The organism is Arthrobacter sp. StoSoilB13, assembly GCF_019977255.1.
GTDB lineage: Bacteria > Actinomycetota > Actinomycetes > Actinomycetales > Micrococcaceae > Arthrobacter.
Genome location: NZ_AP024648.1, coordinates 346,030 through 403,700 on the forward strand (window position 1 = coordinate 346,030; position 57,671 = coordinate 403,700).

At 63.0% G+C, this 57,671-nt stretch carries 48 protein-coding genes, 4 pseudogenes and 1 riboswitch (2 of these 53 only partly in view); of the genes and pseudogenes, 30 read left to right on the forward strand and 22 right to left on the reverse strand.

All coding sequences use genetic code 11. The annotated features are described in order from the left end of the window. From LDP01_RS13875 to LDP01_RS13895, 5 genes are all read left to right on the forward strand, one after another. Positions 1-1,372 carry the 3' portion of an ABC transporter family substrate-binding protein gene (locus tag LDP01_RS13875; RefSeq protein WP_224093255.1) on the forward strand. It extends 356 nt beyond the left edge of the window, so the window shows 1,372 of its 1,728 coding nt (coding positions 357-1,728); the start codon falls outside the window, past its left edge; the stop codon is at positions 1,370-1,372. 282 nt (positions 1,373-1,654) lie between these two features. Further along, entirely contained in the window at positions 1,655-2,704 is a 1,050-nt protein-coding gene (locus LDP01_RS13880) for a Gfo/Idh/MocA family protein (protein WP_224093257.1), read from the forward strand. A gap of 172 nt (positions 2,705-2,876) precedes the next feature. Further along, the gene (locus LDP01_RS13885) at positions 2,877-3,563 is read left to right on the forward strand and encodes a hypothetical protein (RefSeq protein WP_224093259.1); all 687 of its coding nucleotides are present in this window, start codon (positions 2,877-2,879) and stop codon (positions 3,561-3,563) included. A 180-nt stretch (positions 3,564-3,743) separates the two neighbouring features. Further along, on the forward strand, positions 3,744-4,292 hold the full coding sequence (locus LDP01_RS13890; RefSeq protein ID WP_224093261.1) for an RNA polymerase sigma factor: 549 nt from the start codon (positions 3,744-3,746) through the stop codon (positions 4,290-4,292). Beyond that, positions 4,289-5,176: a hypothetical protein gene (locus tag LDP01_RS13895; RefSeq protein ID WP_224093263.1), complete on the forward strand. Its 888-nt coding sequence runs from the start codon at positions 4,289-4,291 to the stop codon at positions 5,174-5,176. The genes LDP01_RS13890 and LDP01_RS13895 overlap by 4 nt, the downstream gene beginning before the upstream one ends. Positions 5,177-5,292: 116 nt before the next feature. Here the strand turns inward: LDP01_RS13895 and ald are convergent, their stop codons facing one another. Continuing rightward, the gene (gene ald, locus LDP01_RS13900) at positions 5,293-6,411 is read right to left on the reverse strand and encodes an alanine dehydrogenase (protein WP_216926266.1); all 1,119 of its coding nucleotides are present in this window, start codon (positions 6,409-6,411) and stop codon (positions 5,293-5,295) included. 208 nt (positions 6,412-6,619) lie between these two features. Here ald and LDP01_RS13905 point away from each other — a divergent pair, with 208 nt between their 5' ends. Continuing rightward, positions 6,620-7,834 carry a PucR family transcriptional regulator gene (locus LDP01_RS13905; protein ID WP_224093265.1) on the forward strand — a complete coding sequence of 405 codons (1,215 nt, stop codon included), beginning with the start codon at positions 6,620-6,622 and terminating at the stop codon, positions 7,832-7,834. Between the two features lie 157 nt (positions 7,835-7,991). Continuing rightward, the gene (locus LDP01_RS13910; RefSeq protein ID WP_224093267.1) at positions 7,992-8,912 is read left to right on the forward strand and encodes an AEC family transporter; all 921 of its coding nucleotides are present in this window, start codon (positions 7,992-7,994) and stop codon (positions 8,910-8,912) included. A gap of 245 nt (positions 8,913-9,157) precedes the next feature. Here LDP01_RS13910 and LDP01_RS13915 read toward each other — a convergent pair whose 3' ends face one another. After that, positions 9,158-10,549, reverse strand: coding sequence for a hypothetical protein (locus tag LDP01_RS13915; protein WP_224093269.1), 1,392 nt, complete (start codon positions 10,547-10,549; stop codon positions 9,158-9,160). Then, positions 10,536-10,688: riboswitch (cyclic di-AMP (ydaO/yuaA leader) on the reverse strand. (Overlaps the previous gene by 14 nt.) A gap of 129 nt (positions 10,689-10,817) precedes the next feature. Beyond that, on the reverse strand, positions 10,818-11,051 hold the full coding sequence (locus LDP01_RS13920) for a hypothetical protein (protein WP_224093271.1): 234 nt from the start codon (positions 11,049-11,051) through the stop codon (positions 10,818-10,820). Positions 11,052-11,098: 47 nt separating this feature from the next. Here LDP01_RS13920 and LDP01_RS13925 point away from each other — a divergent pair, with 47 nt between their 5' ends. Beyond that, entirely contained in the window at positions 11,099-12,166 is a 1,068-nt protein-coding gene (locus LDP01_RS13925) for an ATP-dependent DNA ligase (protein ID WP_224093280.1), read from the forward strand. A 79-nt stretch (positions 12,167-12,245) separates the two neighbouring features. Here the strand turns inward: LDP01_RS13925 and LDP01_RS13930 are convergent, their stop codons facing one another. From LDP01_RS13930 to LDP01_RS13950, 5 genes and pseudogenes are all read right to left on the reverse strand, one after another. Further along, entirely contained in the window at positions 12,246-12,533 is a 288-nt protein-coding gene (locus LDP01_RS13930) for a DUF6480 family protein (RefSeq protein ID WP_224093282.1), read from the reverse strand. Between the two features lie 124 nt (positions 12,534-12,657). Further along, a pseudogene (locus LDP01_RS13935) lies at positions 12,658-13,465 on the reverse strand (alpha/beta fold hydrolase). Continuing rightward, the gene (locus LDP01_RS13940; RefSeq protein ID WP_224093284.1) at positions 13,462-14,106 is read right to left on the reverse strand and encodes a maleylpyruvate isomerase family mycothiol-dependent enzyme; all 645 of its coding nucleotides are present in this window, start codon (positions 14,104-14,106) and stop codon (positions 13,462-13,464) included. The pseudogene LDP01_RS13935 and the gene LDP01_RS13940 overlap by 4 nt, the downstream one beginning before the upstream one ends. Positions 14,107-14,161: 55 nt before the next feature. Then, positions 14,162-14,413 (reverse strand): hypothetical protein, encoded by a 252-nt coding sequence (locus LDP01_RS13945; RefSeq protein WP_224093286.1) that lies wholly within the window; start codon positions 14,411-14,413, stop codon positions 14,162-14,164. 80 nt (positions 14,414-14,493) lie between these two features. Continuing rightward, the gene (locus LDP01_RS13950; RefSeq protein ID WP_224093288.1) at positions 14,494-14,937 is read right to left on the reverse strand and encodes a helix-turn-helix domain-containing protein; all 444 of its coding nucleotides are present in this window, start codon (positions 14,935-14,937) and stop codon (positions 14,494-14,496) included. 279 nt (positions 14,938-15,216) lie between these two features. On the opposite strand from LDP01_RS13950, the gene LDP01_RS13955 reads away from it, so the two are divergent. The 8 genes and pseudogenes from LDP01_RS13955 (at position 15,217) to LDP01_RS13990 (ending at position 27,472) form a co-directional block, all read left to right on the forward strand. After that, complete coding sequence (locus LDP01_RS13955) at positions 15,217-16,287, forward strand: LacI family DNA-binding transcriptional regulator (RefSeq protein ID WP_224093290.1); 1,071 nt, start codon at positions 15,217-15,219, stop codon at positions 16,285-16,287. An 80-nt stretch (positions 16,288-16,367) separates the two neighbouring features. Continuing rightward, positions 16,368-18,044 carry an ABC transporter substrate-binding protein gene (locus LDP01_RS13960; protein ID WP_224093292.1) on the forward strand — a complete coding sequence of 559 codons (1,677 nt, stop codon included), beginning with the start codon at positions 16,368-16,370 and terminating at the stop codon, positions 18,042-18,044. A gap of 111 nt (positions 18,045-18,155) precedes the next feature. Next, a pseudogene (locus LDP01_RS13965) lies at positions 18,156-19,135 on the forward strand (ABC transporter permease). Between the two features lie 10 nt (positions 19,136-19,145). Then, on the forward strand, positions 19,146-20,072 hold the full coding sequence (locus LDP01_RS13970; RefSeq protein WP_224093294.1) for an ABC transporter permease: 927 nt from the start codon (positions 19,146-19,148) through the stop codon (positions 20,070-20,072). Next, positions 20,069-21,022, forward strand: a complete 954-nt coding sequence (locus LDP01_RS13975; RefSeq protein ID WP_224093296.1) for an ABC transporter ATP-binding protein — start codon at positions 20,069-20,071, stop codon at positions 21,020-21,022. Before LDP01_RS13970 ends, LDP01_RS13975 begins: the two co-directional genes overlap by 4 nt. Then, positions 21,019-22,131 carry an oligopeptide/dipeptide ABC transporter ATP-binding protein gene (locus LDP01_RS13980; protein WP_224093298.1) on the forward strand — a complete coding sequence of 371 codons (1,113 nt, stop codon included), beginning with the start codon at positions 21,019-21,021 and terminating at the stop codon, positions 22,129-22,131. The genes LDP01_RS13975 and LDP01_RS13980 overlap by 4 nt, the downstream gene beginning before the upstream one ends. Then, on the forward strand, positions 22,128-23,696 hold the full coding sequence (locus LDP01_RS13985; protein ID WP_224093300.1) for a glycoside hydrolase family 32 protein: 1,569 nt from the start codon (positions 22,128-22,130) through the stop codon (positions 23,694-23,696). The genes LDP01_RS13980 and LDP01_RS13985 overlap by 4 nt, the downstream gene beginning before the upstream one ends. 113 nt (positions 23,697-23,809) lie before the next feature. Beyond that, positions 23,810-27,472: a GH32 C-terminal domain-containing protein gene (locus LDP01_RS13990; RefSeq protein WP_224093303.1), complete on the forward strand. Its 3,663-nt coding sequence runs from the start codon at positions 23,810-23,812 to the stop codon at positions 27,470-27,472. Positions 27,473-27,574: 102 nt separating this feature from the next. Here the strand turns inward: LDP01_RS13990 and LDP01_RS13995 are convergent, their stop codons facing one another. Beyond that, a complete protein-coding gene (locus LDP01_RS13995) occupies positions 27,575-27,853 on the reverse strand; it encodes an HPr family phosphocarrier protein (RefSeq protein WP_224093305.1) in 279 nt (92 codons plus the stop codon). Between the two features lie 32 nt (positions 27,854-27,885). Then, entirely contained in the window at positions 27,886-29,586 is a 1,701-nt protein-coding gene (gene ptsP, locus LDP01_RS14000) for a phosphoenolpyruvate--protein phosphotransferase (protein WP_224093307.1), read from the reverse strand. A 129-nt stretch (positions 29,587-29,715) separates the two neighbouring features. On the opposite strand from ptsP, the gene LDP01_RS14005 reads away from it, so the two are divergent. From LDP01_RS14005 to LDP01_RS14015, 3 genes and pseudogenes are all read left to right on the forward strand, one after another. Next, on the forward strand, positions 29,716-30,438 hold the full coding sequence (locus LDP01_RS14005) for a TetR/AcrR family transcriptional regulator (RefSeq protein WP_224093309.1): 723 nt from the start codon (positions 29,716-29,718) through the stop codon (positions 30,436-30,438). A gap of 66 nt (positions 30,439-30,504) precedes the next feature. After that, positions 30,505-32,530: pseudogene (locus LDP01_RS14010) on the forward strand (PTS mannitol transporter subunit IICBA). Beyond that, positions 32,530-33,678, forward strand: coding sequence for a mannitol-1-phosphate 5-dehydrogenase (locus LDP01_RS14015; RefSeq protein WP_224093310.1), 1,149 nt, complete (start codon positions 32,530-32,532; stop codon positions 33,676-33,678). Before LDP01_RS14010 ends, LDP01_RS14015 begins: the two are co-directional and overlap by 1 nt. 134 nt (positions 33,679-33,812) lie before the next feature. Here LDP01_RS14015 and cycA read toward each other — a convergent pair whose 3' ends face one another. The 5 genes from cycA to LDP01_RS14040 form a co-directional block, all read right to left on the reverse strand. Continuing rightward, complete coding sequence (gene cycA / locus LDP01_RS14020) at positions 33,813-35,276, reverse strand: D-serine/D-alanine/glycine transporter (RefSeq protein WP_224093320.1); 1,464 nt, start codon at positions 35,274-35,276, stop codon at positions 33,813-33,815. A 150-nt stretch (positions 35,277-35,426) separates the two neighbouring features. Then, on the reverse strand, positions 35,427-36,191 hold the full coding sequence (locus tag LDP01_RS14025; RefSeq protein ID WP_224093323.1) for an ABC transporter permease: 765 nt from the start codon (positions 36,189-36,191) through the stop codon (positions 35,427-35,429). Continuing rightward, complete coding sequence (locus tag LDP01_RS14030) at positions 36,188-36,973, reverse strand: ABC transporter ATP-binding protein (RefSeq protein ID WP_224093325.1); 786 nt, start codon at positions 36,971-36,973, stop codon at positions 36,188-36,190. Before LDP01_RS14030 ends, LDP01_RS14025 begins: the two co-directional genes overlap by 4 nt. Further along, positions 36,970-37,335, reverse strand: coding sequence for a DUF1048 domain-containing protein (locus LDP01_RS14035; protein WP_223934876.1), 366 nt, complete (start codon positions 37,333-37,335; stop codon positions 36,970-36,972). The genes LDP01_RS14030 and LDP01_RS14035 overlap by 4 nt, the downstream gene beginning before the upstream one ends. Before the next feature lies 1 nt (position 37,336). Beyond that, a complete protein-coding gene (locus tag LDP01_RS14040; RefSeq protein WP_224093327.1) occupies positions 37,337-37,666 on the reverse strand; it encodes a PadR family transcriptional regulator in 330 nt (109 codons plus the stop codon). A 139-nt stretch (positions 37,667-37,805) separates the two neighbouring features. Between LDP01_RS14040 and LDP01_RS14045 the strand changes: the two are divergent. The 3 genes and pseudogenes from LDP01_RS14045 to LDP01_RS14055 all read left to right on the forward strand — a co-directional run bounded on the left by LDP01_RS14045 (position 37,806) and on the right by LDP01_RS14055 (position 40,114). Beyond that, positions 37,806-38,277, forward strand: a pseudogene (locus tag LDP01_RS14045) (GNAT family N-acetyltransferase). Positions 38,278-38,392: 115 nt separating this feature from the next. After that, positions 38,393-38,842, forward strand: a complete 450-nt coding sequence (locus tag LDP01_RS14050) for a MarR family winged helix-turn-helix transcriptional regulator (RefSeq protein ID WP_224093329.1) — start codon at positions 38,393-38,395, stop codon at positions 38,840-38,842. A 33-nt stretch (positions 38,843-38,875) separates the two neighbouring features. Beyond that, entirely contained in the window at positions 38,876-40,114 is a 1,239-nt protein-coding gene (locus LDP01_RS14055; RefSeq protein ID WP_224093337.1) for an MFS transporter, read from the forward strand. 7 nt (positions 40,115-40,121) lie between these two features. Here LDP01_RS14055 and LDP01_RS14060 read toward each other — a convergent pair whose 3' ends face one another. The 3 genes from LDP01_RS14060 to LDP01_RS14070 all read right to left on the reverse strand — a co-directional run bounded on the left by LDP01_RS14060 (position 40,122) and on the right by LDP01_RS14070 (position 44,503). After that, the gene (locus LDP01_RS14060) at positions 40,122-41,591 is read right to left on the reverse strand and encodes a sugar porter family MFS transporter (RefSeq protein WP_224093339.1); all 1,470 of its coding nucleotides are present in this window, start codon (positions 41,589-41,591) and stop codon (positions 40,122-40,124) included. Positions 41,592-41,924: 333 nt separating this feature from the next. Continuing rightward, positions 41,925-43,307 carry a formimidoylglutamate deiminase gene (locus LDP01_RS14065; RefSeq protein WP_224093348.1) on the reverse strand — a complete coding sequence of 461 codons (1,383 nt, stop codon included), beginning with the start codon at positions 43,305-43,307 and terminating at the stop codon, positions 41,925-41,927. Next, the gene (locus tag LDP01_RS14070) at positions 43,304-44,503 is read right to left on the reverse strand and encodes an allantoate amidohydrolase (protein WP_224093350.1); all 1,200 of its coding nucleotides are present in this window, start codon (positions 44,501-44,503) and stop codon (positions 43,304-43,306) included. The genes LDP01_RS14065 and LDP01_RS14070 overlap by 4 nt, the downstream gene beginning before the upstream one ends. 190 nt (positions 44,504-44,693) lie before the next feature. On the opposite strand from LDP01_RS14070, the gene LDP01_RS14075 reads away from it, so the two are divergent. From LDP01_RS14075 to LDP01_RS14105, 7 genes are all read left to right on the forward strand, one after another. Beyond that, on the forward strand, positions 44,694-45,425 hold the full coding sequence (locus LDP01_RS14075; RefSeq protein WP_396133513.1) for an IclR family transcriptional regulator: 732 nt from the start codon (positions 44,694-44,696) through the stop codon (positions 45,423-45,425). Beyond that, on the forward strand, positions 45,422-46,525 hold the full coding sequence (locus LDP01_RS14080; RefSeq protein WP_224093361.1) for an ATP-binding cassette domain-containing protein: 1,104 nt from the start codon (positions 45,422-45,424) through the stop codon (positions 46,523-46,525). The genes LDP01_RS14075 and LDP01_RS14080 overlap by 4 nt, the downstream gene beginning before the upstream one ends. Continuing rightward, the gene (locus LDP01_RS14085) at positions 46,522-47,172 is read left to right on the forward strand and encodes an ABC transporter permease (RefSeq protein WP_224093363.1); all 651 of its coding nucleotides are present in this window, start codon (positions 46,522-46,524) and stop codon (positions 47,170-47,172) included. Before LDP01_RS14080 ends, LDP01_RS14085 begins: the two co-directional genes overlap by 4 nt. After that, on the forward strand, positions 47,166-47,885 hold the full coding sequence (locus LDP01_RS14090; protein WP_224093838.1) for an ABC transporter permease: 720 nt from the start codon (positions 47,166-47,168) through the stop codon (positions 47,883-47,885). Before LDP01_RS14085 ends, LDP01_RS14090 begins: the two co-directional genes overlap by 7 nt. Before the next feature lie 100 nt (positions 47,886-47,985). Next, positions 47,986-48,900 carry an ABC transporter substrate-binding protein gene (locus tag LDP01_RS14095; protein WP_224093365.1) on the forward strand — a complete coding sequence of 305 codons (915 nt, stop codon included), beginning with the start codon at positions 47,986-47,988 and terminating at the stop codon, positions 48,898-48,900. A gap of 49 nt (positions 48,901-48,949) precedes the next feature. Then, on the forward strand, positions 48,950-50,674 hold the full coding sequence (hutU, locus tag LDP01_RS14100; RefSeq protein ID WP_224093367.1) for a urocanate hydratase: 1,725 nt from the start codon (positions 48,950-48,952) through the stop codon (positions 50,672-50,674). 183 nt (positions 50,675-50,857) lie between these two features. Beyond that, positions 50,858-52,312: an aromatic amino acid ammonia-lyase gene (locus LDP01_RS14105; RefSeq protein WP_224093369.1), complete on the forward strand. Its 1,455-nt coding sequence runs from the start codon at positions 50,858-50,860 to the stop codon at positions 52,310-52,312. 108 nt (positions 52,313-52,420) lie between these two features. On the opposite strand, the gene LDP01_RS14110 is transcribed toward LDP01_RS14105, so the two are convergent. After that, positions 52,421-54,073, reverse strand: a complete 1,653-nt coding sequence (locus LDP01_RS14110; protein ID WP_224093379.1) for an MDR family MFS transporter — start codon at positions 54,071-54,073, stop codon at positions 52,421-52,423. A 133-nt stretch (positions 54,074-54,206) separates the two neighbouring features. Next, positions 54,207-54,680: a ribonuclease E activity regulator RraA gene (gene rraA, locus LDP01_RS14115; protein ID WP_224093390.1), complete on the reverse strand. Its 474-nt coding sequence runs from the start codon at positions 54,678-54,680 to the stop codon at positions 54,207-54,209. Between the two features lie 158 nt (positions 54,681-54,838). Between rraA and LDP01_RS14120 the strand changes: the two genes are divergently transcribed. After that, positions 54,839-56,143 (forward strand): MFS transporter, encoded by a 1,305-nt coding sequence (locus LDP01_RS14120; RefSeq protein ID WP_224093392.1) that lies wholly within the window; start codon positions 54,839-54,841, stop codon positions 56,141-56,143. Between the two features lie 10 nt (positions 56,144-56,153). Here the strand turns inward: LDP01_RS14120 and LDP01_RS14125 are convergent, their stop codons facing one another. Further along, positions 56,154-57,392, reverse strand: coding sequence for an FG-GAP-like repeat-containing protein (locus LDP01_RS14125; RefSeq protein WP_224093394.1), 1,239 nt, complete (start codon positions 57,390-57,392; stop codon positions 56,154-56,156). A 122-nt stretch (positions 57,393-57,514) separates the two neighbouring features. After that, positions 57,515-57,671 carry the final stretch of an FG-GAP repeat domain-containing protein gene (locus LDP01_RS14130; protein ID WP_224093395.1) on the reverse strand. Its footprint extends 1,127 nt past the window's final position, so only the last 157 of its 1,284 coding nucleotides appear in the window; its start codon lies beyond the right edge, outside the window; it ends in the stop codon at positions 57,515-57,517.

Genomic DNA, 57,671 nt, shown 5'->3' on the forward strand with positions numbered 1-57,671 from the left:
CTGCGAAGACGTCAAGAGCGAAGTCAAGGATGGGAAGCAGACCATCACCATCAAGGTCAATGACAAGGCGACCTGGAACGACGGAACGCCGATCGACGTCAAGACCTTTGAGAACACGTGGAAGATGCTCAAGGGCGACGATAAGTCGATCGACATCGTTTCGGCGGGCGCTTACGCTTTCGTGGACTCGGTCAAGGCCGGCGCCAACGACAAAGAAGTCATTGTCACCACCACCCAGCCCGTCTTCCCTTTGGAAGGTCTCTTCTTCGGCCTGATCCACCCGGCAATCAACACGCCTGAAATTTTCAACACGGGCTTTGCAGGCAACATGCACCCCGAGTGGATGGCCGGCCCGTTCAAGATTGAAAACTACGACACCACCGCAAAAACGGTGACCATGGTTCCGAACGACAAGTGGTGGGGCCAGAAGCCGGTCCTTGACAAGGTGGTTTGGCGCCAGATGGAGCCGAGCGCCACGATTGCCGCGTTCAAGAATGGTGAAATCGACGCAGCCAATGGCCGTACCCTGGGCCGCTACAAGCAGCTCGAAGGTACCAAGGATTCCGATATCCGCCGCGGCCAGCGCCTGTTCGCAGGTGGCCTCAACCTGAACGCCAAGCGCCCGGCCCTTACCGATGTGGCCGTACGCAAGGCAATCTTCACCGCAGTGGACCGCAAGGCCATCCGCGATGTCCGCTTCAACGGCTTGAACTGGTCCGAGGAAAGCTCGGGTTCCATGATGCTCATGCCATTCTCCGAGTACTACCAGGACAACTACCCCGTGAAGGAAACCGGCCCTGAGCAGGCCAAGAAGGTCCTGACCGATGCCGGCTACGCCCCGAATGACAAGGGCATCATGGCGAAGGACGGTGTTCCTGTTTCCTTCAAGATCACCAACTTCGGAGACGACCCCACCACGGCGGCAACGTCGCAGACCCTGCAGAACCAGCTCAAGGCAGCGGGCATGGATGTTTCCATCGATCAGCGCGGAGACGCCGACTTCGGCAAGGTCATTGGTGGCCGCGAGTTCGACGTAACCATCTCCGGTTACACCGTGGGTGCAGACGCAACCGACGCCGTGAAGCAGTTCTATGACTCCACCACCAACGAGAACGGCCTGGGCGACGCTGAGCTGGATGCCGAGATCAAGCGCCTGGCAACCATCGCGGATGACAAGGAGCGCAACAAGGCGGCCATGGACGTAGAGAAGAAGCACATGGAGAAGTACTTCTCCATGGGCACCGTCCTCAACGGCCCGGAGATCCAGTTTGTACGTACGGGCCTGGCCAACTATGGACCGTCCCTGTTCAAGAGCCTGTCCAACGTTCCGGACTGGACCACTCTCGGCTGGGAAAAGGGCGCCAAGAAGTAACGCTTTGCCCTAGGACCTAAACACAACGAGGCCGGGAGCTTCCCTGAACTGTTCAGCGGTTCAGGGCGGCTCCCGGCCTTTTCCGATCGTTCTCTCACGTCCTGCGGCCTTTTCCTGATCGTTCTCTCACGTCCTGCGGCCTTTTCCCGATCGTTCTCTCACGTCCTGCGGCCTTTTCCCGATCGTTCTCTCACGTCCTGCGGTCTTTTCCCGATCGTTCTCTCACGTCCTGACCTTCCGCAGTGCGCACCGCCGGGAGGTTTACTGAATTAGCCTTGGGGCATGACTTCCAGGCCGATTCGCACCGCCATCGCAGGTTTTGGGCTATCAGGCAGCGTGTTCCATGCGCCCTTCATTGCAAGCAACAGTTCGTATGAGCTTGCCGTCATTGCAACATCCGACGCCCAAAGACAGGCCAGAGCCGCTGAACGATACCCACAGGCAAAGGTAGTCAGCACGCCGCAGGACATCCTGGCGCTAGCCGGCGAACTGGATCTCGTCGTCCTTGGGACACCGCCCGCCACGCACTATCCGCTGGCGAAAGCCGCGCTGGAAGCCGGGCTCGACGTCGTCGTCGATAAGCCGTTTGTCGTCCACAGTGCCCAAGGTGAGGAGCTGATCCAACTCGCCGCGCAAGCGGGCCGCGTCCTCACCGTCTACCAGAACCGCCGCTGGGACGGAGACGCGCTCACCCTGAAGAAACTGCTCGACGCCGGGACGTTGGGTGCGGTGACCAGGTTTGAAGCGGGGATGGAGCGCTGGGCGCCGGAGATCGCCAAAGCGTGGAAGGCAAGCGCTACTGCCGAGGACGGCGGTGGGGTCCTGTTCGACCTCGGTGCACACGTGCTGGACCTGGCCCTCCAATTCTTCGGACCCGCGCACGTCACCTATGCCGAGATCACAGCCCGACGGCCGCAGGAGAAGGCCGACGACGACGTCTTCATCGCGCTCCGGCACCAATCCGGCGTCGTCAGCCACGTGACCCTGAACCTCAACAGCCACCTCCACGGCCCCCGCTTCCGCGTGCTGGGCACGAAGGGCGGCTTTGTTAAGTTCGGCACCGATCCGCAGGAGCCCTTTATTCTGGGCGGTGGACTGCCGACGGCCGCGGAGTACGGCGTCGAACCTGCCGAAAACTACGGGACCCTTGAGTCGGACGGCCAGCGCCGAACCGTCGCCACCGAGCGCGGGGCCTACCAGGAGTTCTATCGCCTCCTCGCCGAAAAGATCGACGACGGCGGTGCGGCCTCCGCGCTTCCCTCACCTGTGGATCCGGCCGACTCAGTTGCGGTGCTGAAGCTGATCGAACAGGCCCGGGCATTGGCTTCCTAAGTGTGGATTTGTTCAGGCAGGTCCTGCCCGGAAACATTTTTTTGAGGAAGGCGTAACCTCAGCGGTGCCCGGAACGATGTAGAGGGAGTGCGGGCCACGTCCGCACGTTGATCATCCGGCAGCGACCCAAACGCTGCCGGGGCAATCCCCACATCGTTTGTCGGAGGCTTTTATGTCCTTGTTCACTGTCCTTGCCACTAGCAAAGTCGCCGCCGGCGTCCTGGCTGCCGGAGCTGTAGCTGCCGGCGGAACCGGTGTCGCTGCCTTCAACGGCGCTCTTCCCACCGAAATCCAGCAGAGCGCCCACGACCTCGTCGGTGCTCCTGCTCCGCTGGCCACGAAGGCGGCTCACGCGGCTGAAGCCGGCCAGGCCAAGGCGACTGACGCAGTCGAGACCGCACAGGCGAAGGCAACCGACGCTGCCAAGGCTGGCGAAGAGAAGGCAACGGACGCTGTTGACGCTGCGAAGTCCAAGGCCGAAGACGCCGTCGCCGCAACGCCTGAAGCTTTCGGTCTCTGCACTGCCTTCATCAACGGTGGCCTCAAGGCTGACACCAAGGTCCCCGGTTTCAAGTCCCTGGTTGTTGCCGCAGGCGGCGAAGCCAACGTTGAAGCCCACTGCCAGGCAGTAGTCGACGCCGGCAAGGCTGCCGGTCTGAAGGCTGACGGATCCGCAAACGCTGACGCTTCCGTTGCAGCCAAGGTGCCGGCAGTTCCTGCTGTCCCGGCTGTTCCGGGAACGGACGGTGCCCCGGCTGTCCCCGCTGTCCCTGCAACACCGGCCGCTCCCGCGCTGCCGACGCAGGTGCCCACCGAGGTTCCTACCGCTCCCGGTGCAGGCCTCGATTCGGTCCGCTAAGCGCTCAGCGGTTACGGTTTAAGGGTGGGGCTCCTTCGTCTGGTACGGGGAGCCCCACCACTTTACGGACGGTGGAGTACGTAACAGACGGCAGTGGCAACGGATGTCCTGACCCCGGAAAGAACCGGGGAGGGTGCTCCAGAGAGGCCGCTGCGCTGCGCGGGATGGAGGCATCCACGGGTGCTAAACCCATTAGCTGATGAATATGTGCAGACGGACGATGACGATCCCGCTCTGCTCTTCACCGATGCCTACAACCAGTTCTCCGGCCCGGTTTTCGGCTACCTCCGCGCCCGCGGTGTGGACGATCCCGAGGCCGTGACGCAGGACGTCTTCCTCGCCCTGTATCCGAAGCTGCCGGATCTGCAGGGTGGCCTCCAAGGGGCCAGGACCCTGCTGTTCTCCATCGCCCACGCGCGCATGGTGGACCATTACCGCAAGCGTGAACGGACTCCGGATTCAGCTCCGTATGATGCTGAGCTCGATGCGCGGCAGGCGCCCTCGGCAGAGGACCAGGCATTTGGCCGCGGCAGCCTGGGCGTCACGGAACTTCTGGAGGACCTCGCCGCAGATCATCGCGAAGTCCTGGCATTGAGGGTGGTGGCTGACCTCTCCGTGGAAGAAACGGCGGCCATTATGGGCAAATCCCAAGGGGCAATAAAACAACTGCAGCGCAGGGCATTGAGTGCACTGAGGAAAAGTGCACTACGAAGGAATGGCACACCATGAGTGAACACATCACCCCGGCCGGACGACGGACCGGTGGCGCCGGCGGTTATACAGGCGAGCAGGCCATTGACCGTCTGTTGGCCGATTCCGGATTCGACGACGCCCGCGACATCCGTGCCGAACTTCTTGAACTGCGCTCCCTCGCCAGCACCGCTCCGCCGCCCTCTGCGGCCGTCCGCGCGTTGATGATCGGTGACCGGGCGGCTGGCGGCACAGGCACGACGGCGGAGGTCGCCTCCGCCACGGCGGGTGCACCGACGGCGGTACTTACGTCCGTCGAAGGATCCACTGACTTAACTTCCCTTGACGAACTCGCGGCCCGTCGTCGTCGTAAGCGCCGCACTGCGATCGCCGGGCTTGCTGTGGCAGTGTCATTGGCAGGCGGTGCTACGGCCGCGGCTGCTTCCGAGGGTGGCATCCCGGGTGCTTTCCAACATCTGGGCTCGACAATCGGCTCAGTAGTTTCGCAGCTCACGCCGGGATCAGGCAATGGATCGGGGCATAATCCTGGTTCCCCCTCCGAGCAGGAGCGTGGCCGCACTGTGACTCCGGCAACCCCATACCCATCCGGCCGCAACCCCGGCGGCAATGGCACCTCGGGAAATGGCGCCAACCCGGGCCAGGAGCCTCAAGGGGGCACCGATGGCGGGTCCGGACATTCCAATTCACCCAAGGCTCCCAACGGGGGGACGCCCGAAATACCCAGGATTCCCGGGAATGGTCAGCCCGGCAACATCAGCATCCCGACTCCCGCAGCACCAATCACGCCGCCGGGCATCGAGGCCCCCAACGTAACCCCGCCGACCCTTCGGCAATCGGATATCCCTGTGCCGGTTCCCACTCACGTGGTCCCGGAGGAACCAGTCACCCCCGGCAACGGCTAGAGCACGGGTTTGCTGCCCAGCAATTTTCTGCCCGGCACGTGCAAAGCCCGCTGTCCCGTTGCTGGACAGCAACGGGACAGCGGGCCGGCGACTTGTCACCGCCGCAAGGGCAAAGCCTAGGCGGTAACCACGCTGTGCCAGTCGGCAACGAGGGGCAGGTTGTGCGCCTCGGAAACCGAGTGGTGTGCCACGTGGCCTGCGGCGATGTTGAGGCCGGCGGCCAAGGCGGGGTCGCGGTCGAATGCGGCCTTGACGCCCAGGTTGGCCAGTGCCACGGCGTAGCGCAGGGTGACGTTGGTCAGTGCGTACGTGGACGTGTTCGGAACAGCGCCAGGCATGTTGGCAACGCAGTAGAAGATCGAGTTGTGGACCTTGTACGTCGGTTCCTGGTGGGTGGTGGGGTGTGTGTCCTCGAAGCAACCGCCCTGGTCCACGGCGATGTCCACCAGCACGGAGCCCGGCTTCATCCGGGACACGAGTTCGTTGGTGACCAGCTTGGGAGCCTTGGCGCCCGGGATCAGGACGGAGCCGATCACGAGATCTGCGTCGACAACTGACTTCTCGATCTCGTAGGCGTTGGATGCCACGGTCTTCAAGCGGCCCTGGTAAAGGGCATCGAGTTCCCGCAGGCGGTTGATGTTGATGTCCATGATGGTGACATCAGCACCGAGGCCCAGCGCCATGGCGGCAGCGTTGGTTCCGGCAACACCGGCACCGAGGACAACAACCTTGGCCGGACGGACGCCCGGTACGCCGCCAAGGAGGATTCCCTTGCCGCCAGCCGGTGCCATCAGCGAGGAAGCGCCGACCACCACGGACAGGCGGCCTGCGACCTCCGACATCGGGGCGAGCAGCGGAAGGGTGCGGCCTTCCTGGACCGTTTCGTAGGCGATGGCCGTGACGCCGGAGTTGATGAGCTCGGCAGTGAGTTCGGGCTCGGCGGCGAGGTGCAGGTAGGTGAAGAGGATGAGGCCCTTGCGGAAGCGGTGGTACTCGGCCTTGATGGGTTCCTTGACCTTCATGACCATGTCGGCACGGCCCCAGACGTCGTCCGCGTCGGCAACGATTTCAGCGCCCGCGATCGAGTATTCCTCGTCCGTGATGCCAGAGCCCAGGCCCGCACCCCGCTCAACCAGAACGGTGTGTCCGTGAGTGCGGAACTCGTGGACACCTGCGGCCGTGATGGCTACGCGGAACTCGTTGTTCTTGATTTCTTTGGGGACGCCGATGATCATTTGCTGGCTCCATCGTTTGCGGCTTTTTCGGCCGGATATTTGCTGTGGGCTGTGATTCCAGAATAAATCCGGCTGTGAGGCAGGCGACATGGATCTTGGAGCCCGTCTGAATGGAAACCGCGGAAATTCAAGGAACTTTTGTTATGCGCCTCGACATTTGTCGAGGTCTGGGGCGTCAGGTGTCGCCTGATGTTGGTACGCTTTCTGGATGCAGCAGGACGTCGAGGAGATCGTTGAACGCGTGGCGCTCAAGCTTGGCAGGGGGCTGTCCCTGGAGGACCTCGACGGCGTCCTCCTCGCCTACAGTTCCAACCAATCGCACGCCGACCGCGTGAGGGTGAACTTCCTCCTGAGCAAACGCGTGCCCAGCGATGTCAGTGCCTGGCAGCTCTCCCACGGCATCGCGACGGCGGTGCGCCCGGTTGTTGTTCCGTCGAACGACGAGCTGGGCATGCTCGGCCGCGTTTGCGTCCCGCTGCTGGTGCGCGGTTTCCGGGTGGGCTACTTGTGGGTCCAGCAGGACCTTGAGGAGCAAACCGCGACGGCGATACTCGCCGAACTGCCCGGCGTACGTGACGAACTGGACCTGTTGGCTGCTTTGTTGCTCGACTCAAACACCGCGGAATCGGAGTTCAGAAGGAGGCGGGAGCAGGAGTTTCTAGCGGCCTGCACTGGCGAATCGAATGCAGTGGCAGCGGTGGCCGGTTGGAAGGAGATCCAAGGCCGCGGTCCTTGGCAACTGGTGACCATCCTGGACGCGGATGGCGGCGGAACCGACGTCGACCCCATTGCCGCAACGCTAACGCACCGAACAGCAGCGTTGCAGTCCACCATTGGTGTCAACGCCGCGCTGTTCAGCGCCGGGACGGAGACCCATTCCGTTGTCCTGTTCCGCGAATCCGGTGGCCGGGCTGATCACGCCCAGGTTCTGGTGCACTATCAATTGGAGCTTGCAAAGCGGGCCGGCCGCAAAGTGGACCGGGTGATCCTGGGCATCAGTGAGCCGTTCCAGGTTATCCGGCAACTGGCGGGCGCCTACAGGCAATCGAAAGTGGCAGCCCAGGCCGCAGCCGTGGATCCGCCCCTGGGGGAATTGGTGGAGAGCCGGGCGGTGGGCGTGTATCAACTCTTCGATCGTCTTCAGGCGCCGGGCGGTTGGGATGACACGGGCTCCGTTCATTTCCGGACGTTGGAGGACCAGGACAAGAACGGCGAACTCCTGCCCGTGCTGGAACTGCTCTATGACAACGACAGCTCAGTGCAGGACGTCGCAGCGAAACTTCATCTGCACAGGAGCAGCATCTACAACCGCCTTGGCCGGATCCGCCAACTCATCGGAGCTGATCCGTTGAGCGGGGCCATCAGGCTCGAGTTGCACGCTGCACTGAAGGCACAGCGCTGGGCTTCGCGGCCCCGGATCTAGCGAATATCAGGGGTTTCGGGCCGCCAAGTGTTTTGGGCCGCGGAGTGTTGTAGAACGTGTGCTGCGGAACGTGTGCTGCGGAACGGCCGGAATTGGACAGTCCTCCAGGCGTCGCTTACGCTGAGAAAACGGTTTCTGACCAATTCTTAGGAGCACTGTGGGCGGCGTTGTGTCGGGGATCCTCATCGTCGCCTCGGTCATCGCGGTGGGTTACTTCGCCGCCCGCTACCAAGTGCTGGCCCCGGATGTACAAAGCGCACTGACCCGGACGGCTTTCTACATCACCAATCCTGCACTGCTGTTCACGGTGGTAGGTGGAAGCGACATTCGTGCCGCCCTCGGCGTCGACGCCCCTCTTGCGCTCCTGTCGGCAACCGTCATAGGCCTTCTCTATTGTTTGCTGAGCTTCGTGTTCTTCCGACGGCCGGTCGCGGAAACGGCGGTTGGTGCCATGGCAAGCAGTTATGCCAACGCGAACAACATCGGTATTCCTGTTTCCTTGTATGCAGTGGGCACGGCGCAGCACGTTGCTCCAGTCCTTCTGGTTCAACTCCTGATCATGGCGCCCTTCTACCTGAGCGTCCTGGGCGTGGCGGGCGGCACAGGAATCTCGTGGAAACGGATGCTGTTGCAGCCTTTCTCCAATCCCATGATTATCGCCTCGGGCCTGGGGGTGGTGATGGCCCTGACGGGGTGGGAGGCTCCGGAGCTCGTTCAGAGACCCATCGATATGCTGGCCGGCGCGGCCGTCCCCATGGTTCTGCTGGCTTTTGGCATGTCGCTGGCTGGCAAGGCGCCTCTCCAAAAGGGCGATGGCCGCGTGGAGACCGTAGTTGCTACCACCTTGAAGGTGGCTGGCATGCCGGTGGTGGTCTGGGCGCTGGGGCGCTTCGTGTTCGGCTTGGAGGGTCAGCACCTCTTGGCCAGCGTCATCATGGCCGCACTGCCAACCGCACAGAACGTCTTCCTTTTCGCTTCTCCCTACGGACGCGGGATGACAATGGCCCGGGATGTCATCCTCTGTACAACGGTCCTGTGCATCGGGGCGTTGGTTATGGTTGCGTGGCTGTTTGGATAGAAGCGATCGAGGCCATGAACAAGCGACACACGAAACAAAAGAGGCAGGCACCCGGGTGGAGCAGTTCAGGGTCGGGTGCCCGCCTCATCTTGTTGCCGTGATTCCGGTTGCTGTGATTCCTTAGGCCCGGCGCAACCGCTGGCAGCTCCAGCGGCCCATCCGATTGCGGAAGGTGGCAGTGCGGCTGCTGCTGCAGTACCGGCCATGCCATCCGACGTGCGCGCTGGTCCTGGGAAGCCGCGTGCTCATTTCAAGATCCCAGTGGCGCCGTCAAGTATGCCGTCCAGGTCCAGGGGTGAATCGCTGGACGGTGTGGTGGTGCTGGGACTGCCGGTCGGCTTTGGCTTTGGCGCCGGAGCCTGTGTTGGAGTAGGTGCCGGAGTGCCCGTGGGGGTCGGCGTCGTCGTGGCAGGTGGGGTGGTGACCGTGTCCGACGGAACCGGGCTCGGGGCCGGCTGGGTTGGAACAGGAGTTGTCACGCCCGGGACGGGAACAACAGCCGACGGGACTGCCGAAGGCACCCAAACAGGATCCGCGAGTGACACTTGCGGAGTCGGAAGGGACGACGACGGCGCCTGGTCGGGTGCCTCTCCTGACGACTGCGTTGCTACGGTTGCCGGTTTTCCGGCCTCGCTGGTGGCCGACGACGCGGAGGCGGTGGCGTAGGACGAGCTGGGTGCAGGGGTGGCCGAAGTTGACTGCCTGCTGTCGCTACCCGTCTTTGCGTCGCTTGCTTCCTGGGCCGGCGTTTCCTGCCCGAAGAAGGGAAGCTCGAAGGCCTGGCTCATGGTGCCAACGGTCAATACCAAGCCCAAGGCCCCAGCGACGACTGCCATGCGCTGGCCCTTTGTTTTGACCGATGCGGCCTTGGTGAGCACGGCGTGTGGTTCATGGCTGAAGGATGATCCACCCAGTGATGAAGCTCCCAGTGATGAAGCTCCGAAGGCAGGGGCGCCGCCAGCCGGGGTTTCGCCAGCACTTGCCGACTTTCGGGCCGTACCGCTCCCGGATTCCTGTGCGCGAAGGGCTTTCCGGCTTGCGAGACCAGAGGCGGCGGTCGCGGCTGCGGCAAGCTGTGCGGGGCTCTTAGCCTGAACGATCGGGATGGCAGCGGTGGCAGGTTCGGGATTCGCTGCGGGTTCGGACGCGACCGGTTCGGGCGCCTGAACGATCGGGATGGCAGCGGTGGCAGGTTCGGGATTCGCTGCGGGTTCGGGCGCGACGGGTTCGGGCGCCTGAACAGCTGGAATCGCAGCAGTTGCCGGCTCCAGAGGAGCAGGGTCCGCCGGAGCAGAGTCCGCTGTTGCAGAATCCGCTGGTGCTGTTTCTGCTGGAGCAGTTTCAGTGGGGACTGTCTCAGCAGAGATAGCTGCCTGGGCTGCCCGTTCACGCTCTGCCGCCCGAGCGGCCGCGCGCGTGGTGGGTGCCGCCGTTTGGGGATTGGAAGCAGAGGCGGGAATAGAAGCAGTGGCGGGTTCCGGCGTCGCGCCTGCTAAACCTGCTTCTGCTTCCGGCGTGCTGGTGGAGGATCCGCTGGGTTGGGGCCCCGACGGCGTCCGGTTGGCTGGGTACGCTCGCGCGCTATTTGGGCGCGGCGCGGCTGATCCATGGTTGGGGACATGGTGGTTGCCTCTCAACGCCTGCGAGGTTAGCTGTCGGGTTCGGACGAGGCCGTCCGGCCGCACATGGCGGCTTCACCCCAAGGGCCTAGGGGAAAAATCAGGCCCGGGAACTCTGGGTCCCCCGTCTCTGCCGCGGGTCTGGCGGATTCCGGTTTGCGGCAGAGCTCGGCGTCAACCCGGAAGCGGCCCAGCGGAGATGAGGGTCGCTCTTCGACGGTACATGAGCGGCATAGTAAAGTCACATTAATGTAACGGGCGGGACGCCTTCCGGCGCGAAGGTCCGTTAGGACTTAGGCTCCGGGGCCGGAGCCGGGGCTGGCAGTTCGTGCTGGATCCTTTGGACTTGGTGTGCGTAATGGGTCTCGGGTCGGAAAATTTCGTCCGCCACACCAAGCATCCCACCCGTGGCACCGCGCCGGACTTTACCCTTGCTGTTCTGGCGCAAGACCCAGAACCAAAGGGCCGCAATGAGGGCAGGTGCTGCCAGCACTGCCACTAGTACGGCCAAGATATCCATGGCCCAAGACTAGCTTCCGCCGCGGGCGGCAGGTAGAACATAGTCGTATGGACCTCCCAGTGATGCCGCCCATTTCGCCCATGCTTGCCAAGTCTGTTCCTTCGATCCCTGATGTGGGTCATTTTGAGCCAAAGTGGGACGGGTTCAGGACCATCGTTTTCAAAGATGGTGATGAGATCATCCTGGGTAGCCGAAACGAACGTCCTATGACACGGTATTTCCCTGAGCTGGTGGAAGCCCTTCGGAAGAATCTCCCGGACAAATGCGTGATCGACGGCGAGATTGTCCTCATAGCTGGGAACAGGCTCGACTTCGAGGGCCTTCAGCAGCGCATCCATCCCGCCGACAGCCGTGTGCGGATGCTGGCCGAAAGCACCCCGTCCTCCTTCATCGGATTCGACATCCTCGCGCTGGGAGACGAGAACCTTATGGACAAGCCGTTTTCCGAGCGTCGCGCCGCCTTGGAGAAGGCACTGGCCAAGGCTGAGGCGCCCGTTTACGTAACACCGGCGGTGACGGACCTTGATCAAGCACAGGAGTGGTTCGTGCAGCTCGAAGGTGCCGGGCTTGACGGCATACTTTCCAAACCGCTCGAGGGGACATACCAACCGAATAAGCGCGTCATGTTCAAAACCAAGCATGAACGGACCGCGGACTGCGTGGTGGCCGGATTCCGCTGGCATAAAACGGGAAAGGTTGTCGGGTCGATGCTGCTTGGGTTATATAACGACGCCGGTCAGCTGCAGCACGTGGGGGTGGTGGCTTCATTTCCCATGGCCAAGCGCGAAAGCCTGGTGGCTGAACTTGAGCCATACCAGACGGAGTTCAGCGAGCATCCTTGGGGTCAGTGGGCCGACCAAGGAGATGCCGCCGCTACTGGTTCCCGGATGCCGGGCGCGCAAAGCCGATGGAGCGGCGGCAAGGACTTCTCCTTTGTTCCACTTCGGCCCGAGCTCGTCATCGAGGTCGCCTATGACTACATGGAAGGCGACCGGTTCCGGCACACCACCCAGTTTCGTCGATGGCGGCCGGACCGGACTCCGGAGAGCTGCACCTATTCTCAACTGGAGGAGCCAGCTGACTATGACCTCGGGGAGATACTGAGGCTGCCGTGACCGGAGTTGCCCCCGCTAATACGTTGCTGGCCCGCTAATACGTTGCTGGGCAGCGACAGGACAGCGGCTTGGGGACGAGCTACTCTTCGTGTCCTTGGTCGCTGCTCATGCTGCCCTCCGCGGGTGGGGTTTCGCCCGGAGGTACGCCGCCTCCAGGCTCAAGTCCCGTGACGTTGCCGTCCAGGGGATCGGGGTTGGCGGAAGCTGCGGGATCGTCGTCCTCGTCCTGGCGCATGTCGGGATCCGCGTGGACATCGTCGGTGTCGCCGGCAGTGACGCCAGCGGTGTCGCCTGTCGTGTCGGCTGGCTCGGCGTCGCCGGAAACTCCGAAGGTCCGGGGATCGTCCTCAGGGTCATAGCTGGTCATGGTCACCCTTCCTAAGCAAACTTACTATTGTGCTTGCCCGGCCAGCCTAGTCTCCAGATCGCAAACCCAACAAGGGGCACCCACGCCGGGTTCCGCCGTCGTGCATCAGTGTGTGCATCAGTGCCTAACTCTGGCGGGAGGTGGCAGCGACGAAGCTCATGATGGCGTCCGCAACAGCTTTCGGCCGCATGTGCTGGGCGACGTGTCCAACTCCGGGGATTTCAACGAGGCGCCCTTGGGGCACCGCGCGGGAGAGCTTAAGCGCCCACTCCGGCCCGGCCACATGATCGCGGCTCCCTCGAAGCACCAGCACGGGAGTCCGGACTTTGGCCAACTGCTTCTCGGTCGGGTACTTCATCATTACCGGCAACTCGGTGAGGTACCAGCGGGGCCCGCATTGCAGGTAGTCCGTGATCACGATCCAGTTGGACGATGGGCTTTCGCGGAGAAGGCCATCCAGGAACAGGGCAAGCGACTGCCGCCCCACGTTCTTGTGGCGTGAGTCAACCACGGGACCCATGAGGACAAGATGCAAGGCGCGTTCAGGCGCATGGAGGGCCGCTTCAATGGCGAACTGCACGCCCATCGAGTGTCCTACCAGGATGTACGACCCGATGCCGCAGGCCCTTCAGTGCTTCTGCGATGAACGCGCCGTAGTCTTCCACGGACAGTTGCCGCCCGGGCTTGGGAGTACCCGCAAAACCGGGAAGGTCCAGCGAGTAGGTGGGCGCGCCCGCTGCCAGTACGGCGTGAAGGCGCGCAAGGTACCGGTGCGAGACGCCGATGCCGTGGATAAGGATGTAAGCGGGCTGCGCGCTCCCGTGCGTCCCCGGAGGATGCGATCCCTCCGTCCAGAGAATCCGACCACCTAGACCGCAAGCCTCGACGTCGGCAGACAGTAACGTGCTCCGCTTGCCTCGGCGCCCCGTCAAGGCCGGGCCTGTTCCAGGAATACCGGAGCCCCGGGGCCGGTTAGCTCGTCCTCAGAGACCGGCCGTCCGGAAACAGCGAGAAGCAGGGAAATGGCCGGTCCTTGTACCTCCGGGCCGTCGCCGTGCTGGAAGTCGGTGTCCGTGGCAACCAGTCGCCAGCCCGCGGCTATCTCCTTGCCGCCGCCGATCCTTGTTGTTGTCTTGACCTGGTAAGCAAGAGCCAACGCGACCTGCCCGGCCGGGTAGTTGCGTGTCATGCCAAGGGGGCGCCGGATGTCTTCGCCATGGACGAACGCTTCCACCAATCGTGTGGCAATCCCCGCCGGTGGTCCCGATGTCCGGGACACTACAGCGCGCAGCGCCGTCAGTGTGCCGCCGGGATCCTTGGCCTTCTCGCGTTCCACCCCCACGGCGTTGTCGCGGTCGAAGTCGAAGCGGGCTTCAATCATTCGCTTGAGGAAGCCCAAACGGGTGGTCTTTGCGCTGTCCACAACGTGCGCCAGTACGTCATGGATGTCCCAGCCCGGGCAAAGTGAAGGCGTCTCCCAGAGTGGCTCGGGGAGCGGTTCCAGATCCTGGATCAGCGCACGACGTTCATCGTGCACGGCGGGCCAAACGACGGAGCGGGAAGTCGAAGCCATACCGCTATTGAAACAGCCCTGGTTCGGGTTTGGGGCTGTTCGACCCGCCCGCATGCTAATCCCGGGTGGCGTCGTCCGATTCGGCGGGGTCGCCGGCGGCGCGCGAAGCGTCGGGGGAGGCGGCAGCGTCAGCCGCGTCCCGGCGTCGGGCGATCTTGGATTCTGTCCACATGGCGACCGCGACGAACGCGACGCACGCAAACATGAAGGTGGCTACGAAGTTCAATCCCATGGCCGATCCCAAGGGTGCGGCAAGGGCCATTGCGGCCACCCCGGCCACGATATGCCACCCTTTGAAATTGCCCACCAAACAAGCGTAACCCCGGGGTAATCAGGTGCTGGCCCGTTGGCTGGGATCGTTGCTTGATCCTTATCACTCCGACGCTTTTAGTCGCTGCGTGCGTCATTTCCGGCGTCATCGCGGCCGTTGTATTCGCCTTTTTCTCCCCCGGAGGTCTCGGCCTGCTTGCGCTTCTGGGTTTCAAGCCACTCCATGATCGCAGCCTGGCGGATTCGCCGGTGCGTGCCGCGGTATTCGACTGGGATTTCTCCGCGGTCGGTCATATTGCGCAGGTAGGTGTGTGAGATGCCTGCGAGCTCCGCGGCCTGGGAGGTCGTGAGCATTTCCTCCACGCTGCTGACCGTGACGGTTTCGCCGCGGCCCAGCCTCGCAAGAAGATCGACGACGGCGTCCCTCGCCTGGTCGGGGAGGCGGTGGACCGTGCCATCGACGAACACGGTGATGTCGTTGCTGTCCTGGAGGGAGCGTGCCAGGTTCCGGGCGTCGTCGGCCGGGAGGCCAGCTGTAACGCGGGGAGCTATCAATGCCATGGCAGAAGCCTAGCGCGGTGCCGGCTTTGTGGCTGCGCGGGACGAGGCTTGTGGCTGCGGGGGACGAGGGAGCTAGCCCGATTCGATGCTTCGCTGCGTGCAAGACGGTAGGAGTCGTCTTCTGCGCAGCGAGTCGTCGAATCGGGCGGTGGCGGCGCAAAAGAAACCCGTTGACAGGAAGCAGGTAACGCGCGTAACCTAAATCACACGTTCCAAGTAACGCGCGTTACCAATATCCGCATTACCAACAGGCATCAGAACCAGGACCCGGAGCATTCAATGGCGAAAAGCACCACCCCCAACAAAGCCGCGGCTGTGCGGCAGCGGGGGGTCACCATGAATGACGTCGCCAAGCACGCCGGCGTCTCCCGGACCGCAGTCTCGTTCGTGCTGAGCAACCGCGAAAATGCCAGCATCTCCGAGGAAACCCGCACCCGTATCAACGATGCCGTGCAGGCACTGGGCTACCGCCCGAACGCCGGAGCACGTGCGCTGGCATCCCAGCGCAGTGATTGGTACGGGATCGTCACCGAGATCGTGACGGCACCGTTCGCCGTCGACATCATCAAAGGAGCCCAGGACCAGGCATGGATTGATCGCCGGTTCCTGCTCATCGCGCCCTCCGACCAGGCCGATGCCGTAGGACCCAACCAGGGCTTGGAAGATGCCGCCATTGAAAAGCTGCTGGAGCAACGAGTGGAAGGACTTCTCTACGCAGCCACTTTTCACCGGGGCGTGCACGTTCCGCAGAGTGCCAACGAAGTACCAACCGTGCTGATCAACTGCTTCGACGCGGACGGAAAGCTGCCCTCGATCGTTCCTGACGAGCGTGCGGGTGGCAGGGTCGCCGTCGAGCGCTTGCTTCAAGCCGGCCACACCCGGATCGGAATCATCAACCTTGACCCGGTCATTCCCGCAGCAGTTGGGCGATTGGAAGGTGCCCGCGAAGCACTGGCCGTCGCAGGACTTGAGCTGGACCCGGAACTGGTGGTGTCCGGATACGCAACAGCCGACGGCGGCTACGACGCCGCCTGCCAAATCCTGGACCATTATCCGGAAAAGGACAGGCCAACCGCGCTGTTCTGCCTCAACGACCGCATGGCGATGGGCGCGTATGACGCCATCAAAGAACGGGGCCTGACCATCCCCGGAGACATCGCAGTGATCGGCTTCGACAACCAGGAGCTCATTGCGGCCTACCTAAGGCCAAAGCTGACCACTGTTGCCTTGCCGTTCCAAAAAATGGGAGCCCTGGGAGTCCAGACGCTCGCCGCTCTTACAGCAGGACAGCCGATCATTGCCGACCAGCAATTGGTCGACTGTCCGCTGCTAGAACGCTCTTCGGTCTGACCGCGAAATCAACCTCGAAGAGCAAACCCCTTACCCACCCCTTCACCTTGGACGATGAAGATAGGAAAGAGATAACCATCATGACACAACCCCGATTCCTGAGGTCTGCCCGCATCACGGCGGCCGGACTGGCGGTGGGCGCGATGCTGCTGACCGGCTGTGCCGCCACCGTCAACAAGACCGCCGGCACAGACGCCGCAGCAAACGCGAGCGCGTTCCTCACCATCCCGCGTGAGGACATGGGCACGTTCGTGCAGAACTTCAACCCGTTCGCGCCCACCGTCAACCCGATGGTCCAGCAATCCATCTACGAGTCCTTGCTGATCTTCAACCCGGCCAAGGGAGACACGGTGCCGTGGCTCGCGACAGAGTGGAAGGCAGCCGACGACGGCAAATCGATCACCTTCACGCTGCGTGACGGCGTGAAGTGGTCCGACGGCCAGCCCTTCGTCGCTGACGACGTCGCTTACACGTTCGGCCTTCAGAAGAAGATCAAGGGTGGCTACGAGTACCTGGACACCGTGACAGCCGAGGGAACCAACAAGGTCACGTTCAACTTCAACAAGCCGTGGTCCCCGGCCCTTTACGACGTCGGACAGCTCAGCATCCTGCCCAAGCACATTTGGTCCGCGCTGGCCGACCCGGAGAAGGACCCCAACGCCAAGCCCGTGGGCACGGGACCGTACACCGAGGTGGACAGCTTCCAGGCCCAGTCCTTCGTGCTGAAGAAGAACCCCAACTACTGGCAGCCGGAAAAGCAGAAGATCGCCGGCATCAAGATGCTCGCTTTTGCAGGGAACGACGGCGCCAACCTCGCCGCTGCGAACGGGGACGTGGACTGGGCCCCGCAGTACATCCCGAACATCGAAAAGACGTTTGTTTCCAAGGACAAGGAACACCGCCAGTACTGGTTCCCGGCAACCGGCGCCATGATCAACTGGCAGCTCAATACCACCAAGGCCCCCTTCAACGATGTTGAGGTCCGCAAGGCGCTGAGCATGGCCGTGGACCGCGACCAGGTGACCAAGATCGGCATGAGCGGCTACGCCAAGCCGGCCGACTGCACTGGCCTCTCCGGCAACTACGAAAAGTGGAAGAACTCCGAGGTCAAGGACAACTGCACCTGGACCAAGCTGGATGTGCAGAAAGCCAACGAGCTGCTGGACAAGGCCGGGTACGCCAAGGGTGCTGATGGCAAGCGCAAACTGAAGGACGGTTCGCCGTTCGAGTTCAAGATCTCCGTGGGCGCGTCTTCCTCCGACTGGCTTTCGGTAGCCAACGTGATTTCGCAGAACCTCGCCGAGGTTGGCGTCACGGCAAAGGTTGACTCCCCGGACTGGGCTGCCGTGGTTGCGGGTTACGAGACGGGCGACTTCGATTCCGGCATCGTGTGGAGCGCCAACGACCCCAGCCCGTACAAGTACTTCAACACCTCCATGGGCACGGCAACCGTGAAGCCGGTAGGAACCAAGACGTTCGACAACTACCACCGCTTCGGTGACACCAAGGCTGATGCCCTGCTGGCTGAATTTGCAGCAGAGTCCGACGAGTCCAAGCAGAAGGACATCGCCAACAAGCTCCAGGAAGAGTACAACGACGTCGCACCGCTGGTGCCGCTGTTCTCCGGCCCGGAATGGGGTGCCTTCAATGACACCCGCTTCACAGGCTGGCCCACCGAGGGCAACCCGTACGCAACCCTCTCGGTGCGGTCACCCACCACAGTCCTGGTGCTGACCACGCTGGAACCGCGTAAGTAGCCAGTTCCCCGCCGGCTCCGGCCTGCACACCGCCGTCCGGCGGCCGCCGTCCCACGGACCGGCCGCCGGGCGTGCCCCAAACTTTCCGTAATTCCCGAATGGAGGGAAACCGTGCGCTTTATCCTGCGCCGCCTGGGTTTCTACCTGATCGCCTTCTGGGCATCCATCACCCTGAATTTCCTGCTCCCGCGCTTCATGCCCGGCGACCCCGTCTCCCGCATGTTTGCCCGCTCCCAGGACAGAATGCAGCCCGAACAGATCGAGGCCCTGCGCAAGCTTCTTGGCGTGGACGATCGACCCATTTGGGAGCAATACGTCGACTACATGCACAACATCTTCACGGGCCAGATGGGCGTTTCCATCTCCCGTTTCCCAACACCGGTCACAGAGGTTATCTCTTCCCAGATCGGGTGGACCCTCCTGCTGGGCGGAACCGCCCTGGTGATTGCCGCCGTCGTGGGTAACCTGCTGGGCATCCTGGCCGCTTGGCGGCGGGGCGGCGCGATCGACTCGGCACTGCCGCCGGTGCTCGTGTTCATCGGCTCGTTCCCGTACTTCTGGCTCGCTATGGGTGCGCTGTACCTGTTTGGCGTGGTGCTGGGTTGGTTCCCGATCCGCCACGCGTTCACGGATGGTTTGGAGCCCGGGTTTACATGGGAGTTCATCGGCGACGTCGGTGCGCACCTGGTGCTGCCGGCGCTGACGATCGTGCTGGTTTCCATTGGTGGCTGGATGTTGGGCATGCGGAACACCATGATCGCCACGAACTCCGAGGATTACATCACCATGGCCGAGGCCAAGGGTCTTAGGGCCCGGGCCGCATCATGCTCCGCTACGCAGCCCGGAACGCGATGCTGCCCTCGGTCACGAGCTTCGGCATGGGACTGGGTTTCGTGGTGGGCGGTGCGCTGCTCACCGAGGTGGTGTTCGCGTACCCCGGCGTGGGCTACCAACTCCTCAACGCCGTCCAAGGCCTGGACTACCCCCTCATGCAGGGCCTGTTCCTGACCATCACCGCCGCCGTGCTGCTGGCGAACTTCCTGGTGGACATCCTCTACGTCCGCCTCGACCCGCGCGTGCGCAGCAACTAGAGGACTGATCATGACAACCGCACTTCTGAAGCAGCCAACTCCAACCCCGGCTGTCCGCAAGCCAAACCGCAGCTTCGTCCACGGGCTCCTCACCAATAAGAAAGCCATGCTGGGCATGGCCGTGATGTTCGTGTTCATCGCCCTTGCGCTGCTGGCGCCCGTGCTGTTCCCCGGCGACCCGTCGCGCATCACCGGGATGGCCTCACTGGAACCGTCTCCCGAGCATTGGCTGGGCACCACCGCCAAGGGACAGGACGTGCTCGCGCTGACCGTCCACGGCTCGCGGAGTTCCTTGTTCGTCGGGCTGACCGTAGGCTTCGCGTCCACGTTCGTCGGCATCCTCGTGGGCCTGGCCTCGGCGTACTTTGGCAAGTTCATCGACGAAGCCCTCTCCTTGGTGACCAACGTCTTCTTGCTCCTTCCCGGCCTGCCGCTCCTGGTCATCCTGGCCGCATTCCTGCCACCGGGCCTTGGCACAGTGATCCTGGTCCTTGTGGTCACGGGGTGGGCCGGTTCGGCACGTGTGCTGCGCTCGCAGGCCCTGTCCATCCGTTCCAAGGACTTCGTGGCCGCTGCCGTGGTGTCCGGTGAACGGGCGGGCCGGATCATGTTCCGCGAGATCCTGCCGAACATGGCCTCGATCGTCATGGGCACGCTGCTGGCTTGCGTCATTTACGGCATCGGAGCCCAGGCCGGCCTGGAGTTCCTGGGCCTCGGTGACGTCAGCACGGTCTCGTGGGGCAACAACCTCTTCTGGGCCGGCAATGAAGGCGCCCTGCTGACCGGTAGCTGGTGGGTGTTCGTGCCCTCCGGTGTCTGCATCGCTTTGGTCGCCTTCGCGCTGGCACTTATCAATTACGCCGTGGACGAGGTTACCAATCCGCGGCTGCGGAAAATCAAGACACCTGCAACCACCGAAAGGAGCGCCGCCAAGTGACTGTCTCCCAAGTCTCCTTCGGCTCCCACGAGCCCGTCCTGGACGTCAGGAACCTCACCGTAAAGTACGTGGGCGATACCCGCTCAACCACCGCCGTCGACCGCGTTTCCTTCAGCATCGGCACCGGTGAGGTGTTCGGGCTGGCTGGTGAATCGGGGTGTGGGAAGTCGACCATTGCCAACTCGATCATGCGGCTCCTGAAGGACCCGGCCAAGATCGCCGGCGGCAGCATCCGCTTCGGCGGCAAGGACGTCCTGGCCATGAGCCCCGAGGAGCTACGTCGCTTCCGTTGGCAGGACGTGGCCATGGTGTTCCAGTCGGCTATGAACTCGCTGAATCCGGTGCTGACCATCGGCGAGCAGATCGTGGACATCTTCACCACGCACGCCGGCTACTCCCGCAAGGAATCGCTCCGCCGTGCGGGCGAGCTGCTTGAACTCGTGAGGATCGACCCCGCGCGACTGAAGTCCTACCCCCACCAGCTCTCGGGTGGCATGCGCCAGCGCGCAGTGATTGCCATGGCCGTTGCCCTCAAGCCGTCGCTGCTGATCCTGGACGAACCAACTACTGCACTGGATGTGGTGGTGCAGCAGGAAATCATGGCGCAGATCAAGGAACTCCAGCGCGAACTCGGGTTCTCCGTCCTCTTCATTACCCACGACATGTCCCTCATGGTGGAACTCTCGCACCGCATGGCCGTCATGTACGGCGGCCGGATCGTCGAAACCGCCAAGGCGCAGGACGTCTACGCCAACCCGCGTCACCCCTATACACAGGCGCTCATGGGTGCGTTCCCGCCGCTCACTGGTCCCCGCGTTCCGCTCACGGGACTGCCCGACGGCGTGAAGTTCCGGAACATCCCGGACCTCACCGAAGTGGCGCCCGGGCACCTCGTGGCACCGTTTGGTGCCGACACTGAAGCACTTGTTCTGGAAGGAGTCGCACCATGAGCCACTCTGCACTGTCCCCTGCGATCGAAGGTTCGGCCCGCCAAGCCGCTGCTTCCGAAACACCTGCCCTCGAAGTCCGCGGTCTGGGCAAATCATTCCCCATCGGCGGCCTGTTCTCCCGGCAATCCGTCCGGGCCCTGCACGGCGTGGACCTCACCATTGGCCGCGGCGAAATCGTGGCACTCGTGGGGGAGTCCGGTTCCGGCAAGAGCACACTGGCCCGCTGTGTTGCCCGGCTCGAAAAGCCGAGCTCCGGCGCGATCCTGGTTGACGGCGTCGACGTCCTTAAGCGCGACCGATTCCAAGCGTCCCGTGCCTTCCGATCACAGCTGCAGATGGTCTTCCAGGATCCGTTCGGCTCGCTGAATCCGGCCCACAGGATTGAGCATTTCCTGCGGAGGTCGTTGGCCATCCACGGGAAGGGCGGTTCGGAGTCCCAGACCCAGCGCCGTCTTGAGGAGCTCATGACCACCGTCGGCCTGCAGGCCGACATGCTCAACTCCTACCCGCATGAGCTCTCCGGCGGGCAGCGCCAACGCGTGGCGATCGCCCGGGCCCTGGCCGTGGAGCCGCAGGTCATCCTGGCTGATGAACCCACCTCCATGTTGGATGTGTCAGTACGGATCGGCGTGCTGAATCTGATGCGCAAACTCCGCGACGAGCAAGGCATCTCCATGCTCTACATCACCCACGATCTCGCCTCAGCACGCTACTTGGCGGACCGGACCGCGGTGATGTTTGCCGGTGAGCTCGTGGAGGAAGGGGAGTCCCTTGACCTACTGGCCAACCCCGCCCACCCCTACACACAACTGTTGGTTTCTGCCGTTCCGGACCCGGCCCGCGCCGGCTCCTACGATCCCGTCCGCCGTGCTGAACTGCGGCAGGCCGTCATGGCCTCCACGGGCTGCGCTTTCGACGGCGATCCCCACCAGGCCTGCTCCGCCACCGAACCTGTACGCCATCAGGTGGGCGATCCCGCGAACCGCCACTGGGTGCGCTGCCACCTCTACCGGCCGCGTGCTGGAGCCGGCGGACACGCGCTGGCGACTGAACCCGTGGCTACCGAACCCGTGGCGACCGAAAAGACTGACAAGAAGGCTTCCGCATGACTGAACTGACCCACCCGCTCGCCACCGTGCCCCGGGACGAGCTGGTTGCCCGCGCCGAGTCCGACCCCCTCCGACCCCGCTTCCACTTCGTTTCCCCAGCGGGCTGGCTCAACGATCCCAACGGCGTGAGCCAGTGGAACGGCACCTACCACCTCTTCTACCAATACAACCCGGAGGGCGCCTTCCACCACCGCATCCAGTGGGGACACGCCACCAGCACGGACCTCGTCACCTGGACGGACCAGCCGGTGGCCCTGGAACCGTCCGCGGGTCCGGACGCCGACGGCTGCTGGTCAGGTGTGTTGGTGAACGACGGCGGTACGCCCACTTTGGTCTATTCGGGCCGGCTCGGTGAGCGCGAACTGCCCTGCGTTGCCGTGGGATCCGCCGATCTCATGAGCTGGACCAAGCTGCCCGAGAACCCGGTCATCGCAGCCCCTCCTGCGGGGGTGGACATCACAGCGTACAGGGACCACTGCGTGTGGCGCGAGGGAACCACGTGGCGGCAACTGGTGGGCTCGGGCATTCGTGGGCGCGGCGGCACGGCGTTCCTGTACGAGTCCTCGGATCTGCGTTCGTGGGACTACATCGGGCCCCTGTTCATTGGCGATGCATCCCAAGGCGATCCCGCCGATACTGACTGGACCGGGACCATGTGGGAATGCGTCGACCTGTTCAGGGCGGGTGGAGGTGCTCTGGGAGCTGACTCGCTCGGTTCTGTTCAGCCGGACGCCGATCCTGATGTGCTGGTTTTCTCCGCGTGGGACGACGGCGAGACCCGTCACCCGTTGTATTGGACCGGTCGCTATTCGGGAGATTCCTTCCAGCCTGCAGCCCTGCACCGGCTCGACTACGGCGGACGGTTCTTCTACGCTCCGCAGTCGTTCGAGGACGGGTCCGGGCGGCGCATCATGTTCGGCTGGATGCAGGAAGGGCGCAGCGACGCCGCGATGGTGGAGGCCGGATGGTCTGGCGTGATGAGCCTGCCGCGCGTCACCACCCTGGCCAACGACGGAACCCTGGCTTTTGCGCCTGTCCCTGAAGTGGAGAAGCTCCGCCGGGATCACGTCAGCGTGCCGGGACTAGTCCTGGTGGGCTCCGGCAAGCCCCTGGAGACGGGAGTTTCCGGGAACCAGCTGGACCTTGAGCTGGACGTTCAGCTGGCACCGGGTGCTGTGCTGCGGCTGGGCGTGTTGGGCTCGGAGGATGGCGCTGAGGAGACGGTAGTCCAACTAAGCCGCGATCTTGAGGGCGAAAACGGCACGCTCAAACTGGACCGCACCCGCAGCAGCCTGGCTCGAGCCGATGCGGGCCTGGCCATGGATGTGGAGGACAAGTCCGGCCCCGTCCCGATGCCCGACGGACGCGTGCGCCTTCGCGTCCTGGTGGACAGGTCCGCCGTCGAGATTTTCGCGAATGGCAAGCCGCTGACTGCCCGCGTTTACCCAACCCTGGGCGGGGAGCGCGTGACCCTCGCGGCAGCTGAGGGAACCGTCCGCGTCCTGACCTTCGACGCCTGGACCATGGCCGATATCTGGGGAGGTCCGCGCCCGCTCTTCCCCTAGCACCGCCCAAACCATCCCTCTCTCACATCCCGAGCGCTTTTCGCCGATCTTCTCTCACATCATGGGCGGTTTTGGCGAACGCTCTCTCACCCCTGAGATCAAAGGCGATCTGAATGCATCAGAGAATAGTTGCCGGCCTCACGGCCGCGGTCCTTGGTGTTGGCTTGGCTGGGACGGGGGTCACTGCTCCGGCGGTGGCCCTCGACCCCGCGCCCGTCACCCTCAACAGCACTACGAGCCCCGTTCCGGATGTCGTCGGAGTCAGTGGTTCGTGGACCCGGACAGCGCAGGGCTGGTACACCGCCGTCGCGCCTTCCGGGCAAAATGCGGCGGCTGTCAGCGAGCAGGTCGTGGCGGGAACCGTCCGCTACACGGCTTCGGTGACGGTCGACGCCGGGAGTCCCTACGGTGTTGGGGCGCTCGTCTTCCGCGCGACTCCCGACGCCGGTGCGGGTTACGCCGCGACGATCGATCCCAACCTGGACCGGGTGAGGTTGTTCGACCTCGCGACCGGACAGGACGTGGTTACGCCGGTGTCCCTGCCACTGAATTCGGGGCAGGCCTACACGGTGGATGTCCATGTGGACGGACCACGGATCTATGTTGCGATCGATGGCATCAAGAGGATTGACGCCACGGACTATCGCTACGAATCAGGCCGCGTGGGCCTGCATGCGTTCAACGGATCGGTGTCTTTCGGCACGCCCGGTGTGCGGACTATCGACGCCAACATCAGCGGCTGGGCTGTCACCGCGAACGGCTGGCAGGCCTCGGCCACAGGTTTCCGCGGTGTTGCCCCTGCGAACACCAATATCCGAGCCGTGGCCACCGGTCAGTTGCCCACAGACGTCGACTTTTCCACAGATGTTCAGGTCACGTCGCAATACGGCGTGGGCACAGCACTGTTTCGAACCAATGCGTCGGGAACGTCCGGTTACGCCGCGGAGGTCGACCCCAACGCTGGCCGCGTGCGCCTGTACCGGGTCTCGGACAACGCCACGCTCGGCACGTTCAGCACAGCCATCACCGTCAACAAGGTGTACCGCCTGCGGGTCACGGCGCTCGGCAACCAGCTGGCCGTCTATTGGCAGACCGATTTCCTGGACCCGAACGGCGTCATGCCGGCCATCACGGCCACGGATGCCGCCCATGCTTCCGGCCATGTCGGGCTGGGCTCCTACAACGGCACCGCGGTGTTCCAGAGCATGACGCTTCGAGGGCTCGAGACTTCGTTGCAGGGTTGGCGCTCGGCTGCAGGCTCCTGGGAGCCCGATGCCAAGGGCCTCCGGGCTTCAGCGGCGGATGGCACCGCGCTGAGGTACGTCCCGGCGGTGGCGTCCGACGTCGTTGCCTCCCTGGACCTGTCCGTCACCTCACCCGCCACCGCCTCAGTGGTGGTCCGCAGCGGGGCGGACGGCACCGGCGGCGTGGAACTGAGGATCGACCCCGGGGCGGGCACGGCGAAGCTCTACAACCGGACCACCTCGGCGTTGCTGCACTCCGGCAACCTTCCCTCCACAAGTTTTCAAGCCGGCCAACTCAACCGTGTCCTGCTCACTGTCCAGGGCACCGAAGCGTCTGTGCTGATTAATGGCACAGCTGTGCTAAATGGCTCTGTGCCCGCGGCATCTGGCAACGGTTTCGCCCTGTTGACCACCGGAACGGCCTGGTTCCAGAGTGTCCGCGCGGACAGCGTGGATCAGTACATGAACGGGCTCTACCAGCCGGGCTACCACTACAGCCAGAACTCGGGCAGCAGTTCGGACCCCAATGGCCTGGTGTACTTCGAGGGCGAGTACCACCTGTTCCACCAGGACCGCGGACGCTGGGCACACGCCGTCAGCGCGGATCTGATGCACTGGAAGCAGTTGCCCATCGCACTCCCGCACATGGCTGCGGGGGAGTCGTGGTCCGGATCGGCCGTGGTGGATGCCTCTGACTCGAGTGGTCTTTTCGACGGCGGCTCCGGCCTCATTGCCTACTACACCAGCTTCAATCACGACGCCTGGAACGGAAACCAGTCCGTCCGTGCGGCCTACAGCAAGGACCAAGGCCGCACCTGGCAGACCGTCCAGGCAGATCCGGTAGTGGAAAACCCGGGCGGCCCCGACGGCGGCTGGGACTTCCGCGACCCCAAGGTCACCTGGGATGCAGGGTCCAGCAAATGGGTCATGGTGGTGGCCGCCGGAGACCACATCCGCTTCTACTCCTCCACAGACCTCATCCACTGGACCTTCGCGAGCACCTTCGGCTACGGCGACTGGATCCGCGGGGGCGTGTGGGAATGCCCGGACTTCTTCGAGATGCCTGTGGAGGGACAGTCCGGGGTGAAGCGCTGGGTGCTGTGGTGGAGTACTGGGGCGGTCCGAGCCACGAACGGTTCGGCCGCGCAATACGTGACGGGTACGTGGAACGGTACCGCATTTACGCCCGACACTCCCGCTTCCCAGGTCCTGCAGGCTGACCATGGCAGGGACTACTACGCAGCGATGAGCTTCTACGGTGCGCCCGATGGCAGGCGCATCATGATCGGGTGGATGAGCAATTGGGACTACGCGTTCAGCCCGCCAACGGGCCGCTGGAACGGTCAGCTCAGCATCCCGCGCGAGCTCAAGCTTGTTGATGTTGCCGGCGCCGGACTCCGCCTGACGCAGACTCCCGTTGTGGAGGGAGAGTCTCTACGGACATCAACCTGGCAGGCCTCCGATGTCACTGTGACGCCGAGCTCGGCGAACGCGCTCACGGGAGCGTCCGGCAGGTCCTTTGAGCTCGAGGCGGAGGTCGGGATTCCCACCACCGGCGGGGCCAGCTCCTTTGCCTTCGGGCTGAGGAAAGGGGCCGGCGCCTCCGGAGCCCAGGAAACAACGGTGAAGTACGACGCCGGCCCGGGAACCTTGACGGTGGACCGTGGCACCTCCGGACGGGAGGACTTCACGAGGTACTTCGCCGGGTCTCCGGCGGACAATTCCTCGGCGCCATGGAGTTCTACTCTGGTGGGGTCCGAGAATCGAGTGAAGCTCCGGATGCTGGTGGATGCGTCCTCTGTGGAAGTCTTCGGCGGTGACGGCACGGCTGCCATCACGTCCCTGATCTTCCCGGACCCTTCCTCCACAGGCCTGTCCTTCACCGCTATCGGTGGGAACGCACGGCTGGTGTCCGTCAAAGTACACCAACTCAGCGACACGGCCCGCCTGACTACCGCGCCGCCGTCGGACGTTCTGCCTTCCACCAGTGGGACAGCACGCCACAACCTGGGCGCGTATGTCGTGGTCCCGGGCGGCAAATGGGAGAGCACAGGCGCAGGCCTGGCTGGTACGTTCGACAAAGATTCGACGGCCATGAGCGCAGCCGCGTTCACCAACGCGAGGGTGCAGGCAACGGTGCGGTTCGGCGGCGAACCGTTCAACGGCGAACTCCTCAACCGGGACCTGGCGCCGGAGAAAGGCTACGGCGGTGCAGGCTCGGTGTTGCTGAGATCCTCCGCGGACGGATCGAGCGCCTATTACGTGAACCTGGACCCCAACCTGCGCGAGGTGCGTGTGTTCAAGCTGGTCAGTGGCGTATTCACCGTCATTGCGAGCACGCCCGCAGCCCTGAGCCATGGAGTGAGCTACTCACTGGATGCCGCAGTGAATGGCAACCGGATGACGGTGTCCGTGGATGGAACGCAGCAGATCGACGTCACGGATTCTGCGCTGGTCTCCGGCAGGGTTGGCGTCAACGTGTTCGACGGACGCGCCGCCTACCAGGACGTAGTGGTGACTGCGCTGCCGTAGCTAGTCGAGCCCGATTCGATGGCTCGCTGCAGATCAGACGATTCCTACCGTCTTGTACGCAGCAAGCCATCGAATCGGGCGCCGGGCGCCGGGCACAGAAGGCTACTCCGCGTCCAAATCCGTCTCCAACAAGGCCACGAGCGCGTCCAAGGCAGCGTCGGCGCCGTCGCCCTCCGCCCGCAGCACAACAACGTCGCCCTTAGCGGCGCCAAGCGTCATGAGCGAGAGGATGCTGGCGGCGTCGAGGGCTTCATCGGCGGGTTCGCCTTGCATGGCAATGGTGACCTCCACCGGCTGCTCACCTGCCGCTTCGGCGAACAGGGCAGCGGGCCGGGCGTGCAGGCCGGAGCGGCTGGCGATGGTGGCTGTGCGTTCTGGCATGGTTTTCTCCTTATGGGTGGACGAAAAACGGGTTAGAGGCCGAGCTCTTCGAGTACGGGGAGCTTGGCCCGGACCCACTCGCGGGCCTCGGTGGCGCTGGGCGCAGTGAGAGCCAGGCGGGCGAGTTCCTGCGACTGCTCCAGGGTGACGGTCTTCAGGACAGTCCCGACGGCGGCCAGCGAGCGCGCGGTCATGGACAGCGTGCTGACGCCGAGTCCGGTAAGTACGACGGCGAGGGCAGGGTCCGCGGCTGCCTCGCCACAGACGCCCACGGGTTTGCTGCTGCCTTCCCGGCCGGATGCTTCCTGCTCTGCACCTTCCACTGTGAGCTGCACCAGCCTCAGGACAGCTGGCTGCCATGGAGTGTTCAGTTCCGCGAGGGGTCCGAGTTGGCGGTCGGCGGCCATGGCGTACTGGGTGAGGTCATTGGTGCCCAGTGAAGCGAAGCCAACTTCCCGGAGCACGGAGGCGGCGGTCAAAGCGGCGGAGGGAACTTCCACCATGACACCCGGTGTTTGGATGCCGGCAGCAGCACACAATGAGGCGAAGCGTCCGGCTTCGGCGGCTGTGGAGATCATGGGGGCCATGACCCAGACGTCGGCCTCGGATTCAGAGGCTGCCCGGGCAATGGCTTGCAGTTGGCGTTCCAAAACACCGGGCGTGGTGAAGTCCGTCCGGTAGCCGCGAACACCAAGGGCGGGGTTGGGTTCGGTGGCGTCGGTGAGGAAGGGGAGGGGCTTGTCGGCGCCGGCGTCGAGGGTTCGCAGCACTACTTTCTTGCCGGGGAACGCGTCAAACACAGCCTTGTACGCGGCGGCTTGTTCGTCGACGGAGGGCTCGGTATCACGCTCGAGGAAGCAGAACTCGGTGCGGAACAGGCCAACACCCTGGGCGCCGAGGCCAGCTGCTGCCACGGCATCCTTGGCTCCACCCACGTTGGCGAGGAGCGGGACCAGGTGGCCGTCCGCCGTCGTGCCGTTTCCGTCAAAGGCGGCGAGCGTTGCGGAGGTTTCCGCCCACGCGGTCGCTGCAGTGCGCTGCTCCTCGGACGGCGGGGCAGCCACGAGGCCGGCTGCCCCGTCCACGTAGACCTCTGTGCCATCAGCAATGGAATCAACGCCGTGGGCCGCAACAACGGCGGGCAGTCCGAGCGAGCGCGCAATGATCGCGGTGTGTGACTGCGGTCCGCCACCAGAGGTCACCAGTGCCAACACTTTGGAAGGATCCAGCGTGGCGGTATCCGCCGGTGCGAGGTCCTCTGCCAGCAAAATGAAGGGCGTCTCCGAAGAAGGGATGCCGGGCGCGGACACGCCCCGCAGTTCGGCGACGATGCGGGCGCGCACATCCAGCACGTCCGTGGCGCGTTCGGCCATGTACCCGCCCAAATTGTGCAGCATTTCCGAAACGGAGGCGCCGGCTTCCCAGATGGCCCGTTCCGCGGACGAGCCCGCATTGATGAGCTTCGCCGCGGATTTCAGGAGCATGGTGTCCTTGGCCATGAGCGCGGTGGCCTCGAGGACGGCCTTGCCGTCGCCGGAGGCGGAATCCGCGCGCCCCTTGAGCTGGTCGTGGACGGCTTGCGCTGCGGCTTTCAAGCCCGCGACGGCGTCCTCCGGACTAACGTCTGCGGCCAGCCGCTCGCCCGACGGCGGTTCACTCACCGGTTTGGGCATCTGGCGGACGGAACCAATGATGCGGCCAGGGCTTACCCCTACTCCTTGGAAATTCTGCACTGAATCCTCTGTTCCTGCGTGTTGGTTCAGACCCACCGGCGACGGCACCACGAGCCTGCGAAATTAGCCTACAAAATTCTGTTGTGAGCCACTTCATATAGCAACGCTATAGGTGCTAGGGTAGCGGTTATGAGTTTCGATGACCAGCTTCCGCCAAAAATTCGGTTGCTCCGTGCAGCTGCTGAATTGCTGGCAAATTCGGAGGGGTCAGCGGTCTCTACGCGCCAGATCACAGCGTTGGCCGGGGTTACGGCCCCAACGCTCTACCACCACTTTGGAGACAAAGAAGGACTGTTCGACGCCGTCGTTTCCGCCGGCTTTGAAGAGTACGTGGCAGGGGAGAGGGACTTTGCTCCTTCCGGGGAGCCCTTGGAAGATGTCCGGCGGATGTGGGACAACCACGTCCAGTTCGGGCTGAGCCAACCCCACCTGTATTTGGTGATGTTCGGCAATATCAGGCCGGAAAGCCGCCCAGCAATCGTGGCCGATGCTGAAGCGCTTCTGGAAGAAATGCTGAACAAGGCCGCCATCGCCGGTCAGATCAACGTGCCGCCCCGCGAAGCGGCACGAAGCATCCTCGCGGCCAACGTGGGTGTAACGCTCATGCTCATCGCCGAACCGGTGGAAGAAAGGAACCTCGAGCTCTCAACGATGACCCGGGATTCCATGATTTTCGCCGTCTCCACGGATACCGCCCGTGGCGCCGCACCGGAGGACTCCGGTAAGTCCTCCGTGGTTGTTGCGGCAATCGCCCTGAATGCGGCACTGCAGGCCTCGCATTCGGACCAACTTTCCAGCTCTGAATTGAAGCTGTTCCTTGAGTGGCTTCACCGCATTTCCAGCAGCTCCTAAGGCTGTTCTCTCTCGATCTATATCGACTGACCCCGCGCCGCTGCGGGACACACGTTAGGAATTCACATGGCAACAGAGACCGTTGCGAAGCCCCGCACAAGTGCGCGCGTAGGTGTCCAAAAGTTCGGAACCTTCCTGTCCGGCATGATCATGCCCAACATCGGCGCCTTCATCGCCTGGGGCCTCATCACTGCCCTGTTCATCAAAGTCGGCTGGATTCCAGTCCCGGAGCTGGGTGGCTTCGGCACGAATGCCGAGGGCGCACCCAACGTGGGCATCGTTGGCCCCATGGTCACGTATCTGCTCCCGATCCTGATTGGCTACACCGGCGGCAAGATGGTTTATGACGTCCGCGGTGGCGTCGTTGGAGCCATCGCGACCATGGGCGTCATTGCGGGTACAAGTTCTCCGATGTTCATCGGCGCAATGATCATGGGTCCGCTGGGAGGCTGGACCATCAAGCAGCTCGACCGGCTCTGGGACGGCAAGATCCGTCCCGGCTTCGAGATGTTGGTGAACAACTTCTCGGCCGGTATCTGGGGCGCAATCCTGGCTCTGGGTGGGTTCTATGGCCTCTCCTGGCTGGTCAAGCTCTTCACGGCGGGCGCCGGAAATGTGGTCCAGTTCCTGGTCAACAATGGCCTGCTACCGCTGACCAGCATCTTCATTGAGCCCGCCAAGGTCCTCTTCCTCAACAACGCCATCAACCACGGCGTGCTTACGCCGCTGGGCATCCAGCAGTCGCTGGAGCAGGGCAAGTCCATCCTGTTCCTGCTCGAAGCCAACCCGGGGCCGGGCTTCGGCATCCTGCTGGCGTACATTTTCTTCGGCCGCGGCGCTGCACGCGCTTCGGCTCCGGGTGCTGCCATCATCCACTTCTTCGGTGGTATCCACGAGATCTACTTCCCGTACGTCCTGATGAAGCCGATCCTCATCCTCGCTGCCATCGGCGGTGGCATGACCGGCATCGCAACCCTGGCGATCACCAACTCCGGCCTTGTGGCTCCGGCCGCCCCGGGCTCGATCCTCGCAGTCATCTTCCAGACGTCGCGGGACAGCTACGTCGGCGTGATTCTGGCTGTGGTGCTGGCAACCACCGTTTCCTTCCTCATCGCTTCTTTGATCCTTCGTACATCCAAGAACAAGGGCGAGGATGACCTCTCCGCCGCAACGTCCCGCATGGAAGCCATGAAGGGCAAGAAGAGCTCCGTCTCATCGGCGTTGGTGGGCGACCGTGAAGGGCCGCAGCGACGTTGCCGTGCTGACCCGGCCGGTTCAGAACATCGTGTTCGCCTGCGACGCCGGCATGGGCTCCAGTGCCATGGGCGCCTCGGTGCTGCGCAACAAGATCAAGGCAGCCGGCTTCCCGGACGTCAAGGTCACCAACTCCGCAATCGCCAACCTGAGCGATACGTACGATGTTGTGATCACGCACCAGGACCTCACGGAACGCGCCCAGCCGAAGACATCCAGCGCGGTGCACTATTCCGTGGATAACTTCATGAACAGCCCCAAGTACGACGAAATCGTGGAGCTGGTCAAGACGAGCAACACCGAAGGTCCGGCCGCTGCCCATCCAACCGGCGCAGCAGAAACAGAAGCAGCAGCAGCCGCCGCCCACGGTGCGCATGCCGCTGAGCCTCCTGCCGCCGTCGGGGGTAAAGAAGTCCTGCTCCCCGAAAGCGTTGTGCTGAACGGAACAGCGCACGACCGTGATGCTGCGATCGACGAAGCCGGGCAGCTCCTGCTTGACCGCGGTGCCGTGGATGTCAGCTACGTCCATGCCATGCACGAACGCGAGGAATCCGTGTCCACCTACATGGGCAGCTTCCTGGCGATCCCGCACGGCACCAACGATGCCAAGGAGCACATCCGGCACTCCGCAGTTTCCATCGTTCGGTACCCCGAGGGCATCGACTGGGGTGGAAAGCAAGTGAAGTTCGTGGTCGGCGTCGCTGGCCTCAACAATGAGCACCTCCACATCCTGTCCTCGATCGCCAAGATCTTCACCAACAAGGCCCAGGTGGCCCAGTTGGAGGAAGCGACCACCGTTGAGGAAGTGCTGGAGCTGTTCGGAAAGGTCAACGCATAGTGAAGGCAGTCCATTTTGGGGCAGGCAACATCGGACGCGGCTTTGTGGGGCTGTTGCTGCACGAAGCGGGCTACGAGGTGGTGTTCGCCGATGTTGCGGACGCACTGATCAGCCAGCTGGCCTCCGCGAGCAGCTACGAGGTCCATGAAGTGGGCGAGAACCCCGCGGTCAAAACCGTGGACGGGTTCCGTGCGCTGAACTCGAGCACGCAGGAAGCCGCCGTTGTGGAGGAAATCTCGACGGCGGATGTGGTCACCACCGCGGTGGGGCCACACATCCTGAAGTTCGTGGCACCCGTGATCGCGCGCGGACTCGCAGCCCGCGAGCCCTCGTTGCCGCCGCTGCAAGTGATGGCCTGCGAGAACGCCATTAACGCCACGCACCTCCTGCAAGTGGAGGTCCGAGCGGCCTGGGACGACTCCGCAGCTGATTTGGACTCCGTGGCTGTGTTCGCCAACACGGCAGTGGACCGTATTGTCCCGAACCAGGCGCCGGGCCAAGGACTCGATGTCACGGTGGAGACGTTCTACGAGTGGGTCATCGACCGCACGCCGTTTGGTGACCATGTCCCCGCAATTCCTGGAGCTACGTTCGTGGACGAACTTGGCCCGTACATCGAGCGCAAGCTGTTCACAGTGAACACCGGGCATGCATCTGCTGCGTATTTCGGCTACGCGGCGGGCCTGGAGAAGATCTCCGATGCCATGGCCGATCCCTCCGTGGCCGCGAAGGTCAGGGCTGTTCTTGAGGAGACAAAGGAACTGCTGGTGGCCAAGCACGGATTTGTGGAGGCCGAGCAGGAAGCGTACGTGCAGAAGATCCTGTCCCGCTTCACCAACCCGTACCTGCCCGACACCGTGGTCCGCGTCGGCCGGGCACCGCTGCGGAAGCTTGGCCGGCACGAGCGGTTTGTTGGCCCGGCGGCTGAGCTCGCCGAGCGTGGCGTCACGCCGGTCGCGTTGCTGGAGGCGATGTCGGCCGCCCTTCGTTTCGACGACGGATCCGACGACGAAGCCGTGGAACTCGCAAACATGCTCTCCGAGCTGGACGCAGCTGCCGCCGTCGAGCGCATCACCGAACTTCCGCCGTCGCACCCGCTGTTCCCGGCGATCCAGAAACTGATAGAGGACCGCAAAGCCGAAGCCTAGTTCCTCTCTCCACAAATGGTTGACGGTGAAGGCGGGTGAGACTGACCGCTAAGCGAGAGAGCGTCTATGGGGCTGCGGCGTGGTGGGCATCGCGAAGCGGGCACAGCCCCATAGACGCTCTCAGAGCGCCGCGGCTACTTTGTGGCTGCCGCGGTTTCCGCTTCAGCCATCGCCTTCCATTCGGCCACGCGGGCCTGGTGCAGCGGCGACTTACGCACGACCGCATAGGCGATGCCGAGAATTGCGAACCAGATAGGCGTCACCAGCAGGGCCGTGAGAGTGTCCGGCTGCGTGGTGAGAGCCCAGACCAGGAACGCGAAGAACGCGAAAACAACCCACACCATCGGGATGCCGCCAGGCATCCTGAACGTTGACGCCGCGTGCTGCTCCGGGCGGCGCTTGCGGTATACGAGGTAGCTGGCCAGGATGATCGACCAGACGAACATGAAGCAGACAGCGGACACCGTGGTCACCATGTCGAACGCGGCGCCGACGTCTTTGCCTGCGTAGAGGAGTACGACGCCGGCCAGCAGCAGAACGCAGGACAGGAACAGTGCGTTCTGGGGTACTTTGCGGCTGGAGAGCCGGCCGAAGACCTTTGGTGCGTCGCCGTCGTTGGCCAGGCCGAAGACCATGCGTGACGTCGAGTAGATGCCTGAGTTGGCAGAAGACATGGCAGAGGTGAGCACCACGAGATTGACCACAGTTGCCGCCATGCCGAGGCCGGCCAGGGAGAACATGGCGATGAACGGGCTGTGTCCTGCCTTGAACTCAGTCCACGGGGTGACGGACATGAGGATGATGAGCGCACCTACGTAGAACAGCATGACGCGCAGGGGGATCGCATTGATGGCGCGGGGAAGGTTGTGCTCAGGGTTTTTGGTCTCGGCTGCTGCCGTGCCCACGAGTTCGATGCCCACAAACGCGAAGACTGCGATCTGGAAGCCGGCGACGAAGCCCATGAATTCCTTGGGGAAGAACCCGCCATGGCTCCACAGGTTGGTGAAGCTTGCGGTTCCGGCGTTGGACTGGAAGCCGGTGAAGATCATGACCAGGCCAACGACGATCAGCGCCACAATGGCCACGATCTTGATGAGCGCGAACCAGAACTCGGTCTCGCCGAATGCCTTCACGGTGGGGAGGTTCAGGAGGAGCAGGATGATGATGGTCGCAATTCCCGGGACCCACAGTTGAACGCCTGGCCACAGCTCATTGGCATAGCCGGCGATGGCGATGACGTCGGCCACGCCTGTGACCACCCAGCAGAACCAGTAGGTCCACCCGGTGAAGAAGCCTGCCCAGGGGCCGAGGAGATCGCCGGCGAAGTCGCTGAAGGACTTGTAGTTCAGGTTAGACAACAGAAGCTGGCCCATGGCGCGCATGACGAAGAACAGCATGAAGCCGATGATCATGTACACGAAAATCACGGAGGGTCCGGCGACGGAGATGGTTTTGCCCGAGCCCATGAAGAGTCCGGTTCCGATGGCGCCGCCGATTGCCAGGAGCTGGATGTGGCGGTTGCTGAGCGAGCGTGACAGGTGGGGCTCGCTGTCCCTGCTGGACGCGCGGAGTTGCGCTTGTGTTGTCTGGTCGGACATTAGTTCAAGAACCCTTCGAAGAGCCCACCAAAATGGTGACGGCCGTTACAAATCTGTTTCGATAAAGCTATAGCTAATGTCTGACCAATGGCTAATCGGCTCTCACGGCGAAAGCTCCCCTGTGGAAAAGGGGAGCTTAGGCCGGGGGGATTAGGCCATCTTCCGCCGGTAAGCGGCCATTGCGAAGGCGAAGGCCAGGACCAGGATGCCGAAGCACCAGGCCAGCGCAATCCAAATGTCGCTGCCCACCGGCTGTTGCGCAAACAGCGCGCGGATGGAGTTCACGATCGAAGTCACTGGCTGGTTCTCGGCGAACCAGGCCACCGGGCCCGGCATCGTCGCAGTCGGCACGAAGGCCGAACTGATGAACGGCAGGAAGATCAGCGGGTAGCTGAACGCGCTGGCGCCGTCGACGGTTTTCGCGGAGAGCCCTGCGATCACGGCCAGCCAGGTCAGGGCGAGCGTGAACAGGATCAGGATGCCGGCGATTGCAAGCCAGGTGCCCACGGATGCTCCGGTGCGGAACCCCATAAGGAGGGCCACTCCGACGACGATCGCGACCGAGACGAGGTTGGCCACGAGCGAGGTGAGCACGTGCGCCCAGAGCACGCTCGACCGTGCGATCGGCATGGACTGGAAGCGCTCGAAGATGCCGCCCTGCATGTCGAGGAACAGGCGGTAGGCGGTGTAGGCGATGCCGGAGGCAATCGTGATCAGCAGGATGCCGGGAAGCATGTAGTTGATGTACGACTCGTCGGATCCGGTATTGATCGCACCGCCAAGCACATAAACGAACAGCAGCATCAGCGCGATCGGCGTGACCGCGGTGGTGATGATCGTATCGGGGCTGCGCAGGATGTGGCGCAGCGAGCGGCCGGTGAGGACGCTGGTATCGCTGAGGACGTGGGTGCTCATCGGGATGCCTCCTGTTCTTTCTGCTCTTCAGCCGTTTCGCCGACTAGCGCCAGGAAGACGTCTTCGAGCGAGGGCTGCTTCTCGACGTACTCGACCTCGGCCGCCGGCAGCAGCCGCTTGAGCTCGTCGAGCGTGCCGTTTTGGATGATCGTGCCCTTGTGCAGGATCGCGATTCGGTCAGCGAGGTGCTCGGCCTCGTCGAGGTATTGGGTGGTGAGCAGCACTGTTGTGCCGTTCCGGGCGAGATCCTTGACGGTCTGCCAGACCTCGAGGCGGGCTTCGGGGTCCAGGCCTGTGGTGGGTTCGTCCAGGAAGATCACCTTCGGCTGCCCGATCAGGCTCATGGCGATATCCAGGCGGCGACGCATGCCGCCGGAGTACGTCGCCACCTTGCGGGACCCCGCTTCGGTGAGGCTGAACTGAGCCAGCAACTCATCTGCGATCTGAGCCGCGTTTTTCAGGTGACGCAGTTTCGCCACCAGAATCAGGTTCTCCTTGCCGGACAGCACCTCGTCCACTGCCGCGAACTGCCCGGTCAGGCTGATGGACTGCCGTACCTGGAGCGACGCGGTAGCAACGTCAAAACCCTCGACGGCGGCAGTGCCGGCATCCGCTTTGAGCAGGGTGGACAAGATCTTCACCATGGTGGTTTTGCCTGCTCCGTTGGAGCCGAGGAGGGCGAAAATGCTGCCCGACGCCACCTCGAAGTCCACGCCGCGCAGAACATGCAGATCCTTGTACGACTTCTCGATGCCCTCTACCCGGATTGCGGTAGCAGTCATGATTCAGCCTCCTTCGCTTTATCAACGGCCTTCGTGAGACGCTCGCGTTCCTTATCAATCCAGCGCTTTCCGCCGTATGCCTGGGCAAAGGCCTCGGCGAACTCGATGGGGTCCTCGCCGACGATCTCGCTCACAGGCGTGCCGTCGATTGCGGCGCGTTCCCATAGGTCGGCGAGGTCGGTGAACATCTGCACGATCGTGTCCCCCTCGGTGACCCCGCCGTAGTACATGAAGTACCGGTTGAAGGCGTTCGCCACGGAGGAGTAGGGCTCAGGCAGCGCATCCAGCCGCGCCTTGGCCTGCTTGTACTGCTTCTTCTGCTCGAGCGATCCGGTTACCAGCTCGATCCACTTTGCTGCCATGTTAATTTCCTCCCTTGCGGAGCTGTTCAAGCCGTTCGGACAAGAAGCTCCATGTGTTCCAAAATTCGTTCAGTTCTTTTTCGCCCTGCGCGTTGAGGGTGTACACCTTGCGGGGTGGCCCCTTTTCGGATGGTCGCTTTTCGACGTCCACCAGCCCTTTTTGTTCGATCCTGACCAGCAGTGCGTACACGGTGCCCTCAGCGATCTCGGTGAAGCCCTGCGCCCGGAGCAGCGTTGTGATTTCGTATCCGTACGCCGCCTTTCCGGTGAGGAGGGCCAGAACAATGCCCTCCAACGTGCCTTTGAGCATCTCTGTCATTTGCTTGCCCATCGGACACCTCCTTCACTACTCAGTATTACTAGCTACCACTACATAGTAGAACTAGGTACCGGTACTTAGCAATACTGAGTTCTGATCAAAATGGCATGCTGGGGTGGTGACCCCAGACTCTGCCGCCATGCCCGCCCTGATGACTGCCGACGTCGGCTCCGGAACCTTTAGTCTTCGGCGCGCCACTAAAGCCGACTTGCCGCGCATCCTTGCGCTGCTGATTGATGACCAATTAGGTGCCGCGCGTGAAAATCCGGACGACCTCGTGCCTTACGAGCTTGCTTTTGACGCTATCGACGGCGACCCGGCCCACCTCTTGGTGGTGGGCGAACTGAACGGCGACGTGGTGGCCACTTTCCAGCTCAGCTATCTCCCGGGCCCTGTCCCGCAAGGGCTCTTGGCGGGCGCAGATCGAAGCCGTGCGGGTTTCCGAGGTGCTCCGTGGCCAAGGCGTAGGCGCGCTCATGATCCAGTGGGCCATCGACCAGGCCCGGGACCGTGGCTGCTCCCTGGTGCAGCTCACCACGGACAAGTCGCGCGTTGCTGCGCACCGTTTCTACGAACGGCTGGGCTTCGTCGCGAGCCACGAGGGCATGAAGCTCACGCTTTAACCCGACTGAGTCGCATTTGTGCGCGTTTTCAGGGCTCTAAACGCGCTCACCTGCGACTCACTTGCGTGCTGCATCGCTTGACTCTTAGGTATCCTAACTATTAGGCTACCTAAGTATGACGAGCACTTCGGCTTTAGACCCACGGCTTCTCCATATTGCTCAGGAATTTCGCGAGTCACTCCGCCTTGGCGTGTACATGTTCCGCCGCCTGGATCCGGAGGGTGAACTCACCGCAGCGCAGCTCAGCCTGCTGTCCATGATTTCCGACGGCGGACTCCGCGTGGGTGACATCGCCAAGAACCTGGGGATCAAGGTCCCCAGCGCCACAGAGCAGATCATCAAGCTCGAACGCTCAGGGCTCGTCAGCAGGCAGCCTGACGTCAACGATTCCCGCGCCGTCCAGGTGATCATCACCAAAGCCGGGCGGGCCGCCGTCGAGTCCGCCAACCAGCGTCGAAACGCGATGGTGGCCGGGCTGCTGCAGGAGCTAAGCAGCGACGAAGTTGAGCAACTCGCCGCGGCGCTCCCTATCATCAGCAAGCTCAACAGCTCATTCCAGAACTAACCAGAACCCAACGCACCGACAAGGAGCCATTGAATGTCACGCCAGCTGGCTGACGCTTCAGAAAGCGCCGAGACAACTACTGAATCAACCCTTGAGGCTGAAAAGGCTTCATTCCTCAGGCAGCCGAAGGCCGTGTGGGCCACTGCGCTGGCTGCCGTGTTCGCGTTCATGGGCATCGGGCTCGTTGATCCGATCCTTCCGGCCATAGCCAAGAACCTTGAGGCCTCCACCAGCGAAGTTTCCTTGCTTTTCACGAGCTACTTCCTGGTGACTGCGATTGCGATGTTGATCAGCGGCTTCGTGTCCTCGCGCATCGGCGGTAAGAAGACGCTACTGATCGGGCTGGCAGTGATCGTGGTGTTCGCATCGTTGTCCGGCCTGTCTGGCAGTGTTGAGCAATTGGTGGGTTTCCGTGCTGGTTGGGGACTGGGGAACGCCCTGTTCGTCGCGACGGCCTTGGCCGTGATTGTTGGTGTGGCCAGCGGTGGGACCGGAACGGCCATCATTCTCTACGAAGCGGCGCTCGGCCTGGGCATCTCACTCGGCCCGCTTCTTGGGGCATTGTTGGGCGGCTGGCAGTGGCGGGCACCGTTCTTCGGAACCGCGGTCCTCATGGCTGCAGCCTTTATCGCGCTGTTGGCTTTGCTTCCCAAGACGCCCGCTCCTGCCAGGAAGTCACGTCTGTGGGATCCGCTTCTCGCGCTGGGACACAAGGGCCTCAGCACGACGGCAGCAAGCGCCCTGTTCTACAACTACGGCTTCTTCACCATCCTCGCCTTCACGCCTTTTATCCTCGGCATGGACGCATACGGCATCGGGGGAGTGTTCTTTGGTTGGGGCGTTGCCGTTGCCGTGTTGTCGGTGTTCGTAGCTCCCGTGCTGCAGAAGCGTTTCGGCGCTGTGAAGGTCCTGACCGGCACTTTGGCCGCGCTCATGCTCGACCTCATCGGACTGGGATTCGCTGCCGGGCACTCGGTGACTGTCGTCGTCGTGCTTGTGATCGTGGCGGGCGCCCTGCTGGGCATCAACAATACGATCTACACAGAGCTGGCCATGGGCGTCTCCGATTCGCCGCGACCCATCGCCTCGGCCGGCTACAACTTTGTGCGTTGGATGGGTGGTGCGCTGGCTCCGTTTGCGGCAGCGCAACTGGGTGAGCACTTTGGCCCCCAGGTGCCCTTCTTCGCCGGTGCTGTTGCCATGGTGATTGCGATTCTCATTGCCTTCGGAGGCCGCGGGTACCTGAAGTCGCACGAGCCGCACCTGGTGTAGATGCTTGTTATTTGGCCTCGTTGGACGTGACCGCCAGGGGCGCCACCGGCGCGCCCTTGGGGACGAAAAGCGTCTCGGCCTGCTCCAGCGACATGCCGTTGGTCTCGGGAACCTTGAACATCACAAAGAAGAACGACGCCGCAGCGAACGCCGCGTACAAGGCGTACGTCAGTGGCAGCGAACCTGCCGCCATGATGGGGAAGCTGAGCGTGATGGCAAAGTTGGCGATCCATTGCGCGGCGGCGGCCAGCCCCAGCGCGCGGGCCCGGATACGGGACGGGAAGATCTCGCCAAGCAGCACCCAAACGAGTGGACCCCAGGAAGCACCGAAGCTGATCACGAAGACGTTGGCAGCAACCAGGGCAACTGGCCCCCAAGCGGCCGGGAGACTGATCTCGGAGCCCGTACCAACAGCGGAGGAGAAGGCCAATGCCATGACGCCGAGCGAGACGGCCATGCCGATGGAGCCGGTCAGAAGGATTGGACGGCGACCAATGCGGTCCACCAGCGCGATGGCCACGAGTGTCACCAGAATGTTGGTCACGGACGTGGCTACTGAGATGGTGAGGGAGTCCTTCTCCTGGAATCCGACCGCTTTCCACAGCGTGGTTGAGTAATAGAAGATCACGTTGATGCCAACAAATTGCTGCAGCACGGACAGGATGATGCCGATCCATACCACTGCCTGCAGGCCGAACATCTTGCCTCGCAGCGAGCCCTTCTTGGTGGACAGTTGGTCCTGCTGGATGGATTCGCGGATATCGCGAATGTGCCGTTCGGTGTCGTCGCCCGGGATGAGGGTGTCGAAGATCTTGCGGGCGGCATCTTCCTTGCCGTTGAGCACGAGGAAGTGCGGCGACTCGGGCAAGCGGAATGCGATCCAGCCATACACCGCAGCAGGAACGGCGCAAGCGATGAACATCCAGCGCCACGCTTCCATGCCGATCCAGAAGGTGCTGCCGGCGCTGCCGGCTGAATTAGCCAGGACGGCATCGGACAACAGTGCCGCAAAGATACCGGTGGTGATGGCTAGCTGCTGAAGGGACGCCAAGCGACCACGCACGTGTCGGGGAGAAATCTCGGAAATGTAGGCAGGGGCGATCACCGAAGCAAGGCCGATGCCCAAGCCCCCCACCAAGCGCCAGAAGATCAGGTCCCACACACCAAAAGCCAGTCCTGTACCTACGGAACTCACGAGGAACAGGAGGGCACCGATCTTCATGGCCGGGATGCGGCCGTAGCGGTCGGCCACCTTGCCCGCAAGATAGGCTCCCAGTGCGCACCCCAGGAGGGCGACCGCGACGGCAAAGCCAGTGACGGCCTCGCTCATCAGGAATTCGTCCTTCATGGCATCCACGGCACCGTTGACCACGGAAGAATCGAAGCCGAACAGGAAGCCGCCCACCGCCCCAGCGACGGCCAGGCCGATCACTTTCCTGGACACTGGTGGCACGCCTTCGGTGCTGGGATTGGACATGGGTCTCCCTTGGGAATGGTGGTGTGGGATTCACGGTGCGGGACGTCGTCGGCTGTTCCGACGGGGACGCCGGTGCACACGCGCTACACAGTGTGGCACGCCATATCCGCCAAGTTCCAGTCAAGGCGGTTCAGATGACGTGCATTCACTAAATTAACGCACCTCTCCTGATTGGCAGCTGGGAGTGGGCTGGAAGGTCCAAACACGCCCTCTCAAGGTCGGAAGGGTTGCCTTTGGCGTCACTACTTGAACGCAAAGCACGACGGCGGCAGGTGCGTCGCGAGTGGAACGCACCATGCCGCCGTCGCCCCTTGGAGGAGCGCATGCATGACGCTAGGACAGCTCTTGCAGCGCCTCCGACAGAAGACTGCCCGGGCTGCCGAGCTGTGTGTGGACGCCGTGCGAGGCCACCAGTTCTCCGGCAATGATGACCTCGGTGACGTCGCTGGAAGTTGCGCTGAATGCCATCTGCAAAGGTCGGGACCCGGCAGTGCGGGTGGATGCCGGATCAATAACCATGAGATCGCACACTGCGCCGACCTCAAGCCCCGACGCGGCAATGGGCGTAGCCATGGACCGGGCAGCCCCTTCCGTTGCGGCCCGCAGGAGTTCCTGAGGTGAGAACCTTCCCCGCTGTCCTGTGCCCAACCGCTCGCCGTGTTCCAACGTGCGCATTTCAGTCCATGGGTCGATCACCGCATGCTGGTCCGTGCCCAGCGCAATGGCTGCCCCGGCGTCGGCAAGCTCCCGCGCGGGACCTATCCCGTCTGCGAGGTCGGCTTCAGTGCTGGGGCACATGACCACCGTGGCGCCTGCGTTTCCGAGCAGGGCGATGTCATCCTGCGTCAGGTGCGTTGAATGGACGGCGGACAGCCTGCTGGAGAGGAGTCCGTGGCGTTCCAAAAGACCCGCTGGCGTGGTGCCGTAGGCCTCGAGGCAGGCTTGGTTCTCGGCGGGTTGCTCGCTGAGGTGGATGTGAAGGGGGATGTCTTCGGGCAGCTGCCTGGCTACAACTTTGAGGTCTTCCTCCGGGACGGCCCGGACGGAGTGAAGAGCAGCTCCGACGCTGACAAGTTCCGGCGGAAATTGCTGGGCAATAGCTGCCCGGAGGGAGCTTAAGCGATCGAGCCAGGCATGCACATCCGCATCCCCGAACCTTGCCTGTTCGGGATTGAGGGGCGTACCGATTCCTCCGGCCAGATACAAGGTGTCCAGAAGAGTGAGCCGGATCCCGGCGGACATTGCCGCCCGCGCCAGGGCCAGCTCCATGGCATGGGGTTCCGCGTAGGGCCTACCGTCGGGTTGGTGGTGGACATAGTGGAATTCGGCCACGCTGCTGAAGCCCGTGACCACCATTTCAGCAAAGACAGCAGTGGCGAGCTTCTCGTATTTCTCTGGGGTCAGCTCGGATGCGCTTCGGTACATCTGCTCCCGCCACACCCAGAAATCTCCGCGGCCGTCGTGGGTGCGTCCGCGCAGCACCCGATGGAAGGCATGGGAGTGGGCGTTGGCAGCTGCCGGGAAGGTAATTCCGGTCAGTGTCTTGTCGCCGGGCTGTGGTTCAGCTCGGGTGGTAATGCTGGAAATCCGGCCGTTTTGCGTTTCGATGCGTACTCCGGCGGCAGCCGTCAGCGTGGTGGGTCCGGCGGTGCGGTCCTTCGAACCGGCGGAATCGTCTGACGTGATGATGGCCGTTTCGCACCAAAACGCGTTCACAGGAGTCCTTCCAGAACATCCGCGAGGGCAACGGTGCCTGCCGAAGCGTCCTCGTCGGCCACATATTCTTCCGGTGAATGCGAGATTCCGCTGGGATTACGGACAAAGAGCATGGCCGAGGGAACATATCCAGCCAACACGCCGGCGTCGTGCCCCGCGCCGGTTGCCAGGACCGGGGCTCCGGGCAACAGGCCGCTGATGCGTCGACTCAGCCCCGGGTCAAAGTGCACGGTGTCGCTGTAGGACTCTTCCGTGAGGGTTGCCGTGCACCCTTCGGCTGCGGCGACTTCCTGCGCCGTGCTGTAGATGGCCTCGATAAGGTGAGCCGTCACGGCGTCGTCGGGATGACGGGCATCCAACCATAGATCGACGCGCGAGGCGATCACGTTGGTGCCGCCGGGAACGGGGGTCAAACGGCCGACCGTGGCCCGGGCATCGGGCTGTTTGGCGGCCGTATCGCGAACGGCGACGATGATCTGCGCGGCAGCAACCATAGGATCGGCCCGGTCTGCCATGAGGGTGGTGCCGGCATGGTTTCCTTGGCCGCTGACGCTGATCTTCCAGCGTCCGTGACCCAGGATCGAACTTCCCACCGCGATGGCCGGCCCGTCTTGTCCCAGGCCCTTGCCTTGTTCCACGTGCAATTCAACGAAATCGCCGATCCGCGCCAAGGCCTCAGGATCAGGGCCGACATGCCGGGTATCGAGGCCGTTGTCCCGCGCGACGTCGGCGAAGGTGTTTCCGTCCGCGTCGCGCAGGTTCAGTGCCTTGTCGACGTCGATGGCGCCGGTGAGGAGCCGGGAACCCAAACAGGCCACTCCAAAGCGGGACCCTTCTTCTTCCGGGAAGACCGTGACGGCCAATGAACGCGGCGGCTGAACTCCGCGGGCTTTGAGGAGATCGACGGCGGCGAGCGCGGAAGCGACGCCGAGGGGTCCATCGAAGGCGCCGCCACCAGGGACGGAATCGAGGTGGCTGCCGGTGACGAGGGCGCCATCCTGTGGGTCTCCCCACCAGGCCCAGATGATGCCGTTGCGATCTGTTTCAACGTCCAGGCCGCGGCTTTTTGCCTGGTCAATGAACCAGTGCCTGAGATCAAGTTCGGGTGTCGAGTAGACGGCCCTGGAGTAGCCTCCGCGCACCGCATCGCGGCCCACATCCTGTATTGAGGCGAGGAGCTGATTGACGGTTTCCACGTGTTCCTCCGATTGATGAAGACTGCCACCAAGTAAAAACCAGATGCCACCACATGGCAAGAGTTCGAGCAACTATTAACAGGCTCGAAACCTGTGCGCGCCTTAAAGGAACAAGCGACGTCTCAAATCCCGGAATGTCAAGTAATCTGCAGCCAAGCCTTGCCATTTGATGAAAATTGATTTTTACTTAGTGGCAAGACATGGTGACTTAGACCACTTGAAAGCAGGTCAGGCAGTGGCAGCAGATTCCTCCACCCGCACAGTCGAAAGGGCGTTGGCTCTCCTTAGCGCAGTCTGCACTGACGGCTCCATCAGCCTCAGTGACGCCGCGCGGGTGGTTGACCTTTCTGCCAGCACCGCGCTCCGCCTACTTCGCACTCTGGAAGGCAGCGGTTTCGTGACGCGGGATCCGGGCGGTAATTTCCGGCCGGGAGCCAGCGTCATCCAGTTGGGAGCCCTCGCTTTGGGACAGGAATCCCTGGTGTCGCTCTGCACCCCGCACATGAAGCGGCTCGTCGCGGAAACCGGCGAGTCCTGCTATTTGAGTATTCCCGGTCCTGGGGAAACCGGAATCTACATCGCCATCGTTGAAGGTACCCGCTCTGTCCGGCACACCAGCTGGGTCGGCAGGAGCATCCCGCTGGAAGGGTCCGCCGCTGGCAAGGTCCTGACCGGCGGGCAGAACGGCCGCGGTTACGCCATTGTGCGCAGCGGCGTTGAAGACGACATCACTGCTGTTGCCGCCCCCATCGTGATCGGTGGCCGAACCGTGGCAGCCCTCAGCATCGTCGTTCCCAGCTACCGCTTGGACGAGGCGAAGGCCCGGACATTTGGCGAGGAACTGGTCAAGGTAGCGAACAACATCCTCGTGGAACCCGACGGAAACCATGAAGTGCCCCAGGAAAGCATGGAAGAGAAATGATCAAATTTGAAAATGTCACCAAGGCGTACCCTGACGGTACTGTCGCCGTCGATGGTCTCAATCTGGAGGCCCCGACCGGGAAGCTGACCATTCTGGTGGGCCCATCCGGCTGTGGCAAGACCACCTCGCTGAGGATGATCAACCGCCTCATCGAACCCACTAGCGGCACCATCTACCTTGATGACGAGCCCACCTCCGGCATGGACGCAGCGTTGCTCCGCCGCAGGATCGGATATGTCATCCAGCACGCGGGGCTCTTCCCGCACAAGACCATCGTGGACAACGTATCCACCATGCCGGTCCTCCTGGGCGAGAGCCGCCAGAAGGCCCGGACCAAGGCCCTGGAGCTCATGGAGCGGGTGGGTTTGCCCGCGAGCTTCGCCAAGCGCTATCCGTGGCAGCTTTCCGGCGGCCAGCAGCAGCGCGTGGGCGTGGCCCGGGCACTGGCATCTGACCCGGCATTCATGCTCATGGACGAGCCGTTCAGTGCCGTGGACCCTGTGGTGCGAGGGCAGTTGCAGGAGGAGTTCCTCCGCCTCCAGCGTGAGATCGGCAAGACCATCATCATGGTCACCCACGACATCGATGAAGCCCTCAAGCTCGGCGACCAGGTTGCCGTGATGCGTGTCGGCGGCAAGCTTGCCCAGATGGCAACGCCGTCGGAGCTTCTCACCTCGCCGGCGGATGAGTTCGTGGCAGACTTCGTGGGCCGTGACCGCGGTTACCGCTCCCTCGGTTTCACGAAGGCCGGCAGTGTGGCCATCGGTGAGGAAGCTGTGGTTCAGCTCGGCGCTTCCGGAGAAGAGGCCCGCGCCAAGGCTTCGGGTGCGTGGGTGTTGGTAGTCGACGGCGGCCGGAAGCCTCTTGGGTGGGCCCAGCCCGAGCTTCTCAACGGTGAGCTCAAGCGTGAAAACCTGAACCTCAGCGGTATCCCGGCAGCTGCCTCGGGAACGATGCGCCAACTGCTGGACGCTGCACTCTCCTCGCCCAGCCGCCGCGGTGTCGTTGTCAACGAGCATGGTGAGCTGATCGGAACCGTGACAGCCACCGACGTCGTCAAGGCCATCGAGGCTGAACCACACCTGGAGACGGCCCGATGAACTTTGAGTGGCTGGGCCGCCAGTTCGACAACATTGTTTTCCTTCTCGGCTGGCACGTCCTGCTGGCCGTCATCCCCTTGGTCCTTGGTCTACTGATCGCCTTGCCCCTGGGCTGGTGGGCACACCGGAGCCGCAGGATCTATCCGCTGCTGGTGGGCGTCGCAGGACTCCTGTACACCGTCCCCTCCCTGGCACTTTTCGTTCTGCTGCCACTTGTCCTTGGCACCAAGATCCTGGACCCGCTGAATATCGTGGCGGCGTTGACCATCTACACGGTTGCGCTGCTGGTGCGGGTCGTGGCAGATGCCCTGGACTCCGTCCCTGAAGACACCGTCCAGGCTGCCAAGGCGATGGGCTACCGCGGGTACCAGAGCCTCCTGAAGGTAGAGCTGCCCGTGGGCGTACCCGTTATCTGCGCGGGCCTTCGCGTGGCCGCTGTATCCAACGTCAGCCTGGTCTCCGTTGCCGCACTGTTGGGTATCCCGCAGCTCGGCTCCCTGTTTACGCAGGGCTTCCAGCTCCGCTTCTTTACGCCGATCATCGCCGGCATCGTGCTCTGCGTGATTCTGGCCATGATCCTGGACGGGCTGATCATCCTTCTCAACCGGTGGCTGACACCGTGGACCCCCAAGGTGGTGGCATCGTGAACTACTTGTTCGACCCCGCGCACTGGAACGGCGCAGACGGCATCCCGACCCTGATCGGTGAGCACCTCCTCTACTCCCTGATCGCTCTGGCTATCGCTGCCGTTATCGCCGTTCCCCTGGGAATCTACATTGGCGTAACCGGCAAGGGCGTGTTCATGATCGCCGGCCTGGCCAATGCCTTGCGCGCCCTGCCGAGCGTCGGCCTGCTGATCCTTTTGGTTCTGCTCATTTCGCCCGCGTTCCCATCGAGGATGGGCTACATCCTGCCAAGCCTCATCGTCCTGGTACTCCTTGCGGTGCCTCCGATCCTGACCAACACCTATGCCGGCGTGCGCGCAGTGGATGCTGCCGCCGTCGACGCCGCCCGGGGCATGGGCTTCCGCACCATGAAGATCCTCACGGATGTCCAGTTGCCGTGTTCGCTTCCGCTGGTTTTGTCGGGTGTCCGCAGCGCACTGCTGCAGATTATCTCGACCGCGACCATCGCAGCATACATTTCGCTTGGCGGCCTGGGCCGGCTCCTGATCGACGGGAAGGCCCAAAATGACTACAGCCAAATGGTCGCCGGCGCTGTCCTCGTTGCTTTGCTGGCCCTGTTCTTCGACCAGCTCCTCGCCTTCATCACCCGCCGCGTTGTCTCACCCGGACTGACACGGCGAACCATCAAGTCGGTTCCGGTAGCCGAACCCGTGAAGACCCCCGTCACGGTCTAAGCAACACACTGCGCTGGACTTCCAGCACGCAAGAATCACCTCCACCCACCCCCCACCTGGCCACTGCATGCCCTGTAAGCGCCATTTCAGGAGAGTTGACATGAAGAAGTACTTGACCGGTTTCACCCTGGCGGCCGTCGCCGCCATCACCCTGAGCGCCTGTGGCGGCGGGGACCCTATGAGCACATCAAACACTGCCGCAGCTGGAGGCTCCGGCGACAGCATCATTGTCGGTTCGGCTGACTTCCCCGAGAGCCAGCTGGTCGCCAAGATCTACGCCGAGGCCCTCAAAGCCAAGGGTGTCAATGTCACGGAAAAGCCCAGCATTGGCAGCCGCGAGGTCACGATCCCCGCCCTCAAGGACGGCTCCATCGACCTCATGCCGGAGTACGGCGGTGCGCTCCTCCAATACCTCGATTCCGCCACCAAGGCAGTATCGTCCGAGGAAGTCACCAAAGAACTGGCCACCAAGATCCCCTCTGGCCTGACGGTTCTGACGGCTTCGGAAGCGGAGGATAAGGACGTCCTCACTGTGAAGAAGGACATCGCCGACCAGTACAAGCTGAAGACCATCGAGGACCTCCAGCCGGTCGCCAAGGAACTCGTCCTGGGCGGGCCGCCGGAGTGGAAGACCCGCCTCAACGGCGTTGCCGGACTGAAGTCCGTCTACAACCTTGAGTTCAAGGAATTTTCAGCGCTCGACGCCGGCGGGCCGCTGACGCTGAATGCCCTGCTTTCCGGCCAGGTACAGGTAGCTGACCTCTTCAGCACCGATCCCGCGCTGGCCGAGAACAACCTGGTGGCCCTCGAGGACAACAAGAACCTCTTCCTGTCAGAGAACATCCTGCCGGTCATCAACCAGAAGAAGTCCACGGATACCGTGAAGGAAACACTGGACAAGGTCTCTGCTGCGCTCACCACTGAGGACCTCATCAAGATGAACGGCCGCGTAGCGAAGTTTGAGGACATCGGCGAGATCGCCAAGGAATGGCTCAAGAGCAAGAACCTGGGCTAAACCCGGCCCTCGTGCTTCCGCTGGTTTGCAGGATTTATAGGAGTAAAGAATGACTGCCGATTTCACTACTGGTGCCCGTCCGGTTAAGGCCGCGCGGGGTACTGAGCTTACTGCCAAGTCGTGGCAGACCGAGGCACCGTTGCGCATGTTGATGAACAACCTTGATCCGGAGGTTGCTGAGCGTCCGGATGACTTGGTGGTGTACGGGGGTACGGGCCGTGCGGTGCGTTCCTGGGCTGCGTTTGATGCGATTACCCGCACCCTGGAAACGATGGAGAAGGACGAAACCCTCCTGGTGCAGTCGGGCAAGCCGGTGGGTGTGTTCCGCACTCATGAGTGGGCTCCCCGTGTCCTGCTCGCGAACTCGAACCTGGTGGGGGACTGGGCAACGTGGCCGGAGTTCCGCCGGCTCGAGGCCGAGGGCCTGATGATGTACGGGCAGATGACTGCCGGGTCCTGGATTTACATCGGCACGCAGGGCATCCTGCAGGGCACGTATGAGACGTTCGCCGCGGTGGGGAACAAGCTCGCCGCGGAGGGACGCCACCCGGCCCCCGCCCCGGAAGGCTCGTCCGAGGGTCCCCTGGCGGGGACGCTGACCCTGACCGGTGGGTGTGGTGGCATGGGTGGTGCGCAGCCGCTGGCGGTGACGTTGAATGATGGTGCGTGCTTGATCGTGGATGTGGACGAGACCCGTTTGCGTCGCCGGGCGGGCAAGCGGTACCTGGACGAGGTTGAAACGGATCTGGACGCGGCGATCGCGAAGGTCCAGGCCGCGAAGGCCGAGCGTCGTGGCTGGTCGGTGGGGTATGTGGGCAACGCCGCTGAGGTGTTCCCGGAACTGCTCCGCCGCCACAAGGCCGGGGACGTGACCTTCGATGTGGTCACCGACCAGACATCCGCGCATGATCCGTTGTCGTACCTGCCGGAGGGCATCACCGTGGCGGAGTGGCACACCGAGGCTGAGGCGGATCCGGAAGGGTTCACGAAGAAAGCCCAGGCCTCGATGGCCCGGCAGGTGCAGGCGATGGTGGAGTTCCAGGACGCCGGGGCCGAGGTGTTTGATTACGGCAACTCGATCCGGGACGAGGCACGCAAGGGCGGCTACGAGCGGGCGTTCGAGTTCCCCGGTTTCGTCCCGGCCTACATCCGTCCGTTGTTCTGCGAGGGCCTGGGCCCGTTCCGCTGGGTCGCGCTGTCCGGTGACCCGGAAGACATTAGGGTCACGGACGAGGCGATCAAGGAGTTGTTCCCGGAGAACAAGCACCTGCACAAGTGGATCGACGCGGCCCAGGAGCGGGTGGAGTTCGAGGGCTTGCCGGCGCGTATTTGCTGGCTCGGGTACGGCGAACGGGCCAAGGCCGGCCTGCTGTTCAACCAGCTCGTCGCCGAGGGCAAGGTCAAGGCCCCGATCGTGATCGGCCGTGACCACCTGGACTCCGGCTCGGTGGCGTCCCCGTACCGGGAGACCGAGTCCATGGCCGACGGGTCCGACGCGATTGCTGACTGGCCGTTGCTGAACGCGCTGATCAATACCTCTTCGGGTGCTACCTGGGTCTCGATCCACCACGGCGGCGGGGTGGGGATCGGCCGGTCCCTGCACGCCGGGCAGGTTTCCGTCGCTGACGGCACCGACCTGGCCGCGGAGAAGCTCGAACGGCTCCTGACCAACGACCCCGGCATGGGCGTCATCCGCCACGTCGACGCCGGCTACGACCGCGCCGTCGAAGTCGCCAACGAACGCGGCGTCCGCATCCCCATGAACGAAAAGTAGGCAACAAAGTGACTCTGACTACCCACGAACCCCTGACCGTTACCCTCGGTTCCAGTGGCGTGGCCCCAGAAAACAAGTAAGCCCACCATCCCCAACTAGGTAGCAGCAGATGTCGTTTTGAGGGCTGAAAACGGCATCAGCTGCTACCTGGTTGGTTGACCGAATTCACGAAGGGATCATTCCATGGTCGAGATCGACGGACGACGCCTTGGGCTTGCCGGGATCGTGGCAATTGCCGCTGGCGGCGAGAAGGTGGTTCTTGCGCAGTCGGCGATCGAACGCATGGCCGCCTCGCAGCGCTCAGCCCGCGCAACGGCACAGGCACGGCCGGTTTATGGGCGCTCCACTGGTGTGGGGGCTAATCGCTCCGTAACCCTGGATACATCGGATGCGTCGGCCGACCAGCACGGAGTCAACTTGCTTCGGAGCCATGCGGTGGATGCCGGGCGAGCCCTTGACCGCGAAACGGTGAGGGCCATGCTGGTTGTCAGAGCGTCCCAGCTGGCGGCTGGGGCGTCCGGAATCAACCCGGACCTGGTCGAGGCCGTTGTACAGATGCTGAACGCGGATACCCTGCCCGAAGTGCGGGAATTTGGCGGTATTGGCACAGCAGACCTGCCGGCCCTGGCAGGAACCGCATTAACACTCCTGGGTGAGCGTCCCACGATGGATGGCACGCCGGTGCCGAAGGCGTTGGATTCCTGGCCCACTGAAGACGCGCTTCCCTTCATCAGTTCCAGTGCCCTCACCATCGGGCAGGCCATCCTGGCGCACCAGAAGCTGGTCACGATGATGGAGAACCTGACCACCATCAGTGCTCTGTCGTTCACGGCCATGTCCGGCAACCCGGAAGCGTTTAGCCCCGAAGTCGCAAAGGCCACTGAATCGGACGCCATGGCTGAGGTCGCTGCGACCCTGCAGGAATTGGTGGCTGGATCCGGGAAGCCTGCAAGGATTCAGGATCCGTACTGCCTGCGCATGTTGCCGCATTCTCTGGGGGCGGTCGTGGAGGAACTCGAATCGCTGAGGATCACCCTGGAGCGCCTGGCCGTAGCGGGCCACGAGAACCCCATGGTCTTTGGCTCCGTGGAAGACGGCACCAACGGCGTGGCACATCACGGCCTGTTCCACATGTCCACACTGGCCCGGCGCATCGATGCCCTGCAGGTGGCCGTTGGGGCGGCGTGCACAACGACACTGGGCCGGATCACGCGTCTCTGCGATCCCACTTTCACCGGCCTCCACCGATTCCTGGCAGGCAATGATGCAGGCCAGTCCGGCGTCATGATGCTGGAGTACGTCGCCGCTGCAGCGGTAGGCCGTATTCGGGCCAACGCCCAGCCGGTAAGCCTGCAAACCGTAAATTTGTCCTTGGGTGCTGAGGAAGACGCGAGCTTCGCAACTCTGGGTGCGGCACAGTTGGAGTCCACTGCCCACGCCTTGGCAACCGTCGCCGGCGTCGAGCTTGTTTGTGCGTCACGGGCCCTCCGCGCACAAGGCAGGCGTCCTGGAGAATTCAGCAGCCCCCGGCTGCGAGCCGTGATGGAGGCAGGCTTCACCTTGCCATCCGAAGTTCAGGACCGCGACTTGCGGGATGACCTTGAGCAGGCGCAACGCCTTGTCCAGGACTCGTACTGATCTCAAGCCCTGAAATGCACTGACACCGAACGACAATGGCTTCACGACAAGAACGGCAGGCAATCCTCGGACTGCCTGCCGTTCTTGTCGTGGAAGAGCACGTACCGCTTAGTGCGCCGGGACGGATTCCTTGGCTGCTGCCTTCGGGTCCATGAGCTTCTTGTTGGGCAACGCGAAGCTGATGAGGAACGCGATCAGCATCAGGCCAGCGGCCGTGAGCATCACAGTGTCAATTGACTGTGCGAAGCCCTCGGTGATGGGCCGGGTGAGGGTGCTGTTGGCTGCGTGCAACCAGCTGGTGTCGTTCAGGGAATCGTTGGTGGCACCATTCTTGAAGAAATCGAAGAGTTTGGCGTTCGCGGGATCGGCTGCCACGGCCGGATCCTTCATGACCGCTTGGTAGTCCGGGCTGGAAGCAGCGGTCTTCATGCCATCCGCGATCTTGTCCGCGGCCAGGCTGAACAGCATCGAGATGAACACGGCCGTGCCCACAGCCCCACCCATGGAACGGAAGAACGCCGCAGTAGAGGTTCCGACGCCCATGTCCTTGGGCGGCACCGATACCTGCATGGCAAGTGTCAGCGGTTGCATGCAGAAGCCCAAGCCGACGCCGAAGAACACGGCGATGAGTCCGGGAACCCAAAGGCCAGTGTTCACGCCGAGCACCAGGCCCATCACAGCGGCTGCGCCAGTCAGGATTGCCGTACCGAGGATGGGGAAGATTCTGTAAACGCCCGACGACGAGATGGTGCGGCCGGCGCTGATGGAACCGAACAGGATGCCCACGGTGAACGTGATCATCATGAGGCCCGCTTCGGTGGGGGTAAGGCCCTTCACCAGCTGCAGGTACATGGGCAGCATGGCGATGGCACCGAACATGCCGATGCCGATGATGAAGTTCAGCAGGGATGACAAACCGAAGGTTGCGTTCTTAAAGAGACGCAAGGGGATCAAGGCGTAGTCCCCGGCCCGCATCTCTGCGAACAGGAACGCCACGATGCCGGCGACGCCAAGGCCATAACACAGCCAGGATGCGCCCGATGCCCAACCCCAGGACCGGCCCTGCTCGGCTACAAGAAGGAGCGGAACGATTGCCAGGGTGATGGCTGCCGCGCCCCAATAGTCGATCTTCTGCTTCACGTGCCGTGCAGGCAGGTGAAGGAACATGAACACCACAGTGAGTGCCGCAAGGCCAATGGGAAGGTTGATGAAGAATACCCAGCGCCAGCCGTCGAAGCCCAGGATGGTCGATGTTCCCGCGAAAGCGCCGCCGATGACAGGACCGAGGACGGAGGAGATACCGAAGACGGACATGAAGTAACCCTGGTATTTGGCCCGGTCCTTCAAAGCAACGATGTCGCCGATGATTGTCAGTGCCAGCGCCAAAAGACCACCTGCGCCCAGGCCCTGCACGCCACGGGCGATGGCAAGCTCCGTCATGGAATGGACGGACCCGGCATAGAGGGATCCGGCCAGGAAGATCAGGATGGCTGCCAGGTACAGCGGACGGCGCCCGAAGATGTCACTGAGCTTGCCGTAGAGCGGCGTGCTCACAGTAGAAGTGATGAGGTAGGCGGTAGTTGCCCATGCCTGGAGTGACAAGCCGTCGAGGTCATTGGCGATGGTGTAGATGGACGTGGACACAATGGTCTGGTCCAGTGAGGACAGGAACATGCCGAGCATGAGTCCCACCATGACGGTGAGCGTCTGACGATGCGTCAGGACCTCGCCGGCGGCCCGGACGGGCGCAGATTTGGACATATCTTCTCCAGAGGTGGCAGAAAAGTGGATTTTAAGCAGGATAGTTGCTTTCAGTAACTATCCTAATGCCTGTTTGATTCCCGGAAGAAGAATGTTTCTTGAACAACCTTCGTAAGTCGGCCAGTCTCAGGGGTCAGCGTTCCACGAGAATGCCATCCGGATCGCTGTAGATCATTACTCCGGGTTGGATTCTCACGCGGTCAATCACCAGTTGGACATCAACCTCGCCTACACCCGTCTTCGCGCTCTTCTTCGGGTTGCTGCCCAGCGCCTTGATGCCCAGCGGGAGGCGGGCGAGTGCTTCCCGATCCCTGATGGCTCCGTTAATAATGACGCCGGCCCAACCATTGGCCACCGCGCTTTCAGCGATCATGTCTCCCATGAGGGCAGTCCTCAATGATCCCTGACCATCAACCACCAGAACGGCTCCTTCGCCGGGCGTCCCGAGGACTGTCTTCACCAAGGCGTTGTCCTCGAAGCACCTGATGGTTCGTACCTGTCCGCTGAAGTGCGTGTGACCGCCGAGGTTCTGGAACTGGACAGCAACCGATTCCAATTCCTCGCCCCGATCGTCATAGAGATCAGCTGTATTAATCTGCTCGTTCATGTCCTTCTCCTCACTACGTTTGAGGCCACACTAACGCGTGCGCCAGGTAAGCGGCACGGACCGTCGAGGGCTATGTGGATAACTGACATGAACTTAGGTTCCATGCCCTCCACCCGCGCTAATCTGAATCCAGACGTTGAAACTAGGGGGAACCTGCCATGAGCCTGTCCGACCTGCCCGGTCCTGTGCCGGATCCTGCCATAGTCCGGGGCGGCACGGCCACTGCCCTCGCCGAACCAGTGGACCGGGTCCGCGCACTGTGGATTACTGGCGTCGTGCTCATCAACGTGGGCATCAATGCGGCGTTCTTCGGCCCCATCCAGGTGCTGTTGGGCCAGCAGGCGGCTCACTTCGATGAGGAACAAAAGGAAGCGATCCTGGCGCTGGTAACGGGTTGCGGCGCCGCCGTCTCGTTGGTTGCCAACCCCTTGTTCGGGGCGTTCAGCGACCGGACTGTCTCCCGCTTCGGACGTCGCGTTCCGTGGGTCCTCGTAGGAGCAATCCTGGGCGCTGTAGCACTCGTAGGACTGGCGGGAGCGCCGAACGTCGCGGTCATGACGGTGCTGTGGTGCTTGGTGCAGGCCGGATGCAACGGTGCTTACGCTGCCATTACAGCTGCGATTCCAGACCGCGTTCCGGTGCCGCAACGTGGCACGGTCGGTGGTTTGGCAGCCATGGGACAGACAGTTGGCATCCTGGCCGGCGCGGTGATTGCCGCCGTCGTAGCGGGAAACTTTGCTGCCGGTTACCTGGTGTGTGCAGCGGCGCTGCTTGCCGGCGTCGTGCTTTATCTTTTCAAGAATGACGACCAGCCGCTTCCAGCCCAGGCCCGCCCACCGTTCAGTCTTGCGCGGTTTTTCCAAGGCTTTTGGGTTTCGCCAGCACGCTATCCCGATTTCGCCTGGGCTTGGCTGACGCGACTGTTGGTAAACATTGGCAACCACATGGTCACCCTCTATCTCCTGTTCTTCCTCAGCGATGCCGTGCATGTGAAAGAAACCGAGGGCATCGAACCCGCGATCGGAGTGCTTATCCTGACAGGCCTGTATGCGGTCATGGTGATTATCACCAGCGTGATCGGCGGAGCTTTGAGCGACCGGATGGGCAAACGGAAGCCTTTGGTGATCGCGTCGTCCGTGATCATCGCCGTGGCGTCCTTGATTCTCGGTTTTGCGCCGACGTGGGCCGGTGCCATCACGGGGGCACTGGTCCTGGGCCTCGGCTTTGGAGCCTATCTTGCTGTGGACTTCGCACTGATCACCCAGGTCCTGCCGACGGCACTGGACCGTGGCAGGGACCTGGGCGTGATCAACGTGGCAAACTCGCTCCCGCAAGTCATCGCCCCGCTTATCGCATTCCCGTTCGTCACGTATTTGGGCGGCTACGTCTCGCTGTATGTAGCCGCCGCGGTCATCGGTCTGCTGGGTGCTGTGTTCGTGGTCAAGATCAAGAGCGTGGCGTAAGCCTAGAGGCCTAGAAGACGGCCGTGAAGCCGCCCCAGCCCCAGCCGACAACCGGTGAGCCTTTCCATCGGTAGCCGGCGATGCCGGAACCCGCGAATCCGGTTGTGTCTCCGAGATACATCGTGAGCCGGCCGCTGTTATCAATTCCATAAACGTCGGAGTCGCCATCGCCGTTGAAGTCACCCGCCGCCCCGATGCGGGCCATTGACTCCCAGCCCCAGCCGATGGAACCGGCGAATCCACCAGGCAGGCCGTATTCCTCAAACCATCCGTTACGGTTTGTCGTGCGCACTTCAAGATTTCCCCAGAAGGGACGGGTCAGAACCACGAGATCTGATGTTCCGAGAAAGTGTCCAGCACCAACGGCGTAGTAGCCCTCCCACCCCTGGCCGATTTTGCGTGGTTGTAGCCAACCCCCGCGCCCATTGCCGGGATACAGGAAGATGTTGCCTGCTGTGTCCTTGGCGAGTATGTCATTAGTGCCATCACCGTTGAAGTCTCCGGGGGCGATCAGATCAGCAAAGCCCTGCCACCCCTGGCCGACCTGTAAGGCTTGCTTCCACCCGCCGGAGCCGTTGCCCTGGTAAAGGAACAAGCGGCCGGAATTATCGCGAGCCAGAACGTCTACCGTGCCATCGCCATCAAAGTCACCGGGAGACACCAGAAGGTTGAAGTTGTTCCAACCCCAGCCGATTACCTGTGCCGCTTGCCAGTTGCCCCGCCCGTCCGTGGGGTACAGCAGGAGCCTTCCGGAGGCGTCGCGGGCAAAGATATCCAGTGTTCCGTCGCCATTGAATCCGCGGGCACGGGCGGCGGCTGCTACCCTCAGCGGATTGCGTGCCTGCACCGTGAGCTGGGAGTCGGCGTCGTAGATGATGGTGACGTATGCGGCTATCACCCGTCCAAGGTCAGCGGCGGTTGCGCGGTAGGTGGTACTCGTTGCACCGGGGATTACAGCTCCGTCCCTCGTCCAAGAGAATGAAACGGAAGGAGAGCCGCCGTCAGGTGACACGTGGGCAAAGGTCCGCGAGATGTCCAACTTCAGCAAGCCGCCGACTGTTGGATCGCCGCCCAGTTGGGGTGTTCCGTTGATGTAGACGTAGCGGGTTGGTGCGGCAATTGCAGGTGCGACGGCCTGCGCCGGGAGTGCCGGAGCTACGAGCAGACCTGTCACAACGGATGCGGCCAGGACCGAAAGCCAACGCTGGCGCCTGCGCGCGGTGGGGGGCAAAGGAGTGCTGGTATGCAAGGGATTCCTCCAAAAAGAAGGCTGGCCTGCTGGCCAACCCGGATCATTAACAATGAACTTGGCGGGGGCCTCGTCCTAATCGATTCGGACGAGGCCCCCGCCTAACGGCCTGACGCCGGACTCTAGAAAACAGCGTTGAAGCCGCCCCAGCCCCAGCCAACTACAGCGGAGCCTTTCCACCCGCCTGAGCCGTTGCCGTAGTACATGCGCATCTGACCCGAGGTGTCGATGCCCCAGACATCGTTGGCCCCGTCGCCGTCGAAATCGCCGGCACCGCCG

Bases quoted from the DNA above. Each gene is read 5' to 3' on its own strand.
- LDP01_RS13895 (WP_224093263.1), top strand. From the start codon at position 4,289: ATGAGTGAACACATCACCCCGGCCGGACGACGGACCGGTGGCGCCGGC.
- LDP01_RS14040 (WP_224093327.1), bottom strand. From the start codon at position 37,666: ATGGGCAAGCAAATGACAGAGATGCTCAAAGGCACGTTGGAGGGCATT.
- LDP01_RS14030 (WP_224093325.1), bottom strand. From the start codon at position 36,973: ATGACTGCTACCGCAATCCGGGTAGAGGGCATCGAGAAGTCGTACAAG.
- LDP01_RS14085 (WP_224093363.1), top strand. From the start codon at position 46,522: ATGAACTTTGAGTGGCTGGGCCGCCAGTTCGACAACATTGTTTTCCTT.
- LDP01_RS14105 (WP_224093369.1), top strand. From the start codon at position 50,858: ATGGTCGAGATCGACGGACGACGCCTTGGGCTTGCCGGGATCGTGGCA.
- LDP01_RS14095 (WP_224093365.1), top strand. From the start codon at position 47,986: ATGAAGAAGTACTTGACCGGTTTCACCCTGGCGGCCGTCGCCGCCATC.
- LDP01_RS14035 (WP_223934876.1), bottom strand. From the start codon at position 37,335: ATGGCAGCAAAGTGGATCGAGCTGGTAACCGGATCGCTCGAGCAGAAG.
- rraA (WP_224093390.1), bottom strand. From the start codon at position 54,680: ATGAACGAGCAGATTAATACAGCTGATCTCTATGACGATCGGGGCGAG.
- LDP01_RS13940 (WP_224093284.1), bottom strand. From the start codon at position 14,106: ATGGCTTCGACTTCCCGCTCCGTCGTTTGGCCCGCCGTGCACGATGAA.
- LDP01_RS13980 (WP_224093298.1), top strand. From the start codon at position 21,019: ATGAGCCACTCTGCACTGTCCCCTGCGATCGAAGGTTCGGCCCGCCAA.
- LDP01_RS13950 (WP_224093288.1), bottom strand. From the start codon at position 14,937: ATGGCATTGATAGCTCCCCGCGTTACAGCTGGCCTCCCGGCCGACGAC.
- LDP01_RS14025 (WP_224093323.1), bottom strand. From the start codon at position 36,191: ATGAGCACCCACGTCCTCAGCGATACCAGCGTCCTCACCGGCCGCTCG.
- LDP01_RS13995 (WP_224093305.1), bottom strand. From the start codon at position 27,853: ATGCCAGAACGCACAGCCACCATCGCCAGCCGCTCCGGCCTGCACGCC.
- LDP01_RS13990 (WP_224093303.1), top strand. From the start codon at position 23,810: ATGCATCAGAGAATAGTTGCCGGCCTCACGGCCGCGGTCCTTGGTGTT.
- ald (WP_216926266.1), bottom strand. From the start codon at position 6,411: ATGATCATCGGCGTCCCCAAAGAAATCAAGAACAACGAGTTCCGCGTA.
- LDP01_RS13930 (WP_224093282.1), bottom strand. From the start codon at position 12,533: ATGACCAGCTATGACCCTGAGGACGATCCCCGGACCTTCGGAGTTTCC.
- LDP01_RS13955 (WP_224093290.1), top strand. From the start codon at position 15,217: ATGGCGAAAAGCACCACCCCCAACAAAGCCGCGGCTGTGCGGCAGCGG.
- LDP01_RS13880 (WP_224093257.1), top strand. From the start codon at position 1,655: ATGACTTCCAGGCCGATTCGCACCGCCATCGCAGGTTTTGGGCTATCA.
- LDP01_RS13960 (WP_224093292.1), top strand. From the start codon at position 16,368: ATGACACAACCCCGATTCCTGAGGTCTGCCCGCATCACGGCGGCCGGA.
- hutU (WP_224093367.1), top strand. From the start codon at position 48,950: ATGACTGCCGATTTCACTACTGGTGCCCGTCCGGTTAAGGCCGCGCGG.
- LDP01_RS14005 (WP_224093309.1), top strand. From the start codon at position 29,716: ATGAGTTTCGATGACCAGCTTCCGCCAAAAATTCGGTTGCTCCGTGCA.
- LDP01_RS14110 (WP_224093379.1), bottom strand. From the start codon at position 54,073: ATGTCCAAATCTGCGCCCGTCCGGGCCGCCGGCGAGGTCCTGACGCAT.
- LDP01_RS14055 (WP_224093337.1), top strand. From the start codon at position 38,876: ATGTCACGCCAGCTGGCTGACGCTTCAGAAAGCGCCGAGACAACTACT.
- cycA (WP_224093320.1), bottom strand. From the start codon at position 35,276: ATGTCCGACCAGACAACACAAGCGCAACTCCGCGCGTCCAGCAGGGAC.
- LDP01_RS14050 (WP_224093329.1), top strand. From the start codon at position 38,393: ATGACGAGCACTTCGGCTTTAGACCCACGGCTTCTCCATATTGCTCAG.
- LDP01_RS13925 (WP_224093280.1), top strand. From the start codon at position 11,099: ATGGACCTCCCAGTGATGCCGCCCATTTCGCCCATGCTTGCCAAGTCT.
- LDP01_RS13905 (WP_224093265.1), top strand. From the start codon at position 6,620: ATGCAGCAGGACGTCGAGGAGATCGTTGAACGCGTGGCGCTCAAGCTT.
- LDP01_RS13985 (WP_224093300.1), top strand. From the start codon at position 22,128: ATGACTGAACTGACCCACCCGCTCGCCACCGTGCCCCGGGACGAGCTG.
- LDP01_RS14080 (WP_224093361.1), top strand. From the start codon at position 45,422: ATGATCAAATTTGAAAATGTCACCAAGGCGTACCCTGACGGTACTGTC.
- LDP01_RS13885 (WP_224093259.1), top strand. From the start codon at position 2,877: ATGTCCTTGTTCACTGTCCTTGCCACTAGCAAAGTCGCCGCCGGCGTC.
- LDP01_RS13920 (WP_224093271.1), bottom strand. From the start codon at position 11,051: ATGGATATCTTGGCCGTACTAGTGGCAGTGCTGGCAGCACCTGCCCTC.
- LDP01_RS14120 (WP_224093392.1), top strand. From the start codon at position 54,839: ATGAGCCTGTCCGACCTGCCCGGTCCTGTGCCGGATCCTGCCATAGTC.
- LDP01_RS14060 (WP_224093339.1), bottom strand. From the start codon at position 41,591: ATGTCCAATCCCAGCACCGAAGGCGTGCCACCAGTGTCCAGGAAAGTG.
- LDP01_RS13970 (WP_224093294.1), top strand. From the start codon at position 19,146: ATGACAACCGCACTTCTGAAGCAGCCAACTCCAACCCCGGCTGTCCGC.